This window comes from Flavobacterium hydatis (genome assembly GCF_000737695.1).
GTDB classification, from domain to species: Bacteria; Bacteroidota; Bacteroidia; order Flavobacteriales; family Flavobacteriaceae; genus Flavobacterium; species Flavobacterium hydatis.
This window is the reverse complement of record NZ_JPRM01000004.1, coordinates 57,672-115,342: the sequence shown is the minus strand read 5'-3', so window position 1 is coordinate 115,342 and position 57,671 is coordinate 57,672. Positions and strand designations below refer to the sequence as shown.

Genomic DNA, 57,671 nt, shown 5'->3' with positions numbered 1-57,671 from the left:
TTCTTTTGGCATCTCATTCTCTGAAGAGCAACTTAAAAAAAATATAAAAAATAAAGCGGTAATAGATTGTAAAGTTTTTTTCATCATAGTTAATTAATTTAGTAAGTATTCTCACAAAGAAATAAAATAAAACCAAATTATATAATAAAAAAGTAGTTTTATTACAAAAAAACCTTTTACCCGCTCTACGTAGTATTCTAATCGCTTACGCCAGTCATAGGACTTCGTACAGCATCCGAAATTTTAATGAACATTTTGTTTTTCGAGAAGATTTATTCTTTATTAGACTTCAAATGAATCTTATGCAAATCATCCAATAATTCCATTTCTTGCTCTGGCAGAAGTTGCAAAGCAATTTCAAGCAGAGTCATTACATTAATATCGGTAACTTTTGTTAAATTGGATAAATTGCGAGCATCTTCATTTAGCAAAATAATGCTTGCTTTAAGAAGGTCAGAAACCATAATATTTAGCTCGTTATAACAAGATACTTTTAGTGTTACGCTAAACGAATCATCAGTATTATCCTCAGGTCTTAGTTTTTTGAAATATTCTACCTTATTCATTGATTCTAATAATTCTGTGACTGATTTTTTATGTTTTATTTCCATTATTGAATTTCATTGATTGTTATCTTATTTTTTATAAAGACAAAATTACAAGTAACAGATTACTTTTATGTGATTGTATACAATCGGTTGTATTCAACTGAAGTTTATATTTATGATCTTAGCAGTGAACTATTGAATAAAAGCTACAAGAAAATATTTTTGTAGCTTTTTAACATTTATATGAAGAAAAAATTAATCTTTGTGTATTATGGATTACAAAATCTATACTATCAAAACCAAACATTAATCAACATTTTACAAACCTCAAAACCATTTCGATGAAGAAATTATTACTTTTATTTTTATTAGGATTTTCAATAAGCACGTATTCTCAGGAATCAGGAGAAAAACTTTTTAAAGCCATTTTTGAACATAATTTAGATGCTGTAAAAAAGATTATCAAAAAAGATAAATCGCAAGCAAATTATATCCGAAAAATAAACCAATCGTTTTATATCCCTGTATTAATGCAAGCTGTAATGAATAATGAGCTTGAAATCTCAAAATTTTTAATCGAAAATGGTGCTGATATCAATAAAACAGATGGTTTTAAAATGACATGTTTAATGTGGGCAGCAGCAAATCAGAACATAGAGCTAACAAAATTATTATTAAATAAAGGTGCCGATAAAAACATCAAAGACGATAACGGAATGACAGCTTTAAAAGCCGCAGAAGAAACGAAGAATAATGAAATAATTCAACTTCTAAAATAGTTTTACTGCTAAGTCTCTTGCTGGCGTGAGCGTCCCGCTCGTAAGCTCAATCAAAATATTTTAGCCAAAAAAAACATAAAAAATAGTCACGAGCGGGACGCTCGCGCTAGCCTTAAAAATAATGCGATAACATTTACAAACCTTAAAAAAACCAAACCAATGAAACTATTAATTACAACCTTACTTTTAATTTCCAACCTAACCTTATTTGCACAATCTAAAGCATTCGCTGGCGATTATAATCGTACACTTACAGAAGAAGGAAAACATAACATCGAATACAAACTGACCTTAAATCAAGACGGGACATTTTTATTTCATTCGTATTCAAAAATTCAAGAAGGAACTCCACCAGAAGTAAATAAATACGGAAAAGGAAAATGGACTTCAAAAGACAATGTAATTACTTTTTCATCAAATAAAAAAGAAGACTTTGATGATAAATACACCTTAGATTTTAATAATTCGAAGGCTAGATTTGTAACCAAAAATCCGAAAGATAAAACAGATCAAGTAATCAAAACAAAACTTACGTTTTTAGAATCAGGAATTTTCTGGATGAAAAAACTTGATATTTTTAAAGCGTAAAACATTAAAACAGCTCTACGAAATCTCCCGACTTCGTAGAGCATCAAGCTTCAAAAACATATTTAAATTGGTTTACAATCTATAAATGAGCTCAAATAACATCAGTTAAATAAAAATGGAAATAACTTATAGAAAAGGAACTAAAACCGATTTAGCTGGCTTAAAAAATTTAGCTATAAAATCTTGGGGACAATTTAAGGAAAACCTAACAACTGAAAACTGGGAAAATTTATCCAACTCCTTAACGGATGATAATACTTACACTGAATTACTTGATAAATCGCATTGCATAGTAAGCACGACTGACCAAAACGAAATAGTAGGAATGGCATTTTTAGTTCCTAAAGGCAACCCAACAGATATTTATGACAAAGAATGGTCTTATATCCGTTTCGTGACTGTTGACCCAACCTTTGGAGGACAAGGAATTGGAAAGAAACTAACAACTTTATGTATAGACATTGCACAACAGAATAATGAAACTGTTATTGCTCTTCATACTTCTGAGATTATGGACAAAGCAAGACATATTTATGAAAGCTTAGGATTTAAAATTTTAAAAGAAATAGACCAACGCCTCGGAAAACGATATTGGTTATACAAACTCGACTTAAATAAAACTAACCAATAGAAAAAATGAAAATATTCCCAACAAACAATTATACTTTTAAAATAGTTGGAGAAGAAGCTGCTACTCTTGATCGCTTAAAGCGAAGAACAGAATTGTCCGAAAGTTTATATTCTAAGATTACCGACAAGTCATTTCTTGGAATAATAAAAGATAATACATTTAGAATAATCTCATCTGAAATAGGAAAAGGTGCTTTTTGTGTTTTAACTGGTGAAATTAAAAACCAAAACGGACTACTAAATGTAGAAATAAATAAAGGGTTCAGGATTTTATTAAGCATTATTTGGTGTTTTCCTATTATAGCCTTAATTGTTCAAGCGCTGTTTGTTAAAGAAGAATTTTCAGTCCTTTTTATACTTGTTGCAATACTTCAAATAGCTATAATTCGATATATGTTTATTGAACTCGCATTCAGAAAATTTTCTAAATCAAGCCTAAATAAGTTGAGTGATGTATTAGACATTTCAGAGATAAAAAAAATATAACAACACCTGCGTTTTTCACTAGCCTCAGAATCAAAAACTAGCCAAAAAATACGAAGATCTATTTATTTGTAAGAAAATACTATATTTACCTAAAAATAAACCTTCACAAATGGAACCAAAAACATTTAGTATAGTTACTTCCATAGCAATGGCATTATCTCTTACGGTTGCTATATTCAGTATTATTGGTATTTCATTCACTGGTTTTTATCCCGGAATTATTGTTTTGTTCTTTGTGGCGCTAATCCCGATTGCTTCTAAATTCTTTGCTAAAAAAATCATTAATAAGACTAATGCTTTTAAGAGAAAATATTACACAACACTTACAATTATTAATATCTTATCGATCGTAATCGTGTTATGGATGACATTTGTAATCGTACACGACCGTATTCTTAATGATTGTTGCTAATGTTCGTTGAGACAATTACAAAATACCTACGCTGAACATTTTACCAGAAAACCAACCAAAAAACACGCTATTAAAATACCACACTACTAACCATGACCACACAAAATACCGAAGTTTTAAAACCAAAACAACATTTTGAAATCCTTGATGGCTTAAGAGGAATTGCCGCTGTGGCGATTGTAATTTTTCATTTTATGGAAATAGTTTATCCGCCAAACGAAAACTTCATCGCTCACGGATTTTTAGCAGTCGACTTTTTCTTTTGTCTCTCTGGGTTTGTTATTGCCTACGCTTATCATGACCGAATCGATAAAATGAAAATTACCGATTTTTTCAAGTTAAGGCTAATCAGGTTACATCCTTTAGTTATTTTTGGTTCTGTATTAGGATTTTTAGCTTTCCTTTTTGACCCTTTTGGCGGTCAATCTGGAACTTACGAGATAGGTAAACTGATTCTGATATTCTTAGCTTCTATATTCCTGATTCCTCTTCCTGTAATGGCAGATCGATATTTTAACCTCTTTGGTTTAAATGCGCCGGGATGGTCGTTGTTCTGGGAATACGTTGCCAATATTCTTTATGCACTTTTCCTTTATAAACTAAGTCGTCGTTCTTTGTTTTTATTAACCATTTTTGCCGCAGCGGGAATTTGTTTTGTTAGTCACCGCGCGGGAGGTTCCTTAATGGGCGGATGGAGCGGAGAAAACTTTTGGGATGGTTGTGCTCGTATTTCGTATTCTTTCTTGGCAGGAATGCTCATTTATCGTTCTAACTGGATTATAAATTCTAAACTAGGTTTTATTGGTTTATCAGTATTATTGCTTTTAGCTTTCTTAGTCCCTTTTTCTGACTGGAACTGGCTTACAGAACCTATAGTTGTACTGTTGTATTTCCCTCTATTAATTATATTAGGAGCTGGAGCAACTCTAGCACCAGGATTCAAAAAACTATGCGTTTTTCTCGGAAACATATCCTATCCGCTATACATGACCCATTATGCTGTAATGTGGATATTTGCAAACTATTACACTAAGTACAAACCAGATACAAGCCAACTAGTTCTTATTATGACTATAGGAACAATTCTTTTATTGGGTATCGCCTATCTTACAATGGTTTTTTATGATATTCCTGTTCGAAAATACTTTACAAATAGAAGAAAGAAGAGGTAGTTATTAAAAATAAATATCGCAAAAACACACGTTTATTATGCACGTTTGCTGTACGAAGTCAGGAGACTTCGCACACATTCCAATAAGCAACAATCAGAGATAGAAAATGCAAGGCGGATATAAAATAAGAGATCAAAATTTACCACACTTTATAACAATAACTGTTGTTGATTGGGTTGATATTTTTACGAGAAAAATTTACAGAGACCTAGTTATTGAATCTTTAGATTTCTGTATTACAAACAAATCAATGGTTTTGTACGGATATGTAATTATGAGTAATCATATTCATATGATAGTACAATCTGGTAATGGAGAATTATCGGATTTGTTACGAGATTTTAAAAAATTTACTGCTACAAAAATTATAGGAAAGATAAAATCTGAACCAGAAAGTCGAAGAGAATGGATGCTCGAACGGTTTAAATTAGCAACAGAAAGTCATTCTAGAAACAAAAACTATCAGTTTTGGCAATATGGCAGTCATCCTGAAGAAATTTATAGCAACAAATTTATGTGGTCAAAGTTGAATTACATTCATCTTAATCCCGTTCGTGGTGGAATTGTCGAAAAAGCATCGCATTATATCTATTCTAGTGCTAGTAATTATATCACAGATACAGGTCTATTAAAAATTGAAAAAGCTGACATTCCTATTGTTGACACACTAAATTCGAATAATTTCACCCGATATAATGAGTATTGAATTTTGAAAATTGTAACGGAATATAGCAATGGGTACGAAGTCGGGAGACTTCGCACAGCACTGGTATTAAATTTTGAAAATTGTGACGGAATATAGCAATGGGTACGAAGTCGGGAGACTTCGCACAGCGTAGGTATTAAATTTTTAAAATCGTGACGGAATATAGTAATGGGTACGAAGTCGGGAAACTTCGCACAGCGCAGGTAAGACTCGCACAGCGCAAAACTATTGGAGTAAAAACTTTAAAAAGTTTGAATAAAAAACCGCTCTACTTTCTAGCTACAACAATAACAACTCTAATCTTTTAGCAATCTGCGTGAAACAAAAAAAATGTACCTCTGCAATATTCAAAAAGAACCTTTGTCCCTTTGTTCCTAAGAAGCCTTGCTCCTTTCTTATAAAAAATCCTTAATTTTGCCTTCTAATAAGAAGGAGAAAATGAAGGTCTGTATTGCTGAAAAACCAAGTGTAGCGCGCGAAATCGCATCCGTTTTAGGAGCCAATACCAAACACGATGGGTATTATGAAGGCAACGGATATGCCGTAACGTATACTTTTGGACATTTATGCACCTTAAAAGAACCTAACGATTACAAACCGCATTGGAAAAGCTGGGATCTGAACAATCTACCTATGCTTCCTGAAAAATTTGAAACCAAAGTCGTTGAAAATTCAGGAATCCAGAAACAATTTAAAATTGTAAAAGGCTTGTTTGACAAAGCCGAAGTAGTTATAAACTGCGGGGATGCTGGACAAGAAGGAGAACTAATCCAGCGTTGGGTCATGAATGAAGCCAATTATAAAGGCGAAGTACAACGCTTATGGATTTCGTCCTTAACAACCGAAGCTATAAAAGAGGGTTTTGAAAACTTAAAACCATCAGCCAATTACGATAATTTATTCTACGCAGGATTTTCCAGAGCGATTGGTGACTGGTTATTGGGTATGAATGCCACCCGTTTGTACACCGTAAAACATGGTGGATACAAACAAGTATTGTCTATTGGACGCGTGCAAACCCCAACATTGGCAATGGTTGTGGATCGTTGGAAAGAAATCGAAAATTTTAAACCTCAACCCTATTGGGAATTACAAACTTTATACAGAGAAACCCTTTTTAGTTATGAAGAAGGTCGTTTCTTGAAAAAGGAAGATGGTGAGCTTTTGGCTAATAAAGTCAAAGAAAGCGAATTTGAAATTGTTTCGGTTGAAAAAAAGAACGGGAACGAATATGCCCCAAAACTATTTGATTTAACAGGTTTACAAGTATATTGCAATACAAAATTTGGTTTCTCGGCAGATGAAACACTTAAAATTGTACAAACTCTGTACGAACAAAAAGTAGTTACATATCCGAGAGTTGATACTACATTTTTACCAAACGATATTTACCCTAAAGTTCCAGGGATTCTGCAAAAATTAACCAATTATGCCGAATTAACGCAACCTCTTTTAGAAAAAAAGATAAAAAAATCGCCTAAGGTTTTTAATGATAAAAAAGTAACCGATCACCACGCAATTATCCCAACGGGAATACAATCTAATTTGCAATACAATCAGCAGCAAGTCTATGATATTATTACAAAACGATTTATTGCCGTATTTTATGATGATTGTTTGGTTGCCAATACAACCGTAATAGGAAAAGCAGCCGAAGTACATTTTAAAACCACTGGAAAAGAAATCATAAAAAAAGGTTTTCGCGTTGTTTTTGAAGATCCAAACGCAAAAGAAAAAGAAGCCGATTTATTACCCAGTTTTGTTGTGGGAGAAAAAGGTCCGCATGAACCTTCGTTCCTAGAAAAGGAAACCAAACCGCCTAATCAGTTTACAGAGGCGACTTTACTGCGTGCCATGGAAACTGCAGGAAAACAAGTTGATGATGAGGATTTACGCGAATTGATGAAAGAAAACGGGATCGGACGTCCATCTACTCGAGCAAATATTATCGAAACCCTTTTTAAACGTCAATACATTGTTCGAAACAAAAAACAGGTTTTACCAACACCTACAGGGATTCAGCTTATAGATACGATTCAGAATGAATTAATAAAATCAGCAGAACTTACGGGGTCTTGGGAAAAGCAGTTGAAAGATATCGAAAAAGGAACTTTTACCGCTGGTGCTTTTATTATCAATATGAAACGCATGGTTGAAGCTTTGGTATATGAAGTACGAAGTGAAACCAGACACGCCAACATTTCGCATGCTGGAAGCGTGCAAAAAGAAGTTGCCAAAGTTGAGAAAAAGAAAGCTGCAGGAATCTTGGCAGAAACCTGTCCTAAATGTCAAAAAGCAACACTTATAAAAGGAAAGTCTGCTTATGGTTGTGGTAATTATAAAGCGGGTTGCGATTTTGTATTGCCTTATACTTTTGCAGACAAAAAAATATCTGAAAACCAATATTTAAGATTAGTCCAGAAAGGATCTACAGTAAATATAAAAGGTTTTAAAACCGATGCTGGTACAGTAGAAGGCTTGATTCGTTTTGAAGAAAATTACAAACTAAAACTAGAACCTAAAAAAGCAACTCCAAAAGCAGCTTCGGCAGCAATATCAGACTCTTTAACGTGTCCTAAATGCAAAAAGGGAACGATAATGAAAGGGAAAACGGCTTATGGTTGCGGGGATTATAAATTGGGTTGTGATTTTAAAGTAACTTTTGATGTAGTTAGAGAAAAACTAAAAGATCAAAAACCTACCAAAGAACTAGTTTATTCTATTTTACAAGAAAGCGTTTAGTTTTTCCGCCACAGATTTAAAGGATTAAATTGATTTTTTGTTTCACGCAGATTCTGCAAATTTGGACAGATTTAATTTTGATTTAGAATTATATAAATCTGCGAGTATCTGCTTAAATCTGTAGAATCTGCGTGAAAAAATCGTGAAACAATAATTCTTTTTTGATCCTTCAAATCTGTGACAAGTTTCAAAATAAATTCGTGAAATTAGTGGCTAACTTTTTTTTCCTAATTTAGCAATTCAAAATAATATCAAACACAAATACATAATGACTCAAAAAATTACTTTCATACTACTTTTATTGGCTGTTGTTTCTTGTAAAAATGCTGAAACTCCAGAAAAAGACAAAATAAAAACAGCTGATTGGCTTATCGGAAAATGGGAAAATGTTTCACCAGAAGGAACTTTAACTGAAACATGGAGTAAATTGAACGATAGTACTTTTCAGGGAAGTTCATATTTCATAAAAGGAAAAGATACCATTCATTTTGAAACTATCAAATTACAGCAAAAAGGAGAAACCTTGACTTACAATGCTACAGTAAAAGGTCAAAACAATGATGAAGCTGTAGCTTTTGAGTTAACCACTTCAACCGAAAAAGGATTAGTTTTTGAAAATCCAAAACACGATTATCCACAAAAAATTAGCTATACCAAAGACGCAAACAATACTTTAACTGCTGAAATTTCGGGGAAACTACAAGGGAAATTATCTTCGGAGAAGTTTGTTATGGTGAAGAAGTAATTCTTTTAAATTTATAAAAACTGAAATACAACATTAATAAATACATTTTGAATGTTTCCAACTGATTCTGACTTCTCACTTTTGTATTTATGCTACATTGTTGTATTTTTTTATTTCTATTTAGGTTTCATCTTAACCAAAAAGATAAGCTTCAAACTAAACTTAATCGTATTTTCAGCCTATACCCTTTTCATGCTTTATATTTTTTCAGATGAAAATAATTTTAAATATGGAGGTTCATTATCGGTCTTATTTTATGGTTTAGCGCTTCTAACACTACACTTAATTATATACGGAATCATCGAATTGGTTAAAGCGATAAAAAAATGATTTAAGATTTTTGACTAACATTTTTTGATATCAGATGTAAGGAATCTCTTAAAATAGATACTCTTTTATTTATTCACACAAAATCAAAAATCTCAAATCGTTAATCAGCATTCAAAAATATTGTAAAAACCATAGCTACTTAGAACCTTACTCTTCCTCCCCAATCTTATTTACCATAAATATCATTAGCATACCAAGAAAAGCCATTATCAAGAAAGCCCATTTCATACTTAAAAATTCAGATATAAAACCAACCATTGGCGGTACAATTAAAAATCCAAGATATCCAATAGTAGAAATAGAGGTTAAAGCAGAGCCATTACTCAAGCTTTTTGATTGTCCGGCAATACTGAAAACTAACGGGACTACACAAGAAACTCCAATCCCTATTAGGAGATAACCAAATATTGTTGGGTAAATAAAAGGGAATAAAAAACAGATTAAAAATCCTATTGTTATAAAAATACCGCTGTAAAACAAGATGCGTTTTATACCTAATTTTTGTACTGCATAATCTCCAAAAAAACGACCTAAAGTAACTGCTGTCATAAAAAACACAAATGCTGCCGTAGTCAGTTTTGACGAAGCGTGTAGCACATTCTGGAAATAGATTCCGCTCCAGTCATACATCGTATTCTCGCATGCCATGGAAACAAAACAGATTAAAGCAAACTTTATTAAGTTTTTATCTGGCATCGAAAAGAATTTCTTTTTATCCGGAATAGGTTCTGTATGAATACTCATTGGGTAAAAACATGCTGTAATTGCCATCATAGCAATACTTATTCCTAGTAAATGATATGATGCAGCAATATTTTGTGCCACCATAACATATCCTAAACCTGCTCCTGCAAATCCTGCCAAACTCCAAACGGCATGAAATCGTGTCATGATCGATTTTGGATACAGTTTCTGAACCTCAAGAGCTTGTGCATTCATGGATAAGTTGAGAATATTTCGCGAAGCACCAAATATTAAAAGGATAATTACCAACTGCCAAACAAAAGCACTAAAACCTGGTAAAGCCAAAACAATATTAAATAAAACAGCCCCAAGGAGCATACAATATCTACTACTATATTTATTTAATAGCTTTCCTGTAAATGGCATTGTAAACATAAGACCTATTGGAAATGCAAATAAAACAGCTCCGAACTCTGCTTCGCTTAAGTCTAATTGTGCTTTAATACTCGGAATACGAGATGCCCAAGAAGAGTATCCGAATCCTGATACAAAGAAAAATACCGTATTTGCTAGTCTGAATCCTTTAGGAGAATGTTGTAATTTCTTAAAATATGATATAATCATGTAGCAAATTTGAATTTATTATGGCCGCAAAATTAAGCTTTATTAAACTTCATCTTATAACATCTATAAAACTAAAGTCTTTAAAAACCATAACTAACTCATTAACAAATGAAAATTGATTCATTTTTATTTTATTACTCTCAAAGACTTTTATAAGTAAAAATTTAAAAAGAACATTATCGATAATTAGTCTAAATAAGTATTGATTAACGAATTTTAAATTTTACATTTGTTACAAATTTTAAAATAAACGAATTCCTTGGGGAAAATATTTGCTAAAGGAATTTCTAATAAAAATCAACTTAAATATTTACATCATGAAATTAACCCCTTTAAAAACTGTATTAGTATTATTAACCCTATTACTAAGTCCTCAATTATTTGCTCATGCCCTTTGGATTGAAACGAAAGCAACGGGTACAAAAGGAAAGCCACAAGAAATTTCAATATACTTTGGAGAATTTTCAGATAATGATATTACTCCAGCTGCAAAATGGTTTTCGGATTTAAAAGATTTCTCTTTAGTATTGATAAGTCCTTCTAAAAAAGAGATCAAATTAACCCCAACAGCTTTAGAGAAAAAATACCAAGCCTTTTTTACTCCAGAAGAAGATGGCGTTTATACTGTAGTAATGCAACATACTGTAAAGGATGTATATGGTACAATGAAATTAGATTATAACTCTAGCGCTAATGTTGTTGTCGGCAACAAAACTGCAGGTAATAATGCTACTGCAAACAAGAATACAATTGGTGTATTCTCTGAAAATGCTGATGTAGCTAAGAAAAATGTAAAACTATCCGGGTTTGCATTATATGATGGTGTTGCTGCAAAAAAGCAAAAAATCAAAGTAATTGCACCAAATGGTTGGGAAAAAGAATTATATACTGATGATAAAGGTCAATTTGAATTTACGCCAATTTGGTCTGGTCAATATATGGTAGAATTTGCTCATACAGATAAAAGTGCTGGTGAACACAATGGAAAAAAATACGACGAAATCTGGAAAATGGCAACTTACTCAATTGAAGTTAAATAAATTAAATTCTTAAAAATAAGATTATATTTTAACTTTTTATATAAAACAATAAAACCCTGTTTACATAAACAGGGTTTTATTGTTTATGCTTTAAATCAAATTATAAATATTTGTTAAAAATTAAGCATAATTAATCTAAATAAGTTTTGATTATCCAATCATAGACATTACTTTTGTGCCGTTATTTTTTTTTATTCCAAATAAACAAACATGAAACATATTTTATTGCCTACTTTAGGATTATTATTCGGCCTAACAGGTTTTGCACAAGGGAGAGCAAACACAGTCGAAAATCGTGACACAGCCACAGCAATTACTGATACTGTAAAAAACAAAAAAGGAGAAATTCTTAATGAAGTTGTAATTACAGCCAATAAACAAAGAAAACCCGTAACTGCAGTACGTTCAGGTATTAAAGTTATGGATCTTCCACAAAGTGTACAAGTAATAGATAATGTGGTAATCGAGCAACAACAAGCTATCAGATTAAGTGAAGTTACCAAAAACATGAATGGTGTTTATGTAGGATCAGCTCGTGGTGGTGCTCAGGAATCTTTTTTCTCAAGAGGTTATGACATGTCAACAAATAATATGTTCAAAAACGGATTTCGTTACAGCAGTGGTTCTATGCCAGAGGTTTCTTCTTTAGACAAAGTAGAATTCTTAAAAGGAAGTGCCGCTTTATTATACGGAAACGTTGCTCCTGGTGGAATTATAAATATGGTTACTAAAACTCCACAATTTACACATGGTGGTGAAGTATCTATGCAAATGGGAAGTAACTCTTTTTACAAACCATCTGTAGATGTTTACGGACCTTTAAACAAATACATCGCATATCGTTTTACAGGTACTTACGAAAACTCTGAAAGCTTTAGAGATATTGTAAAAAATGAGCGTTATTACATAAATCCTTCGTTCTTATTTAAAGTAAACAACAAAACTCAAATTACATTACAAGGAGATTATTTAAGCTACGACTGGACTCCAGATTTTGGAACAGGAATAATCGGCAAAGAACTTGCAGATGTACCAAGAGGTAAATATTTAGGAGCACTTTGGTCAAACGGAAAAACTACTCAAACAAGTGTTTCGGCTTTAGTAAATCACGATTTTAATGACAATTGGAAATTAAACTTTAATACTTCTTTCCAAAATTACCACAGAACTTCTAAAGGTACTGAACGTGTATCTATTGATACTACTATTCCAAAGTATATAGACGGTGATTATATTCGTCCATTAGGTCAAAATGATAATTTTGAACAAATAATGGGAGACCAATTAAGCTTACAAGGAACTTTCAATACTGGAAGAGTAAAACACCAACTTTTCACGGGTGTTGATTTCGAAAACTCATTTGCACAAGCATATACTTATGCATTCAGCGAAGAAGCAATAAAAGATGCTAAAGGAAAATACATTCCAAATGCTTACGATCGTGTAAACATTTACGACCTTACCTATATGGGACAACGTATGGATATCCCAAATGCAAAAGCAACTAAACTAGCAAATACAGATTCAAATCGTTTTGGAGTTTATTTCCAAGATTTAATTTCAATTACAGAACAATTTAAAGTTTTAGCAGGATTACGTTGGTCATGGCAAGAAACTCAAGTTGAGACAACTGATTATACTAAATCACCAACCACAGTAACTAAAGGTGATAAACTTACAGATCAAGCATTTTCTCCGAAAATTGGTCTTGTTTTTCAACCAACAAAAGACATCTCATTATTTGGAAGCTACTCTAACTCATTTACACCTAATACAGGTACAACTGTAGATTTACAAGCTATAAAACCTTCTATCATTGACCAATATGAGTTTGGTGTGAAAAAAGATTTCTGGAGAGGTTTATTAAGTACAAACGTTACTGTATACCAAATTACTAATAGTAACTTAGCACAAACTGCTGAATTTAAAGCTGACGGATCTCCTAACTCAGATTCAACTATTAAAGTTTTAAGCGGAGAAACTAAAAGTAAAGGTATAGAAATTGATATTACTGCTAAACCTGTAGACGGTTTAAGCATCATCGCTGGGTATAGCTATAACGATATGCGTTACACAAAAACTTCTGGAGCTAATGGTAGTTTTATCGAAGGAGATCGTTTAGTAAGAACTCCAGCTAATACAGCAAACTTAAGTTTCTTTTATACTGTACAAGACGGCCTCCTAAAAGGTGTTTCTATTGGAGCAATTGGAAACTACATTGGAGATAGAGTTGGTGGTTGGAACAGTCAATATGACTCAACAAAACCAAACGGAATCAATGACAGAGAAATTCCTTTAGATGCTTACACTACAATTGATGTATCTGCAGGTTACACTTGGAGAAAAATCTCAATCTTATGTAAATTATCAAACATTACAAACGAATTAAACTATACTGTTCACGAGAACTATAGTGTGAATCCAATCGCACCTCGTCAGGTAATGACAAGTTTAAGATACAAATTCTAAGAAACATTTCGTTTCTCTTAATAAAAACCTTTTTCTGATTTTCATTAAATGAAAATTTCAGAAAAAGGTTTTTTATTTTAAGTAAAACATTCAATCAAGATTAGCTTTAAACACAGAAATAACAATATATTTTTTCTGATTACACTCTTGTTTTCACTAGCTTAATCTCAATATAATAGTATAAAATCAAACCTCGTTTATTACTAAACGAGGTTTTTTGTTTTAAAGAAAAGTACATTAATTGTATTACTTTTGCCAAGTAAATAATCCAAACCTCAACATCCTACAAAATTTCTAAATATGATAGACTCCAAAAAGAACCAATTAAAGAAAAGTCTAGGACTAAGTTTTAATATTGCGGTATTAATTGGGGGTACGATCGGAGTTGGAATTTTACGCACACCAGGTACGATTGCGGGATTATTAGATAATTACTGGCTCATTATTGCTTCATGGCTTTTTGGTGGATTATTTGTCTTAATAGGAGCCAATTCTTATGCAGAATTAGCTACTATGCTTCCTAAAGCGGGAGGATCTTATAATTATATAAAAAGAGCTTTTGGTAATTATGCTGGTTTTCTCTCGGGTTGGTTCGATTATATTACCAATGTAATTCCGCCTGCTTTTTACTGCATCGTTATCAGCGAATATATCATTATTTTATTTCCAAGTCTGCAAAGCTACTCAACAACAATTGCTATATCCTTATTAATAGCTTTTGTATTGTTACATTTAAGCGGGGTAAAAAATGGTAGCATTATTCAGCAAATTACCAGCTTTATTAAAGTAATTTGTTTTGTTGCCTTAGTTGTTGCTTGTTTTATGTATTCGGGCGTAAAGTTCGCACCGATTCAAAAAGACAGTTCTATCTTTCAGATTAGTATTTTATTTGGATTATTTAAATCCCTTCAACTAATCATCGGGACTTATAATGGATGGAACAGCGTTTGCTTTTTTGCTGAAGAAAATGATGACCCGAGCAAGAACATTCCAAAATCATTATTTAGCGGCGTACTACTTGTAATTGCTATTTATGTTTTAGTAAACATTGCTTTTTTGCATGTTTTACCACTTGAAACTGTAGCAAAATCTAATCTGGTTGCTGCCGATGTAGCAAACATTATCTTCGGGAAAAATGGAGCTATAATAGTTACAGTCATTTCTATTTTTTCTCTGATTAGTATTTTGAATGCATTCATGATGATTCCGCCAAGAATTTTATACGGACTGAGTCGTGATGGATTTTTTATCAAAAAAGGGACAGCGGTAAACAAAGGCGGAACTCCAATTGTTGCACTTTTGGTTTCTTCATTATTTAGTTTATTCTTAATCTGTATTGGCTCATTTGAAGTCTTATTTTCTTTTGCTGCTTTTACCTCTATTATCGTTTGGGGATTGGCTTATTTTTCGCTTCTTAAACTACGATTTTCAGAACCTAATTTACCAAGACCTTATCATTCTTTTTGGTATCCATGGACTACTATTTTGGCTATTTTGGTGTCATTAGCACTATTAACCGGATTTATATATAGTGACCCTAAAAGCTTTATTATTATAGTTGGTATCACCTTAGTTTCTTATCCTTTATTTTTGGTTTTAACCAGAAAGAAGTAAAAATAGATTTACTAATGACATAGGGTTGTCACTAGTTGTAATTTACTTTGTAATCTAAACATACAAAAGATGGATAAATTAGATTTAACAAAAACAGATAAAGCATATTATACTGCTAAAACTAAGCCTCAAATAATTTATATTAAAAAAGCGCATTATTTATCTATTGTAGGCAAAGGCGATCCTTCCGGTGGAACTTTTGTAGATAATATCCAAGCACTGTATCCAACAGCTTATACGATAAAATTTATGTGCAAAGCATTAAACAATGACTTTGTTGTTCCTAAACTTGAAGCTTTATGGAGTTTTGATGAAGAAAAATACAATAACGTATCTATTGACGAAGCACCATTAAAAATCCCAAGAAGCGAATGGAATTACAGAATCATGATTAGGATGCCAGATTTTGTTACCAAAGAACAAGTTGAAACTGCTATTGCTATTTGCATCAAAAAACAAATAAAACTAGCAAGTACAATTGAATTTTATGAAATGACAGAAGGTAAAGTAATACAAATTCTTCATGTTGGGCCTTTTGCCAATGAACCCGAAACACTCAAACAGATTCAGAAATTTTCTAAAGAAAATAATTTACATAAAAACGGAATGCATCATGAAATCTATTTATCTGATTTCCGAAAAACTCCTCCCGAAAAACTGAGAACAATACTAAGAGAGCCCGTAAAATAAAATCTTCATTAAATACAAAAATCCCAATACTAAAATTTAGTATTGGGATTTTCTATTTTTAAAAGCAATTCTGATTCTTATTTCAAACCAGCTAAACTTTGCTCGATTGTAGCAATTTTTGCTAATGCATCAGCTTCTTTTTGTTTTTCGTTAGCCAAAACTTTCTCTGGCGCACCTGCAACAAATTTTTCATTTGCCAATTTAGACTGAACCGATTTCAAGAATCCTTGCGTATAAACTAACTCTGCAGTAAGTTTTGCGATTTCTTCTTCAACATTAATATTTCCTGTTATCGGAATAAAATATTCATTCGATTTTACTCTAAAAGATAGTGCTCCATCTACTTTATCCGAAACATATTCTAATGAAGTGATGTTTCCTAATTTGGTTACAATCGAATCAAAATAAGTTGAAGCTTTATCGTTATTTACAGCCTTTAATTCGATAGCATCTTTAAACGGAATATTCTTGTCTTTACGAATTGTTCTTATTCCAGAAATTACCTCGCTTGTATTTTCAAAATCAGCAATTAGTTTAGCATCAAATGATTTTAATTCTGGCCAAGTCGAAACAATTAAAGCCTCTTCTGGAGTTCTCTCGGCAATTAAATGCCAAATTTCCTCTGTTAAGAAAGGCATAAACGGATGCAACAATTTCAAGTTACTTTCTAACATTTCTATTGCTTTCGCAAAAGTAGCACTGTCAATAGGTTGTTGGTAAGCTGGCTTAATCATTTCAAGGAACCAAGAACAGAAATCATCCCAAACCAATTTATAAATCCCCATTAAAGCATCTGAAATTCTGTATTTCTCAAAATTATCTTCGATGTCTACTAATGTTTGTTGCAATTTAGCTTCGTACCATTCGATTGCCACTTTTGATGATTCTGGTTGCAGAATTGTATCCGAAACTTCCCATCCTTTTATCAATTTAAAGGCGTTCCATATTTTATTAGAGAATCCTTTTCCTTGATTACATAATTCTTCATCAAACATAATATCGTTTCCTGCAGAAGCACTTAAAAGCAATCCTACACGAACTCCATCTGCACCGAATGTATCAATTAAATCTAAAGGATCAGGAGAATTTCCTAATGATTTAGACATTTTACGACGTTGTTTATCACGCACTAAACCTGTTAAATATACATTTGTGAATGGTTTTTCGCCTGCATATTCATACCCTGCAATAATCATTCTGGCAACCCAGAAAAACAAGATATCCGGACCTGTAACCAAGTCATTTGTTGGATAATAATATTTGTAGTCTGCACTTTCTGGATCCATAATTCCACCAAAAACCGACATTGGCCATAACCAAGATGAGAACCAAGTATCTAGTGCATCAACATCTTGTTTAAGATCGTTTGTTGTTAATTCTTGATTGTTTGTTCTCGCTTTTGCTAAAACTAAAGCGTCTTCGATAGATTCTGCAACTACAAAATCTTCTTTTCCATCACCATAATAATAAGCAGGAATTTGTTGTCCCCACCATAACTGACGAGAAATATTCCAATCGCGAATATTATTTAACCAATGCGCATATGTATTTTCAAAACGTTTTGGGTGTAATTTAATATCTCCATCAACTAAAACAGATTTAATTGCTGGTTTTACTAAATCTTCCATCTTAAGAAACCATTGATCTGATAATCTTGGTTCGATTACCGCTTTTGTTCTTTCAGAAGTTCCTACTTTATTAAGGTGTATTTCAGTCTTCGCCAAAGCTCCAATTTCTTCTAGTTCTTTTGCGATTTCTGTACGAACTACAAAACGATCTTTTCCTTGGTAATGCAATCCAAAACTATTAAGTGTAGCATCTTCATTAAAAATATCTACAATTTCCAGATTATGCTTCTCTCCTAGCGTTTTATCATTCATATCGTGTGCAGGAGTCACTTTAAGACACCCTGTTCCGAACTCTACATCTACATATTCGTCTTCGATAATAGGAATAACTCTTTCTGAGATAGGAATAATAGCTTTTTTACCTTTTAAATGTGTAAAACGCTCATCATTTGGATTGATACAAATTGCTGTATCACCAAAAATAGTTTCTGGTCGCGTTGTGGCAACGGTCAAAAATTCCTCAGTTCCTTCGATTTTATATTTAAGGAAAAATAATTTTCCTTGTTGTTCTTCATAAATAACTTCTTCGTCAGATAAAGTTGTTTTTGCCTCAGGATCCCAGTTTACCATTCGGTAACCTCTATAGATTAATCCTTTGTTGTACAAATCAACAAACGATTTAATTACTGAAGCCGACATATCTGGATCCATTGTAAATTTAGTTCTTTCCCAGTCGCAAGAAGCTCCTAGTTTTTTTAGCTGATCTAAGATTACACCACCGTATTTATCCGTCCATTCCCAAGCATGAGCCAAGAATTCTTCACGAGTTAAATCATTTTTATTGATTCCTTCGGCTTTTAGTTTAGCAACAACTTTAGCTTCTGTAGCAATCGATGCATGATCTGTTCCTGGTACCCAACAAGCATTGAATCCTTTAAGACGCGCTCTTCTTATTAATACATCCTGAATGGTATTATTAAGCATGTGCCCCATGTGCAAGACCCCAGTAACGTTAGGCGGAGGGATTACAATAGTATAAGGTGTTCTATGATCTGGCTCTGAATGAAAATAATTATTTTTCATCCAATACTCGTACCATTTGTTCTCGATTGTCTTAGCGTCAAATTGTGCTGGAATTGTCATTTTATCTTGGATATGTTTTATCATTAAATTGTTTAATCACTAAATTGTCTAATCGTTTTTACCTCAGTAAAATAAACGATCTGGCAGCTTAACAAATAACCCTTTTATACTTTGGTTTGATTTTTGTATTTGTAATAGAGAACAAAAGTAAATAATTAAGTACACTATAAAAAGCGAATTAATAATTTGTGTATTAATTAAAAGAAAGTATATTTACTTAATAACTTAAAACAATTTCAAATGAAGAAAGCAGCCTCATTTATAGCAATCCTAATGGTAACAACCATCGGTCTTGCTCAAAACGGCCCAAAAATTGATTTTGCTGCCAAGGACAATACGATTGATTATGGTACAGTAAGTAAAGGTGATAACGGGGCCAAAGCCTTTGAATTTACCAACTCTGGAGATGCTCCATTAATGATCACATCAGTACAGTCTACAGCAGGTATTAGTATTGTATCTAAACCAAGTGCGGCAATTATGCCTGGAAAATCAGGAAAAATTGAAGTTAAATTTAATATGGCTCCAGGGCCAATAAGAAAAACAATTACTGTAGAAACTAATGCAGTAAACTACCCAGAGGGTCGTGTAGCTTTAAAAATCAGAGGAGAAGTAGCGAACTAACATTCAAAACAAACTTCTTGTAAATACAAATCGCTTCCTAAAATTTAGGAAGCGATTTTTTTTGGTTAGCCACGAATTTTTCTGCCACTGATTTTAAACTTTGCGAGCTTTGCGTAAACCTTTTTGCCCTTTGCTGTTAAATTCTTAGCCACAGATTAAAAGATTAAACGGATTTAAAACCTTTGCGTGCTTTGCGTAAATCTTTGCTTACTTTGCGGTTAATTTCCCCACCTTATAAATTCTTAATCACAAATTCGCTTCGACGGTTTAGCTCGTGTTGTTCTTCGTTGCAAGCATCATCGGTTTTACATTTTATAATCGGCACCGATTCTCCATAACCTTTGGCTACAATTCGCTTTGTATCAATTCCAGAATCTACCAGATATTCTTTGGTCGACTGTGCTCTTTTTTGAGATAAATTGGCATTATACTTATCATTACCTCTGGAATCGGTATGAGAACCAATCTCGATAACCATATCTGGATATTTCTTCATTAATTCTAAAACTCTGTTTAGGATAACTTTAGATTCTCTTCTTATATACCACAAATCGTAATCAAAATAAATAGGATCAGTCTTGATAATTAATCGATCTTTATCTCTTATAACATCTTTTTCCTGCGCAATAATCTTCTCTGTTTTTTCCTTTTGATCTGTAATAGCTTTCGCTGCTTTTTCTTTTTTCTTGATTTCGACCTGGGCAAGTTCATCTGCTTTAACCTTCGCCTCTTTTGCTTTTAAAGCCACTAACTCCAATGCTTCTTTTTGTTTTTTCTGTTCTTCAAGTTGTTTTTCTTCTTGTTTTAAAACCTCAAGAGATTTGAGCGCCATCGAAGCATCATTACTTTTTCCTCTTGTTTTATCAAGAACTAAGATTCTGGAATTACTTGTATAATTTTCTTTGGATGCCGAGATGGTATAAGATAATTCACAAGCAACTTTAAAATTAAACTTTCCATCAGCAGCCGTTACAATTGTACGCAATTGTTTACTTTCTTCTTGCTGAAGAATTACAACAGCATTTTCTAGTGGCAACTTAGTGTCAATATCAGTAATTACTCCTGCAATAAGTTGTTTGCAATCTTCTATTAGTAAAGGTTTAATTTCATTTAATTGGTAGATATCGTCACTCCCTTTTCCTCCTGTTCTATTCGAGGCAAAATATCCTTCTTTGGTATCTGAATCTATATTAAACGAAAAATCATCTAAATTCGAGTTTAATGGTAAACCAACATTAAGCGGTTTTGCAAATGTTCCATCTTTAATTTCGGAAACAAAAACATCGAGTGATCCGTAACCCAAATGCCCATCTGAAGAGAAATAAAGCTTATTATCTTTTGATACAAACGGAAACTGTTCTCTTTTATCTGTATTTATTAATGCACCTAAATTTTGAGGATTCCCATATACTTTTTCATATATCGCTACCGAAAATATATCAAATAAACCCAATGTTCCCGGCATATCCGAAGCAAAATATAATGTTTTTTCGTCAGGACTTAATGCTGGATGTTCTACAGAATAATTCTCGCTATTAAACGGAAGTGATACCACATTTTTCCATTTCCCTTTTATAAGTTCAGCTCTAAAAATCTGAAGATTGGAGATTTTATCATCGTTCTTTCCTCTTCTTCCGTTTTTATAATTATTCCTTGTAAAATAAATCGTTTTACCATCTTTTGTAAAAACGGCATTCGATTCGTGCATTCCTGTTTTTAATTCTTTTGCAAAATAATACGCAATAGAATCTCCTGCTTTTATCTTGTTTATAGATGCCGAAACTAGATTAAGATACGTTTCATTATCCCATTTGTACATTTTATCAAATAGTCCTGGTTTCTTTTTTACAGCTGCAAAAACCAAACTATCTTTGTATTTTATCGCTCCAAACTCAGAATTCTTGGTATTTATAGCTAGATTTTTAATAGTATATCTATCTCCTATTGCCGAAATATTCTCTAGCTCTTTGGTAGCATTTTCAAAGTCTAAATAATCCTGACTATTTTTAGAATAATATTGCTTTAAAACTTCATTTGCTTCCTCATAACTATTGGTCGCTTTAAGTGTATGGGCATATTTAAAATAGTAGTTTCTATCTAAATCCTTATCATAACTTTTTATCAGGAATCTATAATATTGCTGTGCTTTCTTTAAATCATTGGTATAATAATACGAATCGGCTAAGTTTTTTATGGCTTCCGCCGAAGGCTTTTCGGAAACTATTTTTTCGTACAACGGAATGGCTTCGCTGTAATACGTTTTATCAAAGAAACGCTTTGCTCTGGCAATATCTTGCTCTTGAGCGTTTATAAACTGTATTAAAAATACGAATATAATAACTAGTAATTTTTTCATATTTTTCATTTTAAAAGAATCTTGGTGATTTATCATATCCTTTGCCTAATAAATCCAAGTCAAAAAAAAGCATGATTTCATGCGTTCCAGAATTAAACTGTCCAAAATTAGATGTTGTATAATCATACGCATATCCCACTCTAATTGCTTTGGTAACATTTACATTTATAAGAACACTTACCGCATCATTGATTCTATAGGCAGCTCCTAATTCAAATTTTTCATTATATAAAACATTTGCCGTAATATCGACAGAAACGGGTGCTCCAACCACAAATTTTGACATAAAAGCTGGTTTCAGTTTAAACATATCACTAAGATTAAAAACATATCCTGCGGTTAAAAACGTATGAATATCTTCGGAACCATAGGCATTTATCCCCGATTTCTCTTCGATATGTTTGGACTTCAATAAATTTGGTGCCGATAATCCGACATAAAACTTATCTGTAAAATAATATGCTCCTAAACCTATATTGGGCTTGGTAACATTTACATTTTCGGCGAAAGCCAAATCGGTAGTTACATCGCCACTCTGAAGCTTGAATCCATTAAAATTAGTTTGCAAAGAAGTTAATCCTGCTTTTAGCCCTAACGAAAGTTTATTGTTTCCTCCTAATTCTAGTATATAAGCAAAATCGGCGTAGAAATTATTCTCTTTTTTTGCTCCATCACCAATATCATCAGATATTAATGAAGCTCCTACTTCTATTTTATTACTTAAAGAAGTATGTGCAAAAAAGTTAAATGTTTTAGGTGCACCAATTGCTCCTACCCATTGTGTTCTATATAGTGTTCCTAAATTTAACATTGCAGGAGTTCCTGTTGCATAAGCAGGATTTACAACACTCATATTATACATATAATGTGTGTACTCGGGATCTTGCTGCGCTGATGCATGAAGGATATAGAAAAGAAAACTTATAATTAGTATTATTTTTTTCATCTGAAAATTATATTAAATAGGAATTATCGATTTAAATAAAGACGACCTTGCAAAGGCGATCTGTTATCTTTATTGAAATGGACAACATAAAAATAAACGCCATTTGGTGCAACTCCATCAATTATTTTGGAATCGGAATTCTTACCATCCCATTCAGGTTTATTTTTATTGCCTTTAAACATTAAGTTTCCATATCTGTTATAAATTTCGAGTGTATAATCGGGATATAAAAAATCTATATCGGGAATTGTATAAGTATCGTTTGTACCGTCTCCGTTTGGAGAAAATCCGTCGGGAATAAAGAAATCGGCGTATTCTGTACTAGTACAATTTGTAAGCGAAACTTTTGCTATCAAAACATCATTTGAGAAACAATTTATAGTCGTCGAAAAATCAAATCCATAATAGGTTGCATTATCCTGAAGCAAAGTTGCATTGGTTAACTGATTTCCGTTATCCTGAGCATCATACCAAACTACCGAAGCCGAGGCATTGGTATTATTAGATAAATCGGCGATTGTAGGGTTATTTATTCCGCAAAAATCTTGTCCTTTCGGGATTAATACCGGTGCAGGTATATCTTTTATAGTAATAACACTTAAACTTTCTGATGATACGCATCCACCAGAAAGTGCCGTTTCTTTAACATAATAATTTCCAGATACCAATATTGTTGATGCAGACAAAGCTGTAGTAGCTGTGGCTGAATCATACCATTTATATCGTGTTCCGTTTGGTACTAAATTAGCAACTGTAGCTCCATCTGATTTACAAAATTCCTGAGGTGTAGTTGTTGGTGCGACAGGAATAGGATTTATTAAAAAATTATCTAGTAAACCTGTAGGTACAACCGCGCAAGTAGTTTCATTATTGGTCACTTTTGTAATTGTAAGCGTAGATGAACCTGTATTAGTGAGTAAATTTTGCGGAATCACAAAGCTCGTTTTCGCATTTGCAACAACTAAAGTTACTGCTTGTGTTGTTGCCAAATTACTTCCGGAAATCGTGTACGAAATTGCAATATCTTTTAAAGTTCCTAATCCTGAAAGCGAAACTGTAACGGGTTCATTTAAACAATAATCATCTACTTGAACCTTAAAATTAGTTGCATTAGGTAAAGGCTTAACTACAATACTACCAACAACATTAGCCGTATTAGTACATTTAGTAACAGTATTAGTAATCTTTGTAATTACCACAGTGGTATTCCCTTCTTTACTAATTAAAGTTGATGGAATTATAAAATTAGATACAACTCCATTAACAACAGTTATCGATGCTCCTTGTGCATTTGCAACATTGGCTCCACTAAGTTTATATACAATATCATACGTTCCGTTTGAGAGATTTGTAGCGCCACTAGTCTGTACGACAGCATTTTCTTTCTGGCAAATTGGGTCAATTTTTAATTTTGCAGAATTTATATTTGGAATTGGGAAAACATTTAAGATATCCGATAAATTATTGACTATGTTTTTACAAGCTCCTCTATTCCAATCGGCAACGATACTCGTAATTTCTACTTTAAAAGCTCCAACTTCTTGAAAATTGATAGCTGGTAAAGGAAAGGTCGCCACACCATTATTAAAGATTATTGTTTCAATAGCAACTGATGTCCCTTTTGAGCCTGTTACTTGATAAGTAAGATGATATTGTCCGTTGGGTATAGCTTCTGAACCTTTTGTAAGTGTTGCTAAATAAGTCGCATTAGCAATTTCTGTTTCGCATATATCTGAATCTACAACAAGGGTAGCTCCTGTAAAATCGAGGCTTTTTTCGAGTGTAATCACTGCTGACACCGATTTATTAGAACATGGTCTATGTCCATTAAGAGTTGGTGCCAAAACAGTATAAGTATATGTATAATCTCCCGCTCCCTGCGTATCAAATATTTTCTGAAAATTGACTTTATAAGCTGGCGCTACTATCCCTGGACCACTCCATTCGCCTCCGGGATCCTGACCAACAAGTAAATTATGTAAATCAAAATTGGTATAAGCCGCTAAATCAGTACTTCCGCACAGCAATAAATCTTTTGCATTACCTGGCTCAGGTGCTCTTACAACCGTTATCCATACGGTGACTGATGGTATTAGTAACACACAACCCGGTACAGGCGGTACTGTATATGTAAATTTAAAAGTTCCTTGCACTCCTTTTATCGGAAATGATGAGCGCACAATTTTCCCTGCACTGTCTGTCCAGGTTCCGTTTTTATGTGGTCCCATCACTGTACCATTAAATGCCTCAAAAAGATTATAAGTATCCCTATCACTACACGGTGTAGCATAAGGAGCGGGCACTCCTGCATAAGCACCAATAGTAATTCTTAATTTAGCTGTATTATTTACACATCCTGAAGCAGCTGGAACAGTGTAGGTAAACTCATAAACTCCACCACTACTAATATTTTGTGCTGATAAAATACCTGTTATAGTATCTAATGCTTGTGAGTTGCTATCATCTGTCCATTTTCCTCCAGCAGTTGGAGTTCCATCTAATAACCCAAATAAATTAATGGATTGATGTATCGGATTTTCAATATCACATATTTTTACTTCCGTATCTAATCCAGCACATTGTGCAATACTGTTAGTAGGTAATAAAAATAAAGCAATAAGAATTAAAAGTAATTTTAATGTAACAAAGTAGTTTTTGACCATATATTATTATTAGATTTTGATAAAAATAACTAAACAATTCTTCAACACCAAAAACACCCTTATTTTAGATTATTAAACTCTAAAAACCAGCATTTTAACACGTTTCCAATAAATACATTAACTACTAAATTATTATAGCAATAGTATTGTTTTACAACTCATCTGTTAATCTAAAATGAAATTTTAAGATTTGACTTTCTCTTTCAACTTCTATGTTTATCCAAATATCATCTTCAGATTTTAGCAATGCATTTATTTGTTGCAAAGAATATTTATAGGCTTTATTTCCGTTGATGCTAATAATAACGTCACCACTTTTTAGTCCTGAACGTTCGGCTGCTGATTTTTTTCGGATATTAGCTATTTCAAAAACGGGTTTTAATTGAAATTTATACCTAAAATCATTACTCATTTTTTCTCCTTTAGAATCAAATGTATTTCCCATCATAGGAACAGTTTCCAGATGCACAGTTTCTTGTACCCATTGCAAACCATTGTGCTGAATTATGATTCCGCTTTTATTATAAGTAAATGGATGTGAAAATTCTTTGTTCTTCTTGAGGTATATTTTTTTATCTGCATAGTCAAAAACCAATGTAAATCTTTTTAAAATCTCTCCTCCTACAGAACCAATCCTATCAGGAACCATTTTTACATTACGAATAGAACTTGAATCTGGAAAAGCAATTATAGGATTCTTAAAAGTAAAATCTCCGATAGAGAACGAAGAAACTCTAGCTCGTCTTCCTTCAATATCTCCACTAAATCCTTTCCCTAAATAATCTTCGAAATTTTTCTCGGGCACTTTTATTCTTGAATTTTGAAAAACCCAGAAAGCATCACTATTCCCAATATCTATCAAAAGTTTGGCAGGAGTCTCAACACTATCTAAAACTGCTGTTGAATAAATATAAGGTTTAGCTTTCTCTATACTAATAGGAATAGACTCGAATTTTTTCTGAAATTTGATTCGATTTTGCTCATTCGATTTTAAAACAATGATTTTTTTCTTCTGATAATTAATCTCAACTAAATTGTTTCTAAAAAACTGATATCCTATAATACCATTTACAGGAATACCAATATGAGAAGACAAATTAAAATCCTGATCCAATATTATATACAATAAATGATTGGTTGACTTTAATCCATTTATATCTAATGTGTTATTTGTCGATTTTAAACCTTCAATTGCTTCTTCGGCTCCTAGACCTCTAAGTCTTATTTTTTCGACATTAAAAAAATTTACTCCTTTTTTATCTTCTAAACTAAAAAGGACAGTGTCATCGACTCCCGAATCTAATAAAAAATTTAATTCAACTCCATTTACCTTTATGGGGACAAATATTAGATTATTTATTAATTTAAAAGGAATACTAATTTTGTTAGTATGCTCATCAATAACAAATCCATTTTGCGCAAATGCAGTAAAACTAATCATTTGCAAAAAAAACAAAGTAATTTTTCTTTTCATTAAGAGTATTTCTTATAAAAATACTAAAATTTTAGTTAATTAATACAAATAAGCAAGTACATATATTGTTTACGTTAAATTCGAAAAAAAAATGCAAATTTGCACTTCAATAATAAAACACATGCCAACAATTTCACACAAAGGCAGAAACATGCCCGAATCACCGATACGTAAACTTGCTCCTTTTGCAGATCTTGCAAAACAAAAAGGACATAAAGTGTATCATCTAAACATTGGTCAACCGGATATCAAGACACCCGAAGTGGCCATCGAGGCGGTAAAAAATATTGATTTAACTATTATTGAATACAGTCCATCTGCGGGATATGAAAGTTATAGAAAAAAATTAGCAAAATTTTACCAACGCCAAAATGTAAACGTTAACTCAGAAGACATCATTGTTACTACAGGTGGTTCTGAAGCCTTATTGTTTGCGCTGGCCACGATAACAGATCCTGGAGACGAAATTATTATCCCAGAACCTTTTTATGCTAATTACCATGCTTTTGCATCATCAACAAGTGCAACTGTAGTTCCTGTAATTTCTACAATCGAAAGTGGCTTTGCTTTACCTAGCATTGAAGCTGTCGAGAAGCTAATTACACCAAAAACTAAAGCAATTTTAATATGTAATCCTGGTAATCCAACAGGTTATTTATATTCTGAAGCCGAGATTAAACAATTGGCTACTTTAATTAAAAAGCATGATTTGTATTTAATCGCTGACGAAGTTTATCGTGAGTTTTTATATGACGGAGATGACGTACATTACTCTGTAATGAATCTTGAAGATGTACAGCAAAATGTAATCATGGTCGATTCAGTTTCAAAACGTTACAGTATGTGTGGCGCAAGAATTGGCTGTTTAGTTACCAAAAACAAAGATGTTCTGGCAACGGTAATGAAATTTGCTCAGGCACGTTTAAGCCCACCAACAATAGAACAAATTGCTTGTGAAGCTGCCATTGATACACCTCAAAGTTATTTTGATGAAGTTATCTCAGAATATAAAAGTCGTCGCGATACTTTAATAACCGAATTAAATAAAATTGACGGTGTAATTGTGACTAAGCCAAAAGGAGCATTTTACTGTATTGCACAATTACCAATAGAAAATGCCGATGATTTTGCACAATGGCTTTTAGAAAGTTATGATTTAAATGGAGAAACTGTTATGGTTGCTCCAGCTGCAGGATTCTATTCGACTCCAGGAATGGGACTAAATCAGGTAAGAATTGCTTACGTCTTAAATAAAAAAGATTTAATTATTGCTGTAAATATTTTAAAAGAAGCACTTTTGGTTTACAACAAGAAGTAATCAAAAAATAATCTTTAAATCCTTTAGCCAGGAATTCACAAATTAGCCAATGTTAATTTGTGAATTCCTGGCTTTTTTTTATCCGAATATTTGACTCCTAATTTTAAACAAATCAAGTTTACAACACTAGCTACATAGTATAATTAATCGTTCTGTATATTTATTTTTTGCTTTACACAAAAACACCTTAACCTTCTGCTTTTAAATGATATAAAAAAAACTTATTGAGGAAATCGACATGCAAGCATGTTAATACATTTGCATGTTTTTTTTAAACCTTGCTTATAATCACATAATAAATACTACATATTATGAAAACAAAACTACTATTCTTCCTTATTTCACTCTCCCTTATTGGCAGTTTGAATGCACAGCAAAAAACACAACTTCCTATTAAAGGAAGCTACAATGATGTCGCAATAACCACATCCAACAATGCTGTAAACTATACAAGTTCGGGCTTATACTTAGAAGGTGGAACTACTGCCGCACCTACTGAAACATACATTCGTTTCCAAGAAATTTCATTACCAGCAGATGCTGTTATAAAGAGCGCTAACATTATATTTTACGGAAGAACTGCCAGTACAATAGGTACAACCGTTTCTATATTTGGCGAAAGAGGTAATTCAGATGCATATCCCGCCTCTACCGCAGTAACCACTGCTACTTCAATAAAAGGACGTCAATACACATTCGATTCTGTAACATGGGGCACCCCAGCTTGTGTAGTAAATAAAGAATATACAACACCCGACGTAACAAACTTGTTATTAGATATGTTTCCTGCGGGTGTAGGAAATGCTAATGTAGCTTTTAAACTAACTGGAAACCAACAAGGTTCATTTATTATGTGGTCTTATGACGGAAACGTAGCGATGGCTCCCAAGTTACAAATAACTTATACATCGGCTTTCGGCACTTTTACAACCACCGTAATAGCTAATACAGATGATGGTCGAGAAAACACCAATGGATCAATGTACCTGACTGATGGCTATATCAACTTAGGTGGAAGATCTGATTCAAGCAATAGTGTAGTAAGATTTCCTGTTGTCGAAATACCAGAAAAAGCAGAAATATCAGAGGCTTACATAGAATTTTATTCCTACGGAACAAGTCCTGCTAGTACTGTCAACATCTCTACCGAGTTGGCTGATGCCGCTACATACGCTACTACATCAGGTAATATTACCAAAAGAAACTATTCGGCAAATACCATCAATTGGTTTACCGAATCTTGGTTAGTTAATAACAAACTATATAAAACACCCGATCTTAAAAACATTATTGATGCAACCCGTTTATCAGGATGGAAATCAGGTCAGGCAATCGGGTTTAAATTTGTTGGAACTTTACAAAATAATGGAGCTACTGCGTGTACCAATGAAATGGGTGCATCATATAAACCACGTCTTGTAATTAAATATAAAACAGAAGGAAATGGACCTAATATCGAAACAACTCCACTAAATGGAGTTACGGCAAGCATAATATCTATCGGAAATGAAGATGGAAGAGAATATACTAATGGTAATATGGCTTTGGGAGACGGTGCTCTCTTTTTAAGCGGACGTACTGATGGCAGCGACAGCGGTTTTATTTTCCGTAATACCCAAATTCCGGCAAATGCAGAAATCAAAGATGCTTATATCGAATTCTATGCTTACTCCACAAGCCCTGCTACAACCGTAAATATATATGCTGAAACAACCCAAGCATCATCTTACACATCTAACCCCAAAAGCATTACATCCCGCCAATACACCAATAATAACATTCAGTGGGCAACTGAAGCTTGGACTAAAGATCTTGAAAAAAATCGAACTCCGAATTTGAGAAATATTATCGACGAAATTCGTTTAAACGGATGGAAATCGGGAGAAAATATCGCGTTCAAATTCAATGGACTAGCTTTAAACGATGGAGCAAGGGCTTATGCTTATGAAGGATCAACACTTTACAGACCTCGTTTAGTGATAGAATATGCTAACAATAATAAAGGACCAAGCATAATCGTTGACCCAAATGAAGTACAAACTTATGTCTCTATTATAAATACTGGAAATGACGACGGAAGAGAATACACAAATGGTAATATGGCTTTGGGTGACGGCGCTATGTTTTTGAGCGGACGTACTGATGGAAGTGACAGCGGTTTTATTTTTCGCAATACACAAATTCCGGCAAATGCTGAAATCAAAGATGCTTATATTGAATTTTCCGCTTACGCCACAAGCCCTGCGACAGCCATAAATATATATGCTGAGAAGAATCAAAAATTACCTTACACTTATACTCCTAAAAGTATTACAGCTCGCGAATACACCAATAATAAAATCCATTGGGCAACAGAAGCCTGGGCTAAGGATCTTGAAAAAAACCGAACTCCAAATTTGAGAAATATTATTGACGAAATTCGTCTAAACGGATGGAAATCGGGTGATAATATTGCATTCAAATTTAATGGATTAGGATTAAACGACGGAGCAAGAGCTTACGCATATGAAGGATCAAATCTTTACAGACCGCGTTTGGTTGTAAAATATGTTGTTAACGGTGCAGGACCAAGTATAGTCGTTGACCCAACCGAAATACAAACCAATGTTTCTATTATAAACACTGGAAATGACGACGGAAGAGAATACACAAACGGCAATATGGCCTTAGGAGATGGCGCTATGTTTTTGAGTGGACGCACTGATGGAAGTGACAGCGGATTTATTTTTCACAATACTGAAATTCCGGCAAATGCTGAAATCAAAGATGCTTATGTTGAATTTTGTGCTTATGCCACAAGTCCAGCATCAGCTATAGATATATACGCTGAGAAAAACCAAAAATTGCCTTACACGTATAGTTCTAAAAGTATTACCGCTCGCGAATACTCTACTAATAAAATTCACTGGATAACTGAAACCTGGACTAAAGATCTTGAAAAAAACCGAACTCCTAATTTAAGAAATATTATCGATGAAATTCGTTTAAACGGATGGAAATCGGGTGATAATATTGCGCTTAAATTCAATGGAATAAGCTTAAACGATGGCGCAAGAGCTTATGCCTATGAAGGGTCTAATCTTTACAGGCCTCGTTTGGTTGTAAAATATGTTGTTAACGGTGCTGGGCCAAGTATAGTGGTTGACCCGAACGAAATACAAACCGAAGCCTCTATTATATCTACTGGAAATGACGACGGAAGAGAATACACAAACGGTAATATGGCTTTGGGAGATGGCGCCATGTTCTTGAGCGGACGTACTGATGGTAGTAATACTGGATTTATTTTCCGTAATACTCAAATTCCAGCAACTTCAGAAATTAAGGATGCTTATATCGAATTTTATGCATACGCCACAAGTCCTGCAACAACTGCAGATATTTATGCTGAATTGAACCAAAAATTGCTTTACACATATGATCCTAAAAGCATTACATTACGCCAATACACTAACAATAAAATAAATTGGACAACTGATGCTTGGATAACCGATCTTGCAAAAAATCGAACTCCAAATCTGAAAAATATTATTGATGAAATTCGCTTAAATGGATGGAAATCGGGTGAAAATATCGCATTCAAATTTAATGGACTAAGCTTAAATGATGGAGCAAGAGCTTATGCATACGAGGCGTCTACACTTTACAGACCACGTCTCGTTATAAAATATGCTAATAATGGTGCAGGGCCAAGCATAACAACTGATTCAAGCCAAACACAAACCTATACTAACATTGTAACGGCTGGATACGATGACGGAAGAGAAAACCTTGATGGCAATATGTATTTAGGTGACGCTTATTTATCATTGGCAGGACAATCAGATTCTTATAAAACAGGGATTCGTTTCCAAACCGTTGATTTCCCTGCTAACGCCGAAATAACAGAAGCCTATATCGAATTTTATGCCTATGGTTCAAGCAATGCGACTAACTTATCTATAAAATCAGAGATTGGTGATGCACAAACGTATTCGCCAATAAAAAATAATATTTCAAGCCGTGCTTATTCTGAAAATAGTGAATTATGGAATACAGATACGCGCGCTGATTATGCACAAAACCGTACCGTTGATATTAAAAAACTGATTGATGAAAACCGTCTGAGAGGATGGGAACCAGGACAAAGCTTAGCCTTTTTGTTTGAAGGCAAAGGCGTGTCATCAAATTTTGCCCGCGTGCGCTCTTATGAAGCAGGCAATATGTACCGACCTCGTTTAGTAATTAAATACAAAGACAATCAAAAAGGACCAAATGCAGCAGCAGTAATTAGTACACTAACAAATGTTATAACAGATTCTTCTTTAATGAAGGGACTTGTTATTAACGAAGTATCAGCACAGGGTACAGTAGATCAAAAGGAAGATTGGATAGAAATATACAACAGTCTGGACAAAATGATTCTTATCGACAGTAATGTTTCTGTATCGAATAAAGACACTAAAAAAGATCTAAACATTCTTAAAAACATCCTTGTTCCTGCTAAAGGATTTGCAGTATTGATAGCAGATAAAAAACCAGAAAAAGGAAGTTTCCATCTTAACTTTGATTTAAAAAACACAGGAGGTATAGTTTATTTATCGACTATAACAGGTAAAAGAACAGCTGCTTTAGATGAATTGACTTACATCGAAACTCCATACAATACGAGTTATGGACGAACCACTGATGCAGCAACCACTTTAGCTTCTTTTATCAATCCTACATACAATTTATCTAATACAGTTGGACAACAAAAAGTAGCTTTATCTTTCAGTAAAGAAAGAGGTATATACCCAACAGGGTTTGATTTAACAATCACGGCTCCGTCTGGAATTACTGTTAATTATACATTAGATGGTAAGTTTCCTTCTAAAACAGTTGGAACAAAATACACTGCTCCTATTTCTATAAAACAATCATGTGTACTTAAAGTATATGCTTATGACACAACAGGTAATTCTAGCGTAATATCACATACTTATGTACTACAAGACAACTATAAGAACGAATTACCTACTAGTTATGCGCAATGGACAAATAAAGCTTATATATTAACAGCCGACGAATATTCAAAAGCAATAGCTGAATTACCTATTGTTTCTATATCGACAGATGCAGAGATATCCCCTCTTTGGGTACAAGGTTCGTTTGAGTATATAGACAAACACATTTATAGTGATCATACCAACTTTTTCTCAAATTCTACTACGAAGCAGTTTGGACAGGCAAGTCTAGCACAATATAACGGCGGAGTTAAATTTAAATTTAACAAAAATGCATCCGTTAAAAAAGCAAATTACCCATTCTTTGATACGTATCCTGGTGAAGTTTATCCTACTACAAATAAGATACAAGTTATCTCTTTGAAAGAAGGTCAAGATGGTCCTCAGAATAATATTTACAATACGGGTTACTTACGTTTCGACGAGAAGATGACAATGAACCTTTGTAAAGAAATAGGCAAATATGCGCTAGATACCCGATATATAAATTTCTTTATAAATGGTAAATACAGAGGTGTTAAAACCATGAGAAACGATTTTAGTTCCAATAATTTAGAAGAAGTATTTGGAGATGATACTGATAATTACACAACTGTAAATTTACAAGATGGTAATTTCCCAATAGGAGTTATAGAAGAAGGCGATGGTAGTACTGCCATTTGGCAAAATATAAAGAAACTCGCAGCAGCCAAAGATTTTCAAGGTTTTAAAAATTGGGTAGATATTGAGGACTTAATCAAATTCCAGATTATGTTTATGTTTACAGATACCGAAAACGAAGCAATTGCCATAGTACACAATTTTGCACCGACTTTTATGAAAGTCAAAATGAACATAAATGATACCGATGGTGCATTTTTTGGAGGATTCACAGCCCCTACTTCATCAACAACAATGCCTCCCATAGGTTTTGCTGGTGGTGGAGGTAATTACAAACAAAAATGGATTTTAAATGATTCTAGATTAGGACCTGGAGGTTTGTTTGGCAACTTTATGGGGTCAAATGTAAATCAAACTACGGGAAATCTTGAATTTAAAACATTCGTAAAAGATTATGTTCAGGCAGCTTTTGGTGATCCAAAAAGCAATGTTGTGGCTCCTCTTTCTGTGAGTAATGTGCAAACTAAGATAAAAAACACCGTAACCGAACTAAACAATGTGTATAAATTGGATGCGGCTTATATGTCTTTCGATAGAGAAGTATACAATTATTGGAAAAATACAGACGTACCTAGAGTATTAGCTCAAGTACCTGAAAGAGTATCCTATTCATTACAAAAATGGCAAGAGTACAATATGGTTCATACCTTATTAGCAGCTCCATTTGATACAACGGTAGCGAATAAGATTACGATAAACAATCCTAATACAGGAACGGAAGTGTATTATACAACTGATGGTTCAGACCCAATGGGTAAAGATGGTGTTGTATCACCATCGGCACTTCAGTACAATACAAGTAAAGGTATCGTACTTCCTTTGGGCACTTATTCATTAGTATCAAGAGCCTTTACTACCAATAACTGGGGGCCTTTGTCTAAAGCAGATGTAAAAGGTAATGTAATGACCAAACGTACAGCAGAAAATATTTCGGAAGAATTATTAAATACTGAAGCTCAACATGTAATTATTTACCCTAACCCTGCTTATAACGAAATTAACATTAACTTACAGAATAGTGATTCTGTAAATTCAACGATGAGTATTTACTCTATCGATGGAAAACTAGTACAAAACAATACCTTAACCAGTCAATCTAACAATGTAAATATTGGAAATTTAAATTCAGGATTTTATATTATAAAGATTGTAAATAGCAATGGTACAGTAAGTACTCATAAGTTGATTAAAAAATAATAAAGATTTTTCTCTTCAGGAGAATGTACAAATAAAGAGAGACCTCTCAGATTAAATTCTGAGAGGTTTTTTATTTGACATTAAAACGGAATAGTACTACATACATATTACATTTATCATAGTCAAAAAAGATTCAATTTATGTAGTTAATGTTTTAAGACAAACCATTTTAACCAATGAACCAGAAAATAAAAGACATCTAAAAGAAACAATTAGTTAATAATATGTGAATGATAATACCTTTTGATTGCTGTTGTCATTTCTGTTTTAGGCAACTAAGCACATCTAACATAGTTCATATCCTAAAAGGAAAGATTAAATAGTAGAAACGATAGAAAATGTTTCCTTTTTATTAATTATCTTTACGCACTCAAAAAGATATACCCAATATAATAGTAGTTTTTAATGATAAATAACGAAGAATTTTTAGACGAAATAGGTGACAATCATATCGGTTCAAGTGCGCAAAACCCAATCAGAGAAGATGCTTTTGCAATTACTGACGATGAAAAAATAGAAAAGATAAAGAAAGATGTTGAAAATATTCTACTTACACTTGGAATGGATTTAACAGATGATAGTTTAAAAGGTACTCCAAACAGAGTGGCTAAAATGTTTGTTAAAGAAATTTTTGGCGGACTTAATCCTGTAAGAAAACCAAAAGCATCTACTTTTGATAATAATTATAAATATGGCGAAATGTTGGTTGAAAAAAACATTACGCTTTATTCTACCTGCGAACACCATTTATTACCAATTATAGGAAGAGCTCATGTTGCTTATATTTCTAACGGAAGAGTAATTGGTCTATCAAAAATGAACCGAATTGTTGAATATTACTCAAAAAGACCTCAGGTTCAAGAGCGTTTAACTATGCAAATCGTTCAGGAATTACAAAAAGCTCTTGGTACTGAAGATGTAGCTTGTGTTATTGATGCAAAACACCTTTGTGTAAACTCTAGAGGAATTAAAGATATCGAAAGTAGCACAGTAACTTCTGAATTTGGTGGTAAATTTAAAGATCCTCAAACAAGAAGAGAGTTTTTGGATTACATTAAGTTAGAAACACAGTTCTAGTTTAATCGGTTAATCGTTAATTTGGTTAATCGAAAACGTATTAACGATTAACTGTAATTAAATAAAAAATGTACATATTTTCCTTTGAGAAATTAGATGTTTGGCAAAACTCAAGAATGTTCGTTTTGGATATCTATAAATTAACCAGTAAGTTTCCTTCAACTGAATTATTCGGAATAATTTCTCAAATAAAAAGAAGTTCTTCTTCAATTGCTACAAATATTGCTGAAGGAACTTCCAGAAATACCAGCAAGGACAAAGCACATTTTTTGACTATTTCGTATTCATCTGCAATGGAAACATTAAATCACATTATAATTTCCAAAGATTTAAATTATATATCTGAAGATGAATACATAAGTTGTCGTGAGAAAATTGAAAAAATTTGCAATCAGATTAACAGCTTAAAAAAATATTATCTTACACAAATATAGAAGTTCAACAAAGTAAACAGTTAAACGATTAAACAAATCAACAGTTAAACAATCAAACAGAAAAAAAATATGCCTTTATATACAAGTCAACATCTAAAAATATACAATTCACTTTCGGGTGAAAAAGAAAATTTCAATCCTATTCATGAGGGAAATGTTGGAATGTATGTTTGCGGACCTACAGTTTACAGTAATGTACATTTAGGAAATGTTAGAACTTTTATGTCTTTTGACGTAATCTTTAGGTATTTTTCGCATTTGGACTATAAAGTACGTTACGTACGAAACATTACTGATGTTGGTCATATTGTAGATGATGTTGATGAAGGTGAAGATAAAATCGCAAAAAAAGCACGTTTGGAGCAATTAGAACCTATGGAAATCGTACAACGTTATACTGTAGATTTTCATGATATCCTTAAAGCTTTTAATTTTTTACCTCCTAGTATTGAACCAACTGCAACGGGTCATATTATTGAGCAAATAGAGATTGTTAAAAAAATAATCGATACAGGAATTGGCTACGAAGCCAATGGATCTGTATATTTTGATGTTGTAAAATATAACGAAACTAATAATTACGGTATACTAAGCGGACGAAACATCGAAGATATGTTAGCCAATACTCGTGATCTTGACGGACAGTCTGACAAAAGAAACCCACAAGATTTTGCTCTTTGGAAAAAGGCAGAACCACAACATATAATGAGATGGCCGTCACCTTGGAGTGATGGTTTCCCTGGCTGGCATCTTGAATGTACAGCAATGAGTACTAAATATCTGGGTAATCATTTTGATATTCATGGAGGTGGAATGGATTTAAAATTCCCACACCATGAATGCGAAATTGCACAAAACGAAGCTTGTACAGGTCAGAGTCCAGTAAATTACTGGATGCATGCCAATATGCTTACCTTAAATGGAAAGAAAATGGCAAAATCAACAGGGAATAATATTTTACCTGGTGAGATTTTGAGTGGAGATAATACTATTCTTAGCAAACCTTTTTCTGCTTCGGTAGCTCGTTTCTTTATGTTACAAGCACACTATAGAAGCATTTTAGATTTTTCGGATGATGCCATTGTTGCTGCCGAAAAAGGATACAAGCGATTAATGGAAGCGATGGACTCGTTGGATACAATTACTCCAAGTTCTACCTCTTCAATTAACATAGCAAGTTGGAAACAATTATGCTACGATGCTATGAATGATGATTTTAATACTCCTATTTTAATCGCACAATTATTTGAAGCTGTACGTTATGTTAATTTATTAAAAGACAATAAAGAAACTATAACTTCTGAAGACTTAAACAACTTATCGACTGCTTTACGAGCTTTTGTGTTTGATGTTTTAGGATTAAAAGATGAGAAAATTTCAGACTCTAATAATGATAAATTAGAAGGTGTTGTAACTATGCTAATCGGAATGAGAAATCAAGCCAGAGCTGACAAAAACTTTGCTCTTTCAGATCAAATCAGAGATCAATTGATTGAATTAGGTATTCAGTTGAAAGACGGTAAAGATGGAACTTTATTTAGTGTTCAGTAAAGAGTTTTTAGTACTCACTTACCAACATTAAAAAAATAATCTCGTGTTAATATTTTAAAATAAATACTGAATACAGATTTACTGAGCATATGATATCAAAAATATTAATATATCCATTTGTTTTACTTGTTCGGTTTTATCAAAGTGCCATTTCACCATTTACTCCTGCAGCTTGTCGCTTTGAGCCAACCTGTTCGAGTTATATGATTGAGGCATTGCAAACCCATGGCTTATTTTATGGTGGCTATTTAGGCATCAAACGAATATTAAGTTGTCATCCGTGGGGAAGAAGTGGTTACGACCCTGTTCCTGAAAAGAAATGCAAACACAAACATTAACTTTTTATAAAGCATAACTTTACTTTAAATATTTATTTTTACAAAATAAAAATATATTACTACATGATACACGCTTTAAACATTGTCTGGAATCCTTCAGAGGGAATTGATTTAGGTTTTTTTATGATTCGTTATTACAGCCTAATGTTCGTAATTGCTTTTGGTTTAGGATGGTACATAATGAAACAAATTTTCGAACGTGAAAATGAACCAATCGACAAATTAGACTCTTTATTTATCTGGACTGTTTTAGCTACTTTAATTGGAGCACGTTTAGGTCACGTTTTATTTTATGATTGGGAATATTATAGAAATCATATTTCTGAAATCTTTTTACCATTCCGTTTTAGTCCAAATTTTGAGTTCACAGGATATCAAGGATTAGCAAGTCATGGTGCCGCTATCGCAATTATAATTGCAATGTACTATTACAGCAAAAAGATATTAAAACGTCCTTTATTATGGATATTAGACCGAGTTGTAATTCCTGTTGCTAGTGGAGCAATATTTGTACGTTTAGGTAACTTCTTTAATTCAGAAATCACAGGAAACATAACAGATTCTCCTTTTGGGATTCGTTTTTTACATGAATATTTCAGTAAAAATGATGCAGTAAACAAAACTCAAATTGCCAACCCTAAAGACGCATACACTGCTATTGCCACAGATCCAAAATTTGCTGACTTATTAGCACAAGTTCCTGTAAGACATCCAGCACAACTATATGAAGGTTTTTGCTACATCTTTGTATTTGCAATCCTTTACTATTTATACTGGAAAACAAATGCAAGCCAAAAACCTGGATTTTTATTCGGTTTGTTTTTAGTACTTTTATTTGTTGTTCGTTTTATAGTCGAATTTGTAAAAGAAAGCCAAGGCGGTTTTGAAAACGAATTAGGCGTATTCTCGACAGGACAATGGCTAAGTATTCCGTTTATAATAGTTGGAGCTTACTTTATGGTTAGAGCCAATAAAAAGGCCGCTAAGAACTAAATAAAACATACATAACAAAAGACCCGATACCTTCATAAAAAGTATCGGGTCTTTTTTTGTTTTAATAAAACTGAGTTAATATTCTTAAAAAAATTAGCTTATTTTTTTCGGTTCATAATCTTATCATCAATAACTCCCCAAACAATCTGCTTTCAAACTTCCACAAGACCAACACAAACCTCACACATATACCAATCAATTCCAGAGCCACTTACAAAGACACTTCTTCATTAAAAAGGCTAAGTTATAATTCCACGATGATAAGTTTGCATATTGTAAAATCTTCAATCCTTAACTTCTTTTGCTCTTTCAAACATAGATCACACTGTATAACAAGCCTAAGCTGCAATACATCTTACCATTTCATTTCTTCACTCGTTTGTTACTTTGAACCTTTGTTTATTTGAACTTTATCTTTTCAACCTATTCTAAAACCACAAAAAAAGGATCCAATTTTCATTGAATCCTTTTTAAATATATAGTTATAAAAACTTTTATGCGTTTTTATGTCTTTCTTCAATAGAAAGCTTATCAGCAGCAGAAATAGAATCTACTAATACTGGAGTTGCAATAAATAATGAAGAATATGTTCCTACAATAATACCAACCAACATAGCGAAGATAAATCCTCTGATTGATTCTCCACCAAAGATGAACATGATTAATAACACCACAATCATCGTTAATGAAGTATTGATTGTTCTAGACATTGTTGTATTAATAGAGTCATTTACAATTTGCTCAAAAGAACCTTTTGTTTTCCCTGCTAAGAATTCACGAACCCTGTCAAATACAATTACAGTATCATTCATTGAGTATCCTATTACAGTAAGAATCGCAGCAATAAAGTGTTGATCTACTTCCATACCAAATGGCATGAATTTGTAACATAACGAATAAATACCCAATACGAAAATAACATCATGCGCAATAGCTGCAATCGCACCTAAACTAAATTGCCATTTTCTAAAACTAATCATTAAATATAAGAACACAATTGCCATTGCTCCAAGTACAGCCCAATATGCATTTGTTTTGATATCCTCTGCAACAGTAGGACCAACTTTAGAAGCTTGTAAAATACCTAATCTTTTACCTTCGTAAGCATTAACAAACTTATCGTAAGTTAATCCATCAGAATAGTGTTTTTTCAAGTTTTCAAATAACAATTTATTTACTTCCTCGTCAGCTTTAATACCGTGCTCTTCTACTTTATATTTAGTAGTAATTTTTAATTGGTTATCGCTACCGAAAACTTTTGCTTCAGCACTACCAAAAACTACAGCTAATTCATCTTTAACAACTTCTGCTTCAACTGGTTTTTCAAAACGAATTTGGAATGTTCTTCCTCCTACGAAATCCACACCTTGATCAAGTCCGTTAATACATAATGAAGTAATACTTACTACAACTACGATACTTGAGAATAAATATGTCCATTTTTTAGCTCCTAAGAAATCAAAATGGAAGTTATTAAACATATTTTTAGAGAACTTAGTTACGAATGTTAAATCATTCTTTCTACTAATGTTTCTATCAATAAATATTCTAGCGATAAAAATAGAAGTAAATAAAGAGGTAACAATACCAATTAACAATGTAGTAGCAAATCCTTTAATTGGTCCTGAACCAAATATAAATAATACCGCTCCTGTTAAAATGTGTGTAACGTTTGCATCTGTAATAGATGACATCGCACCTCTCCAGCTATAAGAAGTTTTAATTGCCTCATCAAGTGTTTTACCAGCTCGCAATTCTTCTTTTGCTCTTTCATATATAATAATGTTCGCATCTACCGCTGTACCCATTGTTAATACGATACCAGCAATACCAGGTAAAGTAAGAACTGCACCTAAACTTGCCAAAATACCAAATAAGAAAAGTAAGTTAACCGCTAACGCTAGGTTTGCATACCAACCAGCTTTACCATAATAAACCATCATCCAAAGTGATACTAAAAGTAAACCTACGATAGCTGATGTTGTACCATTATCGATAGCTTCTTGTCCTAGGGATGGCCCTACAACTTCTGACTGAACAATATCTGCAGCAGCAGGTAATTTACCAGCTCTTAATACGTTTGCTAAATCTTTAGTTTCTGTAACATCAAATACACCTGAAATCTCAGATCTTCCTCCTGAAATTGGTCCACTAGAAACCCCTGGAGCTGAATATACGATATCATCAAGAACAATAGCAATATTACTTTTTTGAGTATAAGCTCTACCTGTTAATTCTTCCCAAGCTCTTGCACCTTGACTGTTCATTTGCATAGAAACAGCTGGTTTACCCATTTGGTCAAAAGTATCTTTAGCATCAGTAACAACCCCACCGCCCATTGCAGCAACGTTATCTCTGTTTCCTTTTAAAGCATATAATTCAACAGCTTCAATTTCTTTACCTTTTGCATCTTTAACATCTGTTGGTTTTCCCCAAACAAATTTTGCATAATGTTGATCAGCAGCCAATAATACTCTGATCTCTGGTCTTTTTAAATAACCATTTACAACAGCTGTATCTTTTGGTGAGAAAAGACCTAAAACTGGTCCACCACCTTGACCTATCATTTTGTCAAATAAAGGATTGTTTCCTTTTTTAGTAGCAAGTGAATCTTTACCACCTGTAAGTAAATCATTTAATGAATCTTTTACTACAGCTTTAGTTTCAACTTTATTAACTTCGGTTTTCTTTAAGGCATCATTAGCAGCCATTAAGAAATTACCCATTTCTTCAATTTTGTAAGTCTCCCAAAACTCTAATTGAGCAGTACTTTGCAATAATTTCTTGATTCTATCAACATCTTTCGCACCTGGAAGCTCAACAAGAATTCTTCCTGTTTCTCCAATTTTTTGAATATTAGGTTGAGTTACACCAAATTTATCGATACGTTTTCTTAGTACTCCAAAAGCACTTTCTACAGACTCATCAACTTTTCTTTTGATAACTTTTTTCACTTGAGCATCACTCATTTGAAAATCAATTCCACCTTCACCTTGTAAACTTCTGTTAGCAAAAATTTCCGGAGAAGCTAATTTTACTGTTCCATTTGAATTTGCTTCAAAAGCTTCAAAAAACGCATCTAAATACGTTTGATTTCCTTTTAGATTTGCAGTTGCATCAGCTAATGACTTATTAAAAACTGGATTTTTAGAATTATTAGCCAATCCTTTTAAAACATCTTTAACAGAAATTTGAAGAATAACGTTGATTCCTCCTTCTAAGTCAAGACCTTTATTGATTTGCTTCTCTTTTACTTCATTAAAAGTAAAACTAGTAAATCCTAAATTGAAAACTTTTTCTTTACCAATAGAATCCAAATATTTTAATTCTTTATCAGGATTATCTCCTGCAAAAGATTTCGCATCACTTTTTACTTTATCAGCGACAAAAGTGAAGGAAAGTTGGTAAATACTTACCAATGCAAATAGAATTGCGAAAAATTTAATAAGTCCTTTATTCTGCATTATTACTAAAAATTAATTATGTTTTATAGTTTGTTTTGTTTTAAATTCCACAAAATCAAGCCGTTAAGCTGTTTTTTATATCTAAATAACGGAATCACGAATTACATTATTTTTTTTAAACCGAGCAAATATATAATTAACGAAAAGATTAACCAATTTATTTATTAATTAATCTCAAAAAAAAGACTGCAAAAGTGCAGTCTTTTCCTATTTACTCGTAAATTTTATACTAAAATCGATTTTAAGGCGTCATTCATCCCTCTTACGGCATCAGCGCTCTTAGCAAATAATGCTTTTTCTTGGTCATTTAATTTGATGTCTAAAATTTCTTCAACACCATTCTTACCAATAATACATGGCACACCAATACAAATATCATTTTGTCCGTACTCGCCTTCAACAAAAACAGAACATGCAATCATTTTCTTTTGGTCATTTAAAATACTATCAACCAAATAAGCAACTGAAGCTCCAGGCGCATACCAAGCTGAAGTACCTAAAAGTCCTGTAAGTGTAGCTCCTCCTACCATAGTATCAGCAGCTACTTTTTGTAAAACTTCTTCTGAAAGGAATTCTGTTACCGGAATACCATTATATGAAGCTAAACGTGTTAACGGAATCATAGTTGTATCTCCATGACCTCCTATTACCATAGCCGAAATATCATTAGCTGGTTTATCAAGAGCCAAAGACAAATAAGTTCTAAAACGAGAACTATCAAGTGCTCCTCCCATACCTATAATTCTATTTTTTGGTAATCCTGTTGATTTCAATGCTAAATAAGTCATTGTATCCATAGGATTTGAAACTACAACAATAATAGTGTTTGGCGAATGTTTCAATACATTTTCCGCAACTGTTTTCACAATTCCTGCATTGATTCCAATTAATTCTTCGCGTGTCATTCCCGGTTTTCTAGGAATCCCTGATGTAATCACAACTACATCACTACCAGCGGTTTTAGAATAATCATTTGTTACCCCAGATACTTTGGTATTAAAACCTGTATTTGTAGCACACTGCATAATATCCAAAGCTTTACCTTCAGCAAAACCCTCTTTGATATCCAACAATACTACTTCGCTTGCAATTCCTCTATAAGAAATAACGTCTGCACAAGTGGCTCCAACGTTTCCTGCTCCTACAATGGTAACTTTCATATTTTAAAATTTATTCGGTTATTAGTTAATTTTTTTTTATCGGGTTAATCGTTTACTTTCATCAATTTTATTAACAGCTAATATAAGCAACAGTCAATTAAAAGTATAACAATTAAACTTTTTTAAGCATCAATTTTTGCATAAACTGCATTTTTCTCGATAAATTCTCTACGCGGCGGAACCTCATCCCCCATTAACATAGAGAAAACTCTATCAGCTTCTGCTAAACTATCAATAGTTACCTGACGTAATGTTCTGAAATTTGGATCCATTGTAGTTTCCCACAATTGCTCCGCATTCATCTCTCCAAGACCTTTATAACGTTGGATTGCTGCGCTTCCGCCCATTCTTTCGTTGGCTTGATCACGTTGAACATCATTCCATGCATATTCTTTTTTATTTCCTTTTTTAACTAAGTATAAAGGTGGCGCAGCGATATATACGTGTCCCTCCTCGATTAATTCTTTCATGAAACGGAAGAAGAATGTTAATATTAAAGTAGAAATGTGACTACCATCGACATCGGCATCACACATAATAATTACTTTATGGTAACGTAATTTTTCTAAATTCAATGCTTTACTATCTTCATTAGTACCTACTGTAACCCCTAAAGCTGTAAATATATTACGAATCTCTTCGTTTTCAAATACTTTATGATGCATTGCTTTTTCAACATTCAAAATCTTACCACGCAATGGCAAAATTGCCTGAAATGCACGATCACGACCTTGTTTTGCAGTTCCACCTGCCGAATCTCCCTCGACAAGATATACCTCGCAACGTGCTGGATCTTGCTCAGAACAATCTGAAAGTTTTCCTGGCAATCCACCTCCACCCATTACGGTTTTACGTTGTACCATTTCACGTGCTTTCTTAGCAGCATGACGTGCCTGAGCAGCAAGAATTACTTTTTGAACAATGATTCTTGCATCATTTGGATTTTCTTCCAAATAGTTCTCAATCATTTCACTCACAGCCTGACTTACTGGCGAAACAACTTCTCTATTTCCTAGTTTAGTTTTTGTTTGCCCCTCAAATTGTGGCTCAGCTACTTTTACCGAAATAATTGCTGTAAGTCCTTCACGGAAGTCATCTCCAGAAATATCAAACTTTAATTTGTCTAACATTCCAGAAGCATCTGCATATTTCTTTAATGATCTGGTTAATCCAGTTCTAAAACCTTGCAGGTGCGTTCCTCCTTCGTGTGTATTTATATTATTTACATAAGAAAAAATATTCTCTGTATAACTCGTATTGTAAATTAAAGCTACTTCTACTGGGATTTCACCTTTTTCGTGATCCATAGAAATAACGTGTGCAATAATTGGCTCACGGTTTCCATCTAGATAACGGATGTATTCTTTTAATCCTTCGTCAGAATGAAATACTTCGCTTCTAAATTCACCTTTCTCATCAACTTCTCTTTTATCAGTAAATGTAATTGTGATTCCTTTGTTTAAGAAAGAAAGCTCACGCATACGAGCTGACAATGTATCATAAGAAAACTCTATTGTTTGGGTAAAAATAGTATCATCTGGATAAAATGTCTGGCGAGTACCTCTTTTTTCAGTTTCACCAATTTGTTTAACAGGATATAATGATTTTCCTCTCTCGTATTCTTGCTCGTAAATCTTACCTTCTCTAAAAACGGTTGATTTCATGTGAACCGATAGTGCATTTACTACCGAAACCCCAACACCGTGTAAACCTCCAGAAACTTTATACGAATCTTTGTCAAATTTACCTCCGGCACCAATTTTAGTCATTACAACCTCTAATGCCGAAACTCCTTCTTTTTTATGTAAATCTACCGGGATACCACGACCATTATCTTCTACAGTTACCGAACCATCTTCGTTTATCGCTACACTTATCGTGTCACAATATCCTCCCATAGCCTCATCGATAGAGTTATCTACAACCTCATAAACCAAATGATGCAGTCCTCGAACACCCACATCTCCAATATACATCGATGGACGCATTCTAACATGCTCCATTCCCTCTAATGCCTGAATACTATCTGCTGAATAATTGTTCTTCTTGATTTCTTCGCTCATATAATTTATTCTAAAAAATGTAATATTTGTCTAACACGCAAATATATAAAAACGCAAATTATATATCCGTTAAAATACCATTTAAAGCATTTAAGTTATTAACATATTATTAAAAAATACAGTTTTTAAAAGCATAAAAAACAAAAGTCCAACTCTTATAAACGACAAAATTCCAAAACGCACATTAAAAAATGTTGTCTTGAAATTTTGTTAATTGACTTAATTAATATTTCTAACTCAAAATGAAACTCGTTTTTATTAAACCACAACTCCCGATTTAGCAATTTCTGTATCTGCTTTTACGTGTGCTGCATTTGCTCTACCACTTGGATCTTGGTTTTCTTGCCATTTTGGAATCCATTTTCTAACAGTTTGCGCTGCACTAACCTGTGGATAGTATTTATAAAATATTGATCTGTAAAAATAAGCTTCTTTTGTAGTTGGTGAGTTATAAGGAAACTCAACAGCTGCTCCAGCCAATTGTTCGTCTGTAACTTTAGAAGAGCAATATTCAATTAATTGATCAATCCAGTTGTACCCTACTCCATCTGAAAACTGTTCTTTTTGTCTCCATAATACTTCCGCTGGCAAATATGGATCTTCTGGCGTATCAAAAGCTTTTCTTAAAATATATTTCTCTCTACCATCGTACGTTTTAGGCTGTTTTTCTTCTGGTTTGATACGAACTGCCACATCAAGGAAAGCTTTGTCTAAAAACGGAACTCTAGCCTCTAATCCATGAGCCATTGTAGACTTATCTGCTCTTAACAAATCGGCAGTAAATAATTTTTGAACTCTTTCGATTGTTTCTTTTTGAAATTCTTCAGCAGATGGAGCGTTTCTAAAATATAAATATCCTCCAAAAATCTCATCTGCTCCTTCTCCTGAAAGTACTACTTTTATTCCCATATCAGTAATTGCTTTAGACAAGAAATACATCGGTGTACTTGCACGAATTGATGTTACATCATAAGTTTCCAAATGCCAAACTAATTTATCTAGAATTTCAATTCCTTGCTCTATAGTAAAATGTATTTCGTGGTGCTCAGTTCCTAAAAACTCAGCCACTTTTTTAGCTGCTTTTGCATCTGGCGCATCTGCATCTAATCCGATAGAAAATGAATGCAGTTTCTCACCTCTTTCAGCCAATAATCTTGAAGCAATTGCAGATGTTAAAGAAGAATCTAATCCTCCTGAAAGCAATACCCCAATTGGCACATCGCTCATTAAACGCTTGCGAGTTGCCTCTGTTAAAGTTTCTCTGATTAAGTCTAAATCTAAATTTTGATCTGCCTTTAAATAATCTTCGTATTCTGGTTGGTAATATTTTACAAAACCTGTTTTTGGCGTGTAATAATGTCCTGGAGGAAATGTAGCAAATGACTTACACTGATCCGAAATAGGTTTCATTTCTGATGAAAAATAGATTCTTCCTCTCTCATCCAAGCCATAATACAAAGGTTTTACCCCTAATGGATCTCTTCCTGCAATAAAATCATCTCCATCAATCACTACAAAAGCCCAATCTCCATCCAGCATGTTACAAAAATCATAACCAAACTCTTCGTATAAATGCACAATTACTTCTGAATCAGATTTTGTTCTGAAGGTATGTCCTTTTAGAACACCATCTCTTAAAGCCTGATGATTATATATTTCACCATTATGAACCATCCAAGCAGAAGATGTTCCCTGAATAGGTTGTTTTCCCGAATGTAAATCTATAATAGAAAGACGTTCATGACTCATGATATGCCCTTTTTCCATTATATGCAAATCACTTTCATCTGGACCACGATGTGACATTCTTTCTGAAAGTTCTTTTACAAGTTGCGGGTCTTTTCCTTTTCCAATAATGGTTAATATTCCACACATAACTATATCTTTTTAATACTTTTAAAATTTTGCAATAACAAATATGGTTAAAATTTCTTTTCAACCCATTGAATCAATAGCTTTATATTCACAAAGAAAACGTCCTCAAAATTGAGAGCGTTTTTCTTTTATATCATTTCACTCTAAAACAATTGCCCTTTTTTATGCTTTAACATAAGCATCATCATGAACACTTGCAACAGCTCTACCTGAAGGATCATTCATGTTTTTAAATGCTTCATCCCACTCCAAAGCAATTTTTGTACTACAAGCCACACTTGCTTCCTGAGGCACACATAAAGCTGCTGCATCACTTGGGAAATGTTCCGCAAAAATAGATCGATAATAATACTCTTCTTTAGAAGTTGGTGTTTGCAAAGGGAATTTGTATTTCGCATTTGCCAATTGCTCATCTGAAACTTCTTTTGCTACCACTTCTTTCAAAGTATCAATCCAGCTGTATCCTACTCCATCAGAAAATTGCTCTTTTTGTCTCCAAGCAACACTTTCAGGCAACATATCTTCAAAAGCTTTACGAACAACCCATTTTTCCATTGGATGTTCTTTGTTGATCATTTTATCTTGTGGGTTGATGCGCATGGCAACATCCATAAATTCTTTGTCTAAGAATGGTACACGACCTTCGATTCCCCATGCAGCTAAACTTTTGTTGGCACGCAAACAGTCATACATATGCAATTTACCTAGTTTACGAACGTTTTCTTCATGAAACTCTTTCGCATTTGGCGCTTTATGGAAGTATAAATATCCTCCAAATAGCTCATCTGCACCTTCACCTGACAATACCATTTTAATCCCCATTGATTTAATAACTCTCGCCATTAACCACATTGGAGTTGATGCTCTAACCGTAGTTACATCATACGTTTCTAAGTTATAAATCACATCACGAACCGCATCTAAGCCTTCTTGAATAGTGAATTTGATTTCGTGGTGAATTGTACCGATATGTTTTGCTACAATTTGGGCTGCTGCTAAATCTGGCGAACCATCTAATCCTACCGAAAAAGAGTGTAATTGCGGATACCATGCATCTGTAGTATCGTCAGACTCTATACGTTTTTGCGCAAATTTTTTGGCTACAGCCGAAGTAATAGACGAATCTAAACCTCCTGAAAGTAAAACTCCGTAAGGAACATCACTCATTAATTGTCTGTGAACCGCAGCTTCTAACGCTTCTTTAATCGCAGGAATACTAGTCTCGTTGTCTTTTACTGCATCATACTCCATCCAGTCTCTTTTGTACCATTGTACAAATTCACCGTCTTTGCTTGTCATATAATGTCCCGGAGGAAATAATTGAATTTTTGTACAGTATCCTTCAAGAGCTTTCAATTCTGAAGCTACATAAAAAGTCCCGTGTTGATCCCAACCAATGTATAATGGAATAATCCCCATATGGTCACGAGCAATAAAATACTCGTCTTTTTCAACATCATAAATTGCAAATCCAAAAATACCATTCATTTCATCTAAAAAATGAGATCCTTTTTCTTTATAAAGTGCTAAGATAACTTCGCAATCACTTTCTGTTTGAAAGTTATATTTCCCTTCAAATTGTTTACGTAATTCTCTATGGTTGTATATTTCGCCATTTGCAGCCAGAACTAATTTCTTATCTTCAGTAAACAAAGGCTGTTTTCCTGAAGCAGGATCTACAATTGCCAAACGCTCATGCGACAAAATTGCTTTATCATTACTATAAATACCGCTCCAATCTGGTCCGCGGTGGCGAATGATTTTAGACATTTCTAACACTTGGGGTCTTAAGGTTTCTGCTTTTTGTTTTAGATCAAAGGCACATACTATTCCGCACATAACTATATATTTTTGATGTTTTGTTTATTTTGATAAGGCAAATATGCGATAACAGTTACATATACAAAACACAAATAGCTATTTCAGTTATAATTTAAAACCAAAACCAATTATTTACAATAAAAATGTAATTTTTAACATCTAAAAAGTAGAATGCAGGTTATAGATTTTAATTTGAAGCTATAAAACCAAAGTAAATCACAAATTTTGAAGTAGTTTAAGCCTAGCAAATACTCTCAATTATGTAATGAGTTGTATTAATATCAAATTCAAAACCTACAGTATTCCCCATTAATTTACTCCCAAGCGGGGATTGTGGGGATAATGCAATTACATTAATACCATCGATAGTTATTTTAGGCAGAGCAACACTCAAATACAAATAAATACCATTTGCCCGAACTAAACTCCCAACAATTATGGTCGAAGCTACAGACTCAGCGTCTATCCTATCTAAAATAGCTTTTTGGCTAATCGCTTCTTTTAATTTATTGGTTAGTTTTTCCTGTTCGATATGCATCATCGACAAAGCTGTTTCGTGCTTATCTCCCGCCGAACCTTTGGCATCATTTTTAGAATCTTCGGTTAATGCCGAAATCATGTCTTTAAAAACATCTATTCGATCCTGAACCATTTGTAAATAATAGGCGTGTATTTTTTGCTTGAAAGTCATAATAAAAATATTAACCGCAAAGTGCGCGAAGTTTTACGCAAAGGTCGCAAAAAAGATTTTACTTAATCGAAATGAATTTTGGCAATTGCTAAAAAAACAAAGTTCGCTAAATCCTTAAACAGACTTAGCGAACTTTATGTAAAACTTTACATTCTTTGCGGTTAAAAAACCCTAAAAATCGAATTTATAATTAGCTCCAGCCATTATCTGAAATCCTTGAACTGGGTAATTCAACCATCTCTGATAAGCCTGATTTGTGATATTATTTGCTTTTAGATAGAAAGTTAATCTATCACTGTATTTGTATCCTACATGCGCATTTAAATCAAAATAGCTTTTTAATGTAATCGGGCTTGCGTCTATTGCTAAACTGGTATTTATTTGCTCGTCTTTTCTTTCTCCTACGTAAAACAACTTAAATCCTGCATACCATTGTTTCGTAATATTAAAATCAAGATTTGCACTTAATCTCACTGTTGGTAAATTCCAAGCTTCGCTTTGGTGATCATTGCTGTAACTATTAAAAGTTCCGTTGATCCCAAAAGAAACATTCTCTGAAAAATCAGCTTTTAACTCTCCATAAAAACGCATTGTTGTCATATCATCATATACAACCTGAAAAGAGTTTCCGAAAGCATAATTTTCATTAGTAGCATCTTCTGTGTAATTATTACTCTTGAATAATGCTTTATTTCTTTCGTTTACATAAGATCCTTGAACTTTATAACTTACATTATTAGCTAATTTCCCTTTTAATCCTGCAAAAATATCAAACTGTTTATCAGTTGGATTAATATTTAATGTTGGCGATAAAAATGGGTTTTGATCTACAAAATCCATGTAGGTGTTTTGCTCTAAATTCCCTTCTGCTCCAGCGTAAAAAATCATTAAATCTCCAACTACTTTATATGAAGCTGTTACATTTGGATATACTAAAATTTTACTGTTACTATTTTCATTATCTAAACTATAGAACAACTTAGCACCTAAATTCAGAGTCCAATCATCTTGTTGCATTACAAAACTTGGTGATAAACCGAAATTAGTAAAGCCATATTTTATGGGTTGTAAGTTTGTTTTTTCATAGTTATTCTCAAAGCTACCACCAACATAATCTACAATCACATCTGTATTTATAGATTGATCCATTATTTCGACTTTAAAAGATGGTTTTATGTAAAATCTATTTTCAGAAGATTTTAAATTATCCGAAAAATGACTGTATTTCATACTTGCCTTAGTAAAAATCCCATCGCTAAAATCGATATTTCCACCAAGATTAATTCCGTTATATGAATGCTTTGGACTTATACCATTAATTAACATTCCGCGGTCTTGAGGTGTTAATGTAGAACCAAAATCTACTGGTAAACCATACCAATTATAAATCTGATTTTGATATCCTAAATCAACATTCCAAGACATATCTCTGTTTTTTACTCCGTAAATTAAATCCAGTGATGTGTCGTAAAATTTGTCATTTAAATCTATATCCTTAATACCTCCTTGCGAAGATTGATGCTTGAACATTCCTGCAACATAATCATTGTTTCCTAATTCCTGCGCTACAAATAATTCGGCGTTTAGATTACCGTAATTACCCACTCCTGCAGTTGCATAATTGGTAAACAAATGCTCTTTTTTTGCTTTATCTACAAGTTGCGCATTTCCTTTTGAAGGCGTAAAAGTAGACGCTACCGGAAAAGAAAAAATAGTGTATTTAATCGTTTCTTTAGCTGCATTCCCCTCATCATTTAATGACGGAATTTCTTTTACTTTAAAGGCATCCGAGATTGTAGGAGAATATGCTTTTACCACATTTACTTCTTCGGTACCAATTGTTTCTTCTTTCTTTTTTGTTTCATCCTTTTTCTGCGCCAAAGTCAACTGGGAAGTTAGCAGCAAAAGAAAAGCGATATGTTTATTTTGGAAATTGATTTTCATATTTATCATTTTTGAGAAAATAGGATCAAAACAGACTCTTAACATCTATTTTCTTTATTCTACATTCTTTGTTCTATTCTCTACTTAGTAATCGACGAATTTGTTTTAGACTCTTCGGCTTTTATAGCACTTAATTCCTTTTCGGCTTCAGAAACTACATCTGGATAAGCAGTAAAATTCTGAATTACATTCTCTAAAATATAAGTTGCTTGGTAACTATCTTTTAAGCCATAGAAGTTCTTTGCCATTAATACCAATCCTTTGGCTCCAAAATATTTGGATGACGAATAATTTTTAGCTAGTTTTTGTACCGCCGCATTCGAAGCATCGTATTTACTCTCTTTGTTTTTAAAGTAAGCATCATAATACAATGCTTCTGCTGCCAGCTCTCCTTTAGATGTTGTAGCTAATTTTACGTAAGCTGCTTTTGCTTTATCTTCATCTCCAGACTTAATTGCTGCTCTTGCCACAATAATTTGCGCATCACTTTTTACATTTTCATCTGTTTTAGGATTTTGCAATACTTTTTCTGCATACACAACCGAGTTACTATAATCGTTTTTATCATAATAACATTTCATCAGGTTTGCTTGCGCGAATGTTTTATTTTGAGAAGAATCCCCTTCACTTTCTATACGAGATAAAACCGAGATTGCTTTGTCACAATCCTTAGCTTTTAAGAATATCTGCGCTAAACGCATTAAAGATTGTTCTGTATATTCGCTACGAGGTTGCTCGATTACGTATTGATAATTAGGAATCGATTTATTCTCTGAACCTTCGACAGTATAGGCTTGTGCCAATTTAAAATTAGCTTCTAAAGCATGAATTCCTTTTGGAAATTTGCTCACATAATTACTAAAACCTACAATAGCTTGCTTGTTATTATTTTGCTCATATTGTTTTATAGCTCCTTCGAAAGTATCATTATCTAAATCGGCATCTGTAACAGCTACAAAATCTAGTGTACGTACCCAAGTAGCATATTCATCTACTTTTCCATTATCTACATAAATTAATCTAGCTGTAGAAACTGCCTCAAGAGCTTCTGGAGTTCTAGGGAAATCGGCGGCAACTTTTTTAAATTTCGTTAAAGCCAATTGATCTCTATCAGAATTATAATAAATTAATCCCTCACGCAAAATAGATTTTGCTGTGAAAGCCCCATTTTTGAATTCCGTAACCAATTGGTCATACGTTTTAATTGCTTGTTCTGTTTTTCTCTCTGCGGCATAAGTATTTGCTAACTCAAACAAAGCATCGTCACGATATTCTGATTTTTTGTACATCTGAAGAAACCCGTTAAGTTCTTCTATTTTTTTATCATTTTTATTCATAAAACCATAACAAATGGCTTTTTGAAAATAAGCATAATCAGCATCAACACCTTTAAAAGTCATCACTTTAGTATAAGCTTCCATTGCCGAAGTATACTTAGAAGTTACAAATCGACAATCAGCTAATCTTAAATAGGAATCGTGTAACCTTGAAGCATCATCTTTCGAATTATCGATTTGCGCCTGAAATGAGCTTGCTGCATTATCGTATTCTTTTAATTTAAAATAGGTGTAAGCAATATTATAATTCACGTTTTTATACTCAGGAGTTGTTTTGGCCGCAGCCATACCTACAAATTGCTTATAACTGATTAATGCGTTTTTAAAATCTTCATTAAGATATTCCGTTTCTCCTTTCCAGAAAGTAGCACGAGCTGTAAATTCAAGGCTTTTTTGTTCGCTAAGAGATTTAATAAACATCTTAGAAGCTTCCTGATAATTATTATCATTATACAATTCTAAACCTCTATAAAAAAGTACTTTTTGATAAGCCAATCTATTCTCAGGAGATTTATTTTTTTCTAATAAGGTTAGTGCTTCACTATAGTTTTTAGAAGAAATATATGAATCTATTAATAGTTTTTCTACTTCAGATTTACTTGGGTTATTTGGGTATTTCTTCAAGAAATCTAGTAAAACTGCTGGCACAGTCTGGTATGAATTTCCTATTTCGTAACTCAACTTTGCATAATTTAAACTTGCATCTTCCTGGATTGCTTTATCAAAATCCATTTCGGCTGCATTTTTAAATGCATTTAAAGCTTGTTGCTTTTTATCGGTATTTAAATAACTCTGTCCTAAATGATAATAGGCATTTTGAGCAACAAAATCTTTTCCTTCAATGATTTTATTGAATTGCGAAATGGCATTTTCATAATCTTTTTGCTGATAATAAGCATATCCTAATTGATAGAAATCAGTATTATTCCATTTTCCTTTTTTACCTTTATATTGTACTAAATAAGGAATCGCTTTGTCATACGCTTTTAAATTAAAGTAACTTTCTCCGATGATTTTATTCAATTCTGATTTTTCAATTTCATTAGATTTAGGCATTGCTTTTTGCCCCAAATCGATTGCTTTTTGAAAATTCCCTAATTTAAAATTCATATCAGCTTGATAATACGAAAGCTTCTCTTTGTACTTTTCTTCGCCCGAAACCTCATCAAAATATTTAGTAGCTTCTTTATAATCATCACCTTCATAAGCCATAAATCCTAAATAATACTTAGCTTGAGAACCGTACTCTGGAGAATTTACTACTTTATTAAAATAAGTTGTTGCTTCTTTTTTCTTTTTAGAATTAAAGTAGCTATACCCTTTTTGGAAATTGAATTTATCCAAATCACTTTTGCTCATATAATTCTCATCTACACGGTCAAACCATTGCAACGCTTTTGGGTAATTAGCTTGATCGAAAAAATAATGTGCTACCTCTATATACGCCTGATTTTGCTTAGTACTTATTGGGTAATCCTGAACAAAACGTTCCATAAGTTCATCTGCATTTGGCTGATTAGTTCTTATGGCGCAGTTAGCGATGTAATAAGCACAGTCTGCCTTTACTTCTTCTCTCGTCTCTTTTTCTTTTACTTTTTCAAAAATAATCTGAGCCGATGTATATTGTTTGTCTTTAAATAAGGAAAGTGCTTTGTCGAAATCCTTTAAATCGTAGGTATAAATAGCCGACTTTTGCGCTGAAACCTTAATCGATAAAAGAAAAACTAGTATAAAAAATAACCGTGAAAGTTTATGCATTGTGATTTTAATTTAATATTCAAATGTATCATTTTCTACTGGGTATAACGAAACCGTTTTGGTATTTATTATAAACAAAAATCCAACTATCATGATTTAACACACTTATAAAACCCAACAACCACACACTTATTATCTTAAATAATGACATATAAAGGACTATTTCCTTAAATGAGGAAAATTTATTTTGAATACAGCCGTTAACTTATTACTTTTACCATTCAAATTAATTTTATCATGTCACAAACCGTACTGTCTCTTAAAGATGTAACTATTTATCAAGAAGGAAGAAAAATTTTATCTCACGTAAATTTAGAAGTTAAACACGGGGAATTTCTTTATATCATCGGAAAAACAGGTTCTGGAAAAAGTAGTTTCATGAAAACTTTATACGGTGATTTACCCTTAAGTGAAGGAGAAGGTCACATTGTTGATTTTGATTTGGCAACTTTAAAAGAGAGTGAGATTCCTTATTTGAGACGTAAAATAGGAATTGTATTCCAAGATTTTAAATTACTTCCAGACCGTACTGTAAAAGACAATATGCTCTTTGTATTAAAAGCAACAGGATGGGTTGATAAAGAAGGTATGGAACGCAAAATTGATGAAGTCCTTGATAAAGTTGGTATGAAAGAGTTTACTCAAAAAATGCCTCACCAACTTTCTGGTGGAGAACAACAACGTGTTGCAATCGCAAGAGCCTTACTAAACGACCCTGAATTTATCCTTGCCGATGAACCTACAGGAAACTTAGACCCACAAACAAGCTCAGAAGTTCTTGAGGTTTTAAGAAACATCAACGCACTTGGAAAAACTGTTATCATGGCAACTCATGATTATGCATTACTAATGAAATTCCCTTCGAAAACATTAAAATGTGAAGATGCCAGAATTTTTGAAGTAGTTCAGAGAACGGTGTAGTCTTAATTTCTAACTATTTCTCTAAAACTAAAATATCTTGAAAGTCTACTAGGGATTGATTCCCCCTTTTAGACCAGGTACCGTATATTTTATTTTCAAGTTTTAGATTACTTAAATCTACCATTTTATTTAAATACTCTTCATTAAAAGCAATATTAGCTGAAGGAACTTTCTCATTCATTAATCTATATCCCTCTTTTTTATATGGGAAAATAAAGGTTCCATTATCTTTTGAGATCATATCCTCATTTTTTTCATCATAAACGAAAAATGTAGCTAAACATTTCCCTCCAGACTTTAATACTCTATAAATTTCATTAAGGTAATTTTGAACCTCTAATGGTTGCATATGAGTAAAAACAGAAAATAAAAATACCGTTTCAAAAGAATTTTCTTTATGAGGAAATATAAAATTTTCGGCTTTTTGATTTGTTAAACTATATAAATCGTTGTTTAAAGGAATATGTTGAAAATTGAAATTAGGAAAATTACTAGTGATATTATTTTTACACCAATTAATTCCTTTCTTAACTAAATCAAACCCTTCATACTTGCTATCAGCTAAAAGATAATTGGTAAGCGGAACAGCTACTCTACCTATACCACAACCAATATCCAGAACAGAATGATTTGGTTCTAACTTTGCATATTCCATTAAAAGTTTAAGATGGTGTTTTCCTTGTTGCACAAAATCACCTGATCCTATAAAAATATCTCCTTTATTAGGAACCATTTTATTTTTACGCCCACTTATTGAATTTAAAAAATCAACAGGAGAATAATATATTTTTCGAACAATAAGTCTTGACTTTGGGGAAATAAAATAATAAACCGATCTTAAATTCATTTTTTTAATGTTTCACTTTTTTACAAAATTGATATCATTTTTATCAACAAAGAGATTTTTTTAATAAAAAGTATTTTCTTTACAAATATATTCTAAAAAACGACAATTAATGCTTTCTATTCTTATTCCTGTATATAATTATAACATTTATTCTCTTGTCATTGAGCTACATGAACAATGCTTGGAATCTGGAATAGAATTTGA

The 57,671-nt window shown here is 33.0% G+C and carries 40 protein-coding genes (2 of these 40 cut by a window edge); 23 read left to right on the top strand and 17 right to left on the bottom strand.

Translation table 11 applies throughout. The annotated features are described in order from the left end of the window. A protein-coding gene (locus IW20_RS26840) for a PKD domain-containing protein (protein WP_081912430.1) crosses the window boundary here: on the bottom strand, positions 1-87 show its beginning. 678 nt of this gene lie to the left of the window's left edge; 87 of the gene's 765 nt are visible here — the first part of the coding sequence; its start codon is at positions 85-87; its stop codon lies beyond the left edge, outside the window. A 185-nt stretch (positions 88-272) separates the two neighbouring features. Next, positions 273-566, bottom strand: a complete 294-nt coding sequence (locus IW20_RS03915; protein ID WP_165571402.1) for a hypothetical protein — start codon at positions 564-566, stop codon at positions 273-275. A 323-nt stretch (positions 567-889) separates the two neighbouring features. Here IW20_RS03915 and IW20_RS03910 point away from each other — a divergent pair, with 323 nt between their 5' ends. The 9 genes from IW20_RS03910 to IW20_RS03870 all read left to right on the top strand — a co-directional run bounded on the left by IW20_RS03910 (position 890) and on the right by IW20_RS03870 (position 8,808). Then, positions 890-1,327: an ankyrin repeat domain-containing protein gene (locus IW20_RS03910; protein ID WP_035619121.1), complete on the top strand. Its 438-nt coding sequence runs from the start codon at positions 890-892 to the stop codon at positions 1,325-1,327. A 159-nt stretch (positions 1,328-1,486) separates the two neighbouring features. Beyond that, on the top strand, positions 1,487-1,915 hold the full coding sequence (locus tag IW20_RS03905; RefSeq protein ID WP_035619118.1) for a copper resistance protein NlpE N-terminal domain-containing protein: 429 nt from the start codon (positions 1,487-1,489) through the stop codon (positions 1,913-1,915). A gap of 115 nt (positions 1,916-2,030) precedes the next feature. Beyond that, positions 2,031-2,546 (top strand): GNAT family N-acetyltransferase, encoded by a 516-nt coding sequence (locus IW20_RS03900; protein ID WP_035619116.1) that lies wholly within the window; start codon positions 2,031-2,033, stop codon positions 2,544-2,546. Positions 2,547-2,551: 5 nt separating this feature from the next. Continuing rightward, on the top strand, positions 2,552-3,031 hold the full coding sequence (locus IW20_RS03895) for a hypothetical protein (RefSeq protein ID WP_035619113.1): 480 nt from the start codon (positions 2,552-2,554) through the stop codon (positions 3,029-3,031). A gap of 109 nt (positions 3,032-3,140) precedes the next feature. Beyond that, positions 3,141-3,443 carry a hypothetical protein gene (locus IW20_RS03890; RefSeq protein ID WP_035619110.1) on the top strand — a complete coding sequence of 101 codons (303 nt, stop codon included), beginning with the start codon at positions 3,141-3,143 and terminating at the stop codon, positions 3,441-3,443. 92 nt (positions 3,444-3,535) lie between these two features. Next, on the top strand, positions 3,536-4,615 hold the full coding sequence (locus IW20_RS03885) for an acyltransferase family protein (RefSeq protein ID WP_035619107.1): 1,080 nt from the start codon (positions 3,536-3,538) through the stop codon (positions 4,613-4,615). Positions 4,616-4,721: 106 nt separating this feature from the next. Further along, positions 4,722-5,321: an REP-associated tyrosine transposase gene (locus IW20_RS03880; protein ID WP_035619104.1), complete on the top strand. Its 600-nt coding sequence runs from the start codon at positions 4,722-4,724 to the stop codon at positions 5,319-5,321. A 438-nt stretch (positions 5,322-5,759) separates the two neighbouring features. Further along, a complete protein-coding gene (locus IW20_RS03875; RefSeq protein ID WP_035619101.1) occupies positions 5,760-8,063 on the top strand; it encodes a type IA DNA topoisomerase in 2,304 nt (767 codons plus the stop codon). Positions 8,064-8,331: 268 nt separating this feature from the next. After that, the gene (locus tag IW20_RS03870) at positions 8,332-8,808 is read left to right on the top strand and encodes a DUF6265 family protein (RefSeq protein ID WP_035619091.1); all 477 of its coding nucleotides are present in this window, start codon (positions 8,332-8,334) and stop codon (positions 8,806-8,808) included. 477 nt (positions 8,809-9,285) lie between these two features. Here IW20_RS03870 and IW20_RS03865 read toward each other — a convergent pair whose 3' ends face one another. Then, positions 9,286-10,446, bottom strand: coding sequence for an MFS transporter (locus IW20_RS03865; protein ID WP_035619079.1), 1,161 nt, complete (start codon positions 10,444-10,446; stop codon positions 9,286-9,288). Positions 10,447-10,763: 317 nt separating this feature from the next. On the opposite strand from IW20_RS03865, the gene IW20_RS03860 reads away from it, so the two are divergent. The 4 genes from IW20_RS03860 (at position 10,764) to IW20_RS03845 (ending at position 16,259) form a co-directional block, all read left to right on the top strand. Further along, entirely contained in the window at positions 10,764-11,486 is a 723-nt protein-coding gene (locus IW20_RS03860; protein ID WP_035619066.1) for a DUF4198 domain-containing protein, read from the top strand. Between the two features lie 210 nt (positions 11,487-11,696). After that, entirely contained in the window at positions 11,697-13,955 is a 2,259-nt protein-coding gene (locus tag IW20_RS03855) for a TonB-dependent siderophore receptor (protein ID WP_035619051.1), read from the top strand. Between the two features lie 300 nt (positions 13,956-14,255). Then, positions 14,256-15,569, top strand: a complete 1,314-nt coding sequence (locus IW20_RS03850) for an APC family permease (protein WP_035619049.1) — start codon at positions 14,256-14,258, stop codon at positions 15,567-15,569. A 69-nt stretch (positions 15,570-15,638) separates the two neighbouring features. Further along, positions 15,639-16,259, top strand: a complete 621-nt coding sequence (locus tag IW20_RS03845; RefSeq protein WP_035619047.1) for a GyrI-like domain-containing protein — start codon at positions 15,639-15,641, stop codon at positions 16,257-16,259. A 77-nt stretch (positions 16,260-16,336) separates the two neighbouring features. Here the strand turns inward: IW20_RS03845 and IW20_RS03840 are convergent, their stop codons facing one another. Then, positions 16,337-18,970: a valine--tRNA ligase gene (locus IW20_RS03840; RefSeq protein ID WP_035619155.1), complete on the bottom strand. Its 2,634-nt coding sequence runs from the start codon at positions 18,968-18,970 to the stop codon at positions 16,337-16,339. A 240-nt stretch (positions 18,971-19,210) separates the two neighbouring features. Between IW20_RS03840 and IW20_RS03835 the strand changes: the two genes are divergently transcribed. Continuing rightward, on the top strand, positions 19,211-19,594 hold the full coding sequence (locus IW20_RS03835) for a DUF1573 domain-containing protein (protein WP_035619044.1): 384 nt from the start codon (positions 19,211-19,213) through the stop codon (positions 19,592-19,594). Between the two features lie 232 nt (positions 19,595-19,826). Here the strand turns inward: IW20_RS03835 and IW20_RS03830 are convergent, their stop codons facing one another. From IW20_RS03830 to IW20_RS03815, 4 genes are all read right to left on the bottom strand, one after another. Continuing rightward, positions 19,827-21,950, bottom strand: coding sequence for an OmpA family protein (locus tag IW20_RS03830; protein ID WP_051885534.1), 2,124 nt, complete (start codon positions 21,948-21,950; stop codon positions 19,827-19,829). A gap of 10 nt (positions 21,951-21,960) precedes the next feature. Further along, positions 21,961-22,896 (bottom strand): PorP/SprF family type IX secretion system membrane protein, encoded by a 936-nt coding sequence (locus tag IW20_RS03825; protein ID WP_035619041.1) that lies wholly within the window; start codon positions 22,894-22,896, stop codon positions 21,961-21,963. Positions 22,897-22,919: 23 nt separating this feature from the next. Next, a complete protein-coding gene (locus IW20_RS03820; RefSeq protein WP_035619039.1) occupies positions 22,920-25,559 on the bottom strand; it encodes a gliding motility-associated C-terminal domain-containing protein in 2,640 nt (879 codons plus the stop codon). A 151-nt stretch (positions 25,560-25,710) separates the two neighbouring features. Continuing rightward, entirely contained in the window at positions 25,711-27,033 is a 1,323-nt protein-coding gene (locus IW20_RS03815; protein WP_035619036.1) for a retropepsin-like aspartic protease, read from the bottom strand. A gap of 121 nt (positions 27,034-27,154) precedes the next feature. On the opposite strand from IW20_RS03815, the gene IW20_RS03810 reads away from it, so the two are divergent. The 7 genes from IW20_RS03810 (at position 27,155) to lgt (ending at position 39,586) form a co-directional block, all read left to right on the top strand. Then, positions 27,155-28,351, top strand: a complete 1,197-nt coding sequence (locus IW20_RS03810) for a pyridoxal phosphate-dependent aminotransferase (protein ID WP_035619034.1) — start codon at positions 27,155-27,157, stop codon at positions 28,349-28,351. 311 nt (positions 28,352-28,662) lie between these two features. Continuing rightward, positions 28,663-35,193, top strand: a complete 6,531-nt coding sequence (locus tag IW20_RS03805; RefSeq protein ID WP_035619032.1) for an FN3 associated domain-containing protein — start codon at positions 28,663-28,665, stop codon at positions 35,191-35,193. 405 nt (positions 35,194-35,598) lie between these two features. Beyond that, positions 35,599-36,270 (top strand): GTP cyclohydrolase I FolE, encoded by a 672-nt coding sequence (gene folE / locus IW20_RS03800; RefSeq protein WP_035619030.1) that lies wholly within the window; start codon positions 35,599-35,601, stop codon positions 36,268-36,270. A gap of 68 nt (positions 36,271-36,338) precedes the next feature. Next, the gene (locus IW20_RS03795; RefSeq protein ID WP_035619028.1) at positions 36,339-36,704 is read left to right on the top strand and encodes a four helix bundle protein; all 366 of its coding nucleotides are present in this window, start codon (positions 36,339-36,341) and stop codon (positions 36,702-36,704) included. Between the two features lie 69 nt (positions 36,705-36,773). Continuing rightward, positions 36,774-38,255, top strand: coding sequence for a cysteine--tRNA ligase (gene cysS / locus IW20_RS03790; RefSeq protein ID WP_035619025.1), 1,482 nt, complete (start codon positions 36,774-36,776; stop codon positions 38,253-38,255). An 89-nt stretch (positions 38,256-38,344) separates the two neighbouring features. Next, on the top strand, positions 38,345-38,593 hold the full coding sequence (yidD, locus tag IW20_RS25720; protein WP_081912429.1) for a membrane protein insertion efficiency factor YidD: 249 nt from the start codon (positions 38,345-38,347) through the stop codon (positions 38,591-38,593). Positions 38,594-38,656: 63 nt separating this feature from the next. Further along, entirely contained in the window at positions 38,657-39,586 is a 930-nt protein-coding gene (lgt, locus tag IW20_RS03785; RefSeq protein ID WP_035619022.1) for a prolipoprotein diacylglyceryl transferase, read from the top strand. 494 nt (positions 39,587-40,080) lie between these two features. On the opposite strand, the gene secDF is transcribed toward lgt, so the two are convergent. The 8 genes from secDF to IW20_RS03745 all read right to left on the bottom strand — a co-directional run bounded on the left by secDF (position 40,081) and on the right by IW20_RS03745 (position 55,699). After that, a complete protein-coding gene (gene secDF, locus IW20_RS03780; protein ID WP_035619019.1) occupies positions 40,081-43,050 on the bottom strand; it encodes a protein translocase subunit SecDF in 2,970 nt (989 codons plus the stop codon). Positions 43,051-43,274: 224 nt separating this feature from the next. Further along, complete coding sequence (gene mdh / locus IW20_RS03775; RefSeq protein ID WP_035619016.1) at positions 43,275-44,210, bottom strand: malate dehydrogenase; 936 nt, start codon at positions 44,208-44,210, stop codon at positions 43,275-43,277. A gap of 122 nt (positions 44,211-44,332) precedes the next feature. Further along, positions 44,333-46,273: a DNA topoisomerase (ATP-hydrolyzing) subunit B gene (gene gyrB / locus IW20_RS03770; protein ID WP_035619013.1), complete on the bottom strand. Its 1,941-nt coding sequence runs from the start codon at positions 46,271-46,273 to the stop codon at positions 44,333-44,335. Between the two features lie 258 nt (positions 46,274-46,531). Further along, complete coding sequence (gene asnB / locus IW20_RS03765; protein ID WP_035619011.1) at positions 46,532-48,148, bottom strand: asparagine synthase B; 1,617 nt, start codon at positions 48,146-48,148, stop codon at positions 46,532-46,534. Between the two features lie 162 nt (positions 48,149-48,310). Then, positions 48,311-49,987, bottom strand: a complete 1,677-nt coding sequence (gene asnB / locus IW20_RS03760) for an asparagine synthase B (protein WP_035619008.1) — start codon at positions 49,985-49,987, stop codon at positions 48,311-48,313. A gap of 223 nt (positions 49,988-50,210) precedes the next feature. Beyond that, positions 50,211-50,660 carry a hypothetical protein gene (locus tag IW20_RS03755; RefSeq protein WP_035619006.1) on the bottom strand — a complete coding sequence of 150 codons (450 nt, stop codon included), beginning with the start codon at positions 50,658-50,660 and terminating at the stop codon, positions 50,211-50,213. 171 nt (positions 50,661-50,831) lie between these two features. Next, positions 50,832-52,604, bottom strand: a complete 1,773-nt coding sequence (locus tag IW20_RS03750) for a TonB-dependent receptor (protein WP_035619004.1) — start codon at positions 52,602-52,604, stop codon at positions 50,832-50,834. 80 nt (positions 52,605-52,684) lie between these two features. Next, positions 52,685-55,699 (bottom strand): tetratricopeptide repeat protein, encoded by a 3,015-nt coding sequence (locus tag IW20_RS03745; protein WP_035619002.1) that lies wholly within the window; start codon positions 55,697-55,699, stop codon positions 52,685-52,687. Positions 55,700-55,936: 237 nt separating this feature from the next. Here IW20_RS03745 and IW20_RS03740 point away from each other — a divergent pair, with 237 nt between their 5' ends. Then, a complete protein-coding gene (locus tag IW20_RS03740; RefSeq protein ID WP_035619000.1) occupies positions 55,937-56,620 on the top strand; it encodes a cell division ATP-binding protein FtsE in 684 nt (227 codons plus the stop codon). A 13-nt stretch (positions 56,621-56,633) separates the two neighbouring features. Here IW20_RS03740 and IW20_RS03735 read toward each other — a convergent pair whose 3' ends face one another. Next, positions 56,634-57,467 (bottom strand): class I SAM-dependent methyltransferase, encoded by an 834-nt coding sequence (locus tag IW20_RS03735; protein ID WP_035618997.1) that lies wholly within the window; start codon positions 57,465-57,467, stop codon positions 56,634-56,636. Positions 57,468-57,576: 109 nt separating this feature from the next. Between IW20_RS03735 and IW20_RS03730 the strand changes: the two genes are divergently transcribed. Next, positions 57,577-57,671 carry the 5' end (the start) of a glycosyltransferase family 2 protein gene (locus tag IW20_RS03730; protein WP_035618994.1) on the top strand. The gene runs 790 nt beyond the window's last position, so only the first 95 of its 885 coding nucleotides appear in the window; it begins with the start codon at positions 57,577-57,579; the stop codon falls past the right edge of the window.

Excerpts from the sequence above, each read along its gene's own strand:
- IW20_RS03895 (WP_035619113.1), top strand. The coding sequence starts at position 2,552 with ATGAAAATATTCCCAACAAACAATTATACTTTTAAAATAGTTGGAGAA.
- IW20_RS03755 (WP_035619006.1), bottom strand. The coding sequence starts at position 50,660 with ATGACTTTCAAGCAAAAAATACACGCCTATTATTTACAAATGGTTCAG.
- folE (WP_035619030.1), top strand. The coding sequence starts at position 35,599 with ATGATAAATAACGAAGAATTTTTAGACGAAATAGGTGACAATCATATC.
- secDF (WP_035619019.1), bottom strand. The coding sequence starts at position 43,050 with ATGCAGAATAAAGGACTTATTAAATTTTTCGCAATTCTATTTGCATTG.
- IW20_RS03825 (WP_035619041.1), bottom strand. The coding sequence starts at position 22,896 with ATGAAAAAAATAATACTAATTATAAGTTTTCTTTTCTATATCCTTCAT.
- IW20_RS03855 (WP_035619051.1), top strand. The coding sequence starts at position 11,697 with ATGAAACATATTTTATTGCCTACTTTAGGATTATTATTCGGCCTAACA.
- IW20_RS03810 (WP_035619034.1), top strand. The coding sequence starts at position 27,155 with ATGCCAACAATTTCACACAAAGGCAGAAACATGCCCGAATCACCGATA.
- IW20_RS03850 (WP_035619049.1), top strand. The coding sequence starts at position 14,256 with ATGATAGACTCCAAAAAGAACCAATTAAAGAAAAGTCTAGGACTAAGT.
- IW20_RS03740 (WP_035619000.1), top strand. The coding sequence starts at position 55,937 with ATGTCACAAACCGTACTGTCTCTTAAAGATGTAACTATTTATCAAGAA.
- IW20_RS03890 (WP_035619110.1), top strand. The coding sequence starts at position 3,141 with ATGGAACCAAAAACATTTAGTATAGTTACTTCCATAGCAATGGCATTA.
- IW20_RS03900 (WP_035619116.1), top strand. The coding sequence starts at position 2,031 with ATGGAAATAACTTATAGAAAAGGAACTAAAACCGATTTAGCTGGCTTA.
- yidD (WP_081912429.1), top strand. The coding sequence starts at position 38,345 with ATGATATCAAAAATATTAATATATCCATTTGTTTTACTTGTTCGGTTT.
- lgt (WP_035619022.1), top strand. The coding sequence starts at position 38,657 with ATGATACACGCTTTAAACATTGTCTGGAATCCTTCAGAGGGAATTGAT.
- IW20_RS03795 (WP_035619028.1), top strand. The coding sequence starts at position 36,339 with ATGTACATATTTTCCTTTGAGAAATTAGATGTTTGGCAAAACTCAAGA.
- IW20_RS03885 (WP_035619107.1), top strand. The coding sequence starts at position 3,536 with ATGACCACACAAAATACCGAAGTTTTAAAACCAAAACAACATTTTGAA.
- IW20_RS03805 (WP_035619032.1), top strand. The coding sequence starts at position 28,663 with ATGAAAACAAAACTACTATTCTTCCTTATTTCACTCTCCCTTATTGGC.
- gyrB (WP_035619013.1), bottom strand. The coding sequence starts at position 46,273 with ATGAGCGAAGAAATCAAGAAGAACAATTATTCAGCAGATAGTATTCAG.
- IW20_RS03820 (WP_035619039.1), bottom strand. The coding sequence starts at position 25,559 with ATGGTCAAAAACTACTTTGTTACATTAAAATTACTTTTAATTCTTATT.
- IW20_RS03865 (WP_035619079.1), bottom strand. The coding sequence starts at position 10,446 with ATGATTATATCATATTTTAAGAAATTACAACATTCTCCTAAAGGATTC.
- IW20_RS03880 (WP_035619104.1), top strand. The coding sequence starts at position 4,722 with ATGCAAGGCGGATATAAAATAAGAGATCAAAATTTACCACACTTTATA.
- mdh (WP_035619016.1), bottom strand. The coding sequence starts at position 44,210 with ATGAAAGTTACCATTGTAGGAGCAGGAAACGTTGGAGCCACTTGTGCA.
- IW20_RS03750 (WP_035619004.1), bottom strand. The coding sequence starts at position 52,604 with ATGAAAATCAATTTCCAAAATAAACATATCGCTTTTCTTTTGCTGCTA.
- cysS (WP_035619025.1), top strand. The coding sequence starts at position 36,774 with ATGCCTTTATATACAAGTCAACATCTAAAAATATACAATTCACTTTCG.
- IW20_RS03870 (WP_035619091.1), top strand. The coding sequence starts at position 8,332 with ATGACTCAAAAAATTACTTTCATACTACTTTTATTGGCTGTTGTTTCT.
- IW20_RS03905 (WP_035619118.1), top strand. The coding sequence starts at position 1,487 with ATGAAACTATTAATTACAACCTTACTTTTAATTTCCAACCTAACCTTA.
- IW20_RS03840 (WP_035619155.1), bottom strand. The coding sequence starts at position 18,970 with ATGACAATTCCAGCACAATTTGACGCTAAGACAATCGAGAACAAATGG.
- asnB (WP_035619011.1), bottom strand. The coding sequence starts at position 48,148 with ATGTGTGGAATATTAACCATTATTGGAAAAGGAAAAGACCCGCAACTT.
- IW20_RS03875 (WP_035619101.1), top strand. The coding sequence starts at position 5,760 with ATGAAGGTCTGTATTGCTGAAAAACCAAGTGTAGCGCGCGAAATCGCA.
- IW20_RS03915 (WP_165571402.1), bottom strand. The coding sequence starts at position 566 with ATGAATAAGGTAGAATATTTCAAAAAACTAAGACCTGAGGATAATACT.
- IW20_RS03830 (WP_051885534.1), bottom strand. The coding sequence starts at position 21,950 with ATGAAAAAATTACTAGTTATTATATTCGTATTTTTAATACAGTTTATA.
- IW20_RS03845 (WP_035619047.1), top strand. The coding sequence starts at position 15,639 with ATGGATAAATTAGATTTAACAAAAACAGATAAAGCATATTATACTGCT.
- asnB (WP_035619008.1), bottom strand. The coding sequence starts at position 49,987 with ATGTGCGGAATAGTATGTGCCTTTGATCTAAAACAAAAAGCAGAAACC.
- IW20_RS03860 (WP_035619066.1), top strand. The coding sequence starts at position 10,764 with ATGAAATTAACCCCTTTAAAAACTGTATTAGTATTATTAACCCTATTA.
- IW20_RS03815 (WP_035619036.1), bottom strand. The coding sequence starts at position 27,033 with ATGAAAAGAAAAATTACTTTGTTTTTTTTGCAAATGATTAGTTTTACT.
- IW20_RS03910 (WP_035619121.1), top strand. The coding sequence starts at position 890 with ATGAAGAAATTATTACTTTTATTTTTATTAGGATTTTCAATAAGCACG.
- IW20_RS03735 (WP_035618997.1), bottom strand. The coding sequence starts at position 57,467 with ATGAATTTAAGATCGGTTTATTATTTTATTTCCCCAAAGTCAAGACTT.
- IW20_RS03745 (WP_035619002.1), bottom strand. The coding sequence starts at position 55,699 with ATGCATAAACTTTCACGGTTATTTTTTATACTAGTTTTTCTTTTATCG.
- IW20_RS03835 (WP_035619044.1), top strand. The coding sequence starts at position 19,211 with ATGAAGAAAGCAGCCTCATTTATAGCAATCCTAATGGTAACAACCATC.